Below are 56,610 nucleotides of genomic sequence, written 5' to 3'. Positions count from 1 at the left end.
AAAACAGCCAGCCGGCGAGAAACGCGAGGGCAGAAACGAACAGGACGAGGACGATATCGAACAGCTTCGACACGAGGAAGTATGCCCAGCCGTTCGGATCGCTCGAAATCGCAGCGGCTGCGCGGGTGGGGATGTCCATCTCGGCAATTGCGCCAAAACTCATGAACAGCGTCATGGCGGTCACAGCCAACAAAGCCAGCGTAACAAGCAAGAGTGCGATGGTGTAAAGGAAACGCGAGCGAGGCCCGGGGAGCCCCTGACGCTTCGCCAGCAGCTTGCCCCGGTCGAGAGTCCAGCCCAGCACGCTCATATATCGATCCATCAGCGGGCCTTCGCCGTGGGCAGCGTGGCCTTTGGATTCGAGGAAGTACGCCGCCATCAGCGGTGTAATCATACGTGCAACGGCAAGCGACATCAGCACGGCGACCACGACGGTCAGGCCAAAGTTCTGGAAGAACTGTCCGGAAATACCCGGCATGAGGCCCACGGGGAGGAAGACCGCGACGATACAGAAACTGGTCGCGACAACCGGCAGGCCGATCTCGTCCGCCGCATCGATACTCGCCTGGTACGGCGTTTTGCCCATGCGCATGTGCCGGACGATATTCTCAATCTCGACGATCGCATCATCGACCAGCACCCCGGCCACAAGCGCGAGGGCAAGCAGCGAGAGGAAGTTCAGGTTGAACCCGAGCAGATCCATGAAGAAGAAGGTCGGGATGGCCGACAGCGGGATGGCGACAGCGCTGATGAAGGTCGCACGCCAGTCACGCAGGAACAGCATCACGACGACGATCGCCAGAAGCGCGCCTTCGATCAGGGCTTGGATAGAGCTTAGATACTGGTTTTCAGTATAGGTTGTGCTCGTGAACATCCGTATGAAACGGATGCCTTCGGTCTCTGCCTCGATCCGGTCCATTTCCTCGAGGGCAGCTTCATAAACCGTAAGGTCGGAAGCGCCGCGTGCACGGTTCATGAAGAAGTTGACGACTTCGCGGTCACCAACTTCGCTGATCGAGGTGCGTTCGGCAAAGCCGTCACGCACGCTGGCCACGTCGGCGAGGCGGATCGTGCGACCACCGCCGAGCTGGATTTGGCGCTGCGACAGCTCGAATGCCGTGTCGTCATTGCCAAGAACGCGCAGGGATTGGCGCGTACCGCCCACTTCGGCGAGGCCGCCAGCAGCGTTTATGTTGGAAACGCGCAACACAGAATTGATTTGCGAAGCCGTGACACCGAGCGCCTGCATCTTCGCCGGATCGAGGATCACTTCGATCTCACGGTTGACCCCGCCGAACCGCTGAACCTCCGCCATGCCTTCAATCTTAAGCAGCCGTTTGGCAACCGTGTCGTCGATGAACCAGCTGAGCTGCTCGATCGTCATGTCGTCCGCTTCGACCGCGATATAACCGATCGCGTCGCCTGCAACGTTCACCTTCGATACGCGCGGTTCGAGGATGCCGTCTGGAAGGCTTCCCCGCACGGTATCGATCGCCGTTTCGACTTCATTGACGGCTTCGACGATTTCGGTGCCGATCTCGAATTCGACAAAGGTACGCGAATTGCCTTCGCTCGCGGTCGACTGGATCGAGTTCACACCGTTTATCGAGCGCAGCGCACTTTCCACGCGCTGGGTGATCTGGTTCTCGATCTCGGTCGGCGCAGCGCCGGGCTGAGAGATGCTGACGATGACGGCAGGAAATTCGACGTCCGGATTGTTCGTGACGTCCATCCGCATGAAGCTGACGATCCCGGCGAAGAGGAGCGCGGTGAACAGTACCAGCGGAATGACCGGGTTGCGGATCGACCAGGCTGAGAGATTTCTGAAATTCATGTCGTTCTCTTCAGTCTCTTTCTTGTGCAAGCGTCCCGCTTACCCGATCAGATACGCACGAAGCTGCAGCCAGGATGACCCGGTCAGGCCGCTTCACGGCGCGGTTTGATTGTTTCACCCGGATTCAAGAAGCCGCCAGCACGGAGCACGACCAGCTCATCGCCGGACAGTCCATCGATAATCGCGATCCCGTTGGCGGTGACCATGCCGGTGGTGACATCGCGGCGGGTCGCCGTGTTGTCTTCACCCACTACGTAAACAAAGCTGCCGCTCTCATCGGACAGGACCGCGCTTTCAGGCAGGACTGTGGCGGTCAGGGTTCCGCTGTTGATACGAGCCGTCGCAAAACCTCCAGGGCGCAGTTCAGGCGCATATGACAAGGCAATGCGCGCCGTCCCTTGCCGGCTCTGCGGATTGATGACCGGCGACAGCTGCCAGACCTGGCCTTCGAACGCCTTTTCGGTGCCGGTAGGAATAACGCTGGCAACAACACCTTGCGAAAGGCTTGCAAGCTGCGTCTCACCAAGCTGCGCGAGCATTTCCATCTCACCGCCGCGAGCAATGCGGAACAGAGCAGGGCTGCCACCACCAACAGTCTGGCCGGGCTCTACATTGCGTTCGAGCACATAACCCGATGCGGGAGCGAGAACGCTGAGGCGCGCGGCGCGTGCACGCAGCTCGGCCAATTGTGCTTGTGCAACCTTGACCCGCGCCTCCGCCGAATCCCGCGTCGCCGTCAGCCGATCGACATCGGCCTTGGACACGAAGCCGCGCTCCACCAGTTGCAGTGCGCGGTCGAGATTGGCCTGCGCAAGACTTGCGTCGGCTTTCGCCACCTCGATCTGAGCGGCCTGCGCTGCGGCCTGCTGGCTCTGAACGGAACGATCGATCACTACCAGGACCTGCCCCTCGCGGACCCAGTCGCCGGCATCGACGGGCACGGAAACCACGCGGCCGCCTTCACCGACGACGCCAACGGGTAGCTCGCGGCGTGCCGCAATCGTGCCGGGTGCTTCGATGATGCCGTTGATGGTCGTCGTGCCTGGGGCGATTACCGTCACAACCGGTGCCTGATCGTTGTCATCGCCAACGGCTGCAGGCTCGCCGCCCGCGAGTGCAAAATACGCTGCTATCGCGAGCAAGAGCCCAAAAATGATCGCGCCCACAATAAGCCATTTGCGGCCTTTGCCGGATGTGCGCTCTTCATCGGCCTGCGCGATGTCCGCGGGCACACCATCTGCGACTTCAGACTTGATCTTTGTCTCGTAATTCATTGCCTGCGGCCTTCAAAAGGGCTGTGAAAAGCCACTCTTCGTCGATTCAAGTGTGTTATCGGCATAAGTCACCGAGTGCAAGGGCTCTTAAGCCACGCGCGTATTTGCCGCAATCCAAGGTTCGACTGACGACTTTGAGCCTAGACGAAAGACAATACTCCTTGGTTCCACGATATCCAAGCGAAAGGGCGGTGTAGCGAGGTGCCACACCGCCCTTCATTCATGTCAGTCGCGGCGATCCGCGACGCAGACCGATGCGTTAGCGCACTCGGCCTCGCTGGATAAGATTCACAATGCCGAGCAGGACGACGGCACCGATCACGGCAACGACCAGTCCCACAATCGAGAATTCCTGCACGCTTCCGGAAATTCCCAAAAGCGGGCCTGCAATCATGTTCCCGATGACCGAGCCGACGCAGCCGACGACAATGTTCCAGAAAATGCCCATCGAGGCATCGCGGTTCATCACGAGGCTAGCCAGCCAGCCGGCAATACCGCCTACGATCAGTGCAATAATCCAACCCATATCCCATTCCTCCTGTATTTTTCAAAGGCTTGCGCGTCCTCAACGAGGAGCGCGCAGGCCTGTTCCCGTCAATTTGAGACGGGATGGAGGAGATTGTTAGGCTAGGTAGCCAGAAACGCCAAACGTGGCCGACGGATCAGTATTTCAGCTGACGCTCGTAAAGGTCGCGGTAGTGCTGGATCCGGGTGACGCGAAGGCCCTGCATACCCGAACGATCCACTGCACGTTGCCACGAAGCGAATTCTTCCAGCGTGAGACCGTAGCGCTCAAGCACTTCATCAATCGTCAGCAGACCGCCATTTACGGCTGCCACAACTTCAGCCTTGCGGCGTACGACCCAGCGTTTCGTCTTGGGCGACGGCAAGTCGTCGAGCGTCAGCGGCTCACCCAAGGGGCCGATTACCTGTGCGGGGCGGATGTCTTGATTTTCAATCATTAAAGGTCTCTTGCATCGCCTTCCTGCGCATATTCTTCGGAGCCACGGCCTATGGCTTCGGAAGATTTGCAGGGCTCTAAAGCATCTTGGTTAACAGCCCGTTCCCCCTGTTCAAGAGACCGAAAATACGTCGCCGCGGCATCGCCAAAGCTTGCAACGCCGCCCGCGATATTTAGCCTGCTGTCGCGTCGAAGCACGCGGCGCAAATCCCGCGCAGCATCGAGTTTTGCAGTGAGATCGCTCCATTCGATCGCACGCAATGCCTCGCCGCTGCGAACAACAGCCGCGTCGTGGCTTCCGACCAGCATTTCGCCGTCGAAATCATCGCCCTTTATATCGCGCCAGATCGGATCGGTCTTTTCGAACATGCCCAATGTATTAAGTGGCGAACGTCAAGATGTGGTAAAACCGCTGTTTACCGGACCTTAGGGAAACAGCGGCTCGTCTTGTCTGCATAGCCGTTCGTCGTGAATTTGCCGAAAAATCGCCGGGCTGGCGCAATCGGGCAGGCTTTCCTATATGCGCGCGTTAAGGAATCGCACCCCATGACCAGCGCCACTTCACTCACGGCAAGCCCGTCCTTCGGGCTGGACACAGCATCGCTGTTCGATCTCCCGCGCTCGGCGTCGGAGTGCCGCATCGTCGTCGCGATGAGCGGCGGAGTCGATTCCTCGGTCGTCGCGGCGCTTGCTGCCGATACCGGCGCGGAAGTTATCGGAATAACACTCCAGCTTTACGATTACGGCGCGGCAACGGGCCGAAAGGGTGCGTGCTGCGCAGGCGACGATATCAGCGATGCGCGAGCGGTGGCCGACAGGCTGGGCATTGCGCATTACGTATTCGACCACGAAAGCGCTTTTCGCGAAGATGTCGTTGACCAGTTCGCGGATGAGTATCTCGCCGGGCGCACGCCGGTGCCGTGCATCCGCTGCAATATGGGCCCCAAATTCACCGATCTGTTTCGTATGGCGCGCGAGCTTGGCGCGGATTGCCTTGCGACCGGGCACTATGTGCGCCGGGTAGAAGCACCAGATGGCCCGCATCTTTACCGGGCGCTCGATCCCGCGCGCGATCAGTCGTACTTCCTCTATGCCACCACGCAGGAGCAGCTCGACTATATCCGTTTCCCGCTGGGCGGCCTGCCGAAGACCCAGGTGCGCGAATTGGCGGAAGCTGCCGGGCTGCGCAATGCCGCGAAACCCGACAGTCAGGATATCTGCTTCGTTCCCGACGGGAATTACGCGAAGATCGTGACGAAGCTGCGCCCCGAAGGCGGCATTCCCGGCGACATCGTCCACGCGGAAACGGGCGCGCGTCTGGGTGAGCACAAGGGCATCGTCCATTACACTGTCGGACAGCGAAAGGGGCTCGATATAGGAGGACAGCCGGAGCCGCTCTATGTCATCGCGCTCAACGCCGACACACGTGAAGTGCGCGTAGGGCCGAAGCGGCTGCTGGGCGTCGAAAGCGCCGAAATCATCGAGACGAACCGCATCGGCGCGCTTCCCGATGCGCCGCTGACGGCAAAGGTGCGCAGCCTCGCCAAGCCGGTGCCGGTGTCGATCGATGGTCCGATGGGCGGCGGCGCGACCATCCGCTTGCATTTCGAAAGCCCGGAATTCGGCGTTGCGCCCGGGCAGGCCGCAGTTATCTACGCAGGAGAGCGCGTCATCGGTGGTGGCTGGATCGACTCCACCCGCTCAGTCGCCGAGAGCGAGCTCATTTCCTAGCGGGCGTTTCCAGCAGGCTTTTCTAGCAGGCTGGGCGGGAAACTCCGCCGCATTACCCTTCCCACTTCTCCAGCACGCAGCCATATCCCTCGCGATAAGTCGCGGTATGGCTGGCAATCAGCGGGAAACGCGCCGTCACGCTTTTCGCCTCTGCATCATCCGACAAAGTGACGAGCTCCATTCCGCCCAGCTTGTCCTTTTCGCAATCCTCGAGGCTTCGCCCAGCGACGAAGCGGCACGAGCATGCGACCCGCGCAGCATAGGAGGAACCGACCTCGGCATAGCCGGTCACCTCGTCGCGATAGGTATTGCCTGCAATGCCAAGTCCGAGCAAAACCAAACCCAGTATCGTGATCCATACGGGTTTCTTGCCCCAACCCCTCGAAGCTCCTGATTTTGCCATTGCTTTGCCGTGACCCTTGTTCAATTGAAGGCGCGATGACCTTTCGTACTGCTTCCCTTATCGCCACCGCCGCGCTCCTTCCACCCCTCGCGTCATGCGGCTCTGCGCCGCCGCCCGCGCCGCCTCCGCTGAGCGATGAGGCCTTGCAAGCCGTGATGGCAGATGCCGGCGCGCCGAAAGACCAGCTTGCCCGCCAAATCGACGAGCTTTTCACTCAGGCGGAGCTGGGAGAAACCCGCGCAATCGTATTGATGTCGGATGGCGAGCTCGCGGCAGAGCGGTATTCCGAAGGATATGATCAGGATACGCGGTTCGTCAGCTGGTCGATGGCGAAGACGGTCACCGCGGTGCTGATCGGAATGCTTGTCGCCGATGGCAAGCTCAATGTCGGTGACCCCGCACCGGTCCCGATGTGGCAGCGACCCGGTGATCCGCGTGCGGAGATCACGCTGCGCCACCTCCTGCAGATGCGGAGCGGGTTGCGCCACACCGAAGCGGGCGATCCGCCTTACGATTCGTCCGAGGTGCGCATGCTGTTCCTCGACGGGCGCGACGATATGGCGCGCTGGGCGAAGGAGCAGCCGCTGGAGGCGGAGCCGGGGGAGCAGTTCGAATACTCTTCTAATACCACTGTCATCCTCGCCGACATTGGAGCCCGCGCGCTTACGAGCAGCAGCGATCCCGCGGCGCGCCGGCAAGCCGTCGACGAGTTCCTGAAGGAGCGGCTGTTCGAGCCGCTCGGCATGGACAGCATGGTGCTCGAATATGACGCTTCGGGAACGCTCATCGGCGGCAGCCTGATGCATGCAACCGCGCGGGACTGGGCGAAGTTCGGCGAATTTCTGCGCCGCGGCGGGCGCTCGGCCGAGGGACAGCAATTGGTGCCATCGCGCTGGATCGACGCCATGACCACTCCCAGCCCGGCAAGCGGCTTCTACGGCTACCAGACGTGGCTCAACCGGGAGAGCGGGATTGACCGCGATGAGGACATACCCGATCGCGGACCCGAAACCATGTTCGCGGCGATCGGGCATATGGGCCAGTATGTCCTCATCAGCCCGGAGCAGCGGATTACCCTGGTCAGGCTCGGCCATTCGAACCGGACAGAGCGGTTCAAGATGCTGGCCGAGTTGTTCGACATCGCCGAGCTATATCCCACGCGCTGACGCGCCCGGAGCGCTCGGTCAGAGCAGGAAGGTGCCCTCCACCACCGTCACGCACGGCCCGCCAAGCCATGCGCGGTCGCCGTCAAGCTCCAGCGTGAGATCGCCGCCGCGCGTACTCGCCTGATGCGCGGTGAACCTGCTGCGCCCCAATTTGGCCGCCCAATAGGGGGTCAGCACCGCATGGGCCGATCCGGTCACGCTGTCTTCATCGACTCCGCCGCCGGGTACGAACACGCGGCTGACGATATCGGTCTTATCTCCCGGCGCGGTGCAGATGAACTGGTCTTTGCCTAGCGCGCCGAGCCCGCGAATGTCGGGGTCGAGCGCGCGGACCGCGGCTTCATTCTCGAACAGGAAGACGTTGTAGCGTGAATCGTTGCGATAGACCTCCTTCGGCTCCGCCCCGAGCAGCGCCACCGCCTCCGGATAGGCACCGGGCTCTGTCGCAATCGCGGGTAGCGCGAGCTTGTAGCCATCGCCATCGCGGCGCACCTCGAGAATGCCGGATTGGCGCGTGCGGAAGGTCATCCGGTCGCCGCCATCGCGCTCAAGCAGCACATGTCCGCTCGCAAGGGTGGCGTGACCGCACAGCGCGATCTCGTAGGTCGGGGTGCACCAGCGCAGCTCCCAATCCGCCTCGCCGCTCGTATCACGCACGACGAAAGCGGTTTCCGCAAACAGGTTTTCCGCTCCGATCTGCACCAGCACATCGTCGGGCAACCATTCTTCCAGCACCATGACAGCCGCCTGGTTGCCGCCGAAGGGCTCGGCCGAGAAGGCATCGACATGCCAGTAGGGAATTCGCTGAGTCATCGCGCCTGCCTTATGGATAGAGGAGTGTGTCGGACCAGCCCACGGCATCGCCCGCACCCTCCAGAGTGAACAGGCGGCGATCGTGTAGGCGGTTGTCCCGGTCCATCCAGAACTCAATTCTTTCAGGCTTTAAAGTGAAACCTGTCCAGTGTGCGGGCCGAGGGACCTCCCCCTCCTGCTCGTGGCGCCCCCACATCTCCGTAACGCGGTCGAGATAGTCCTGCCGGTCCTCCAATGGCCGCGACTGGTCGCTGGCTGCCGAGCCGACCTGGCTCTTGTAGGGACGAGAGTGAAAGTACGCGTCGGCACGCTCTGACGATACTTCGGTGAGCGGCCCTTCGATGCGAATCTGGCGGCGCTGGCTCTTCCAGTGGAACAGCAGGCTCGCCTGCATGTTGGCGCGGATTTCCTCGCCCTTGCGGCTGTGCGCGTTGGTGAAGAAGGTGAAGCCTCCCTCATCGGCCCCATGCCCCTTGAGCAGCACCATTCGGACCGATGGCATGCCGTCCGGGGTTGCCGTCGCCAGCGCCATCGCATTGGGATCGTTTGGCTCGCTCTCCTGCGCCAGCGCGAACCAGTCATCGAACAGCGCGAAGGGATCTGCGCCGGAAGGGATCATGCTGTCCGCGAGCTGAGCCTCGTTCAGGGATTGCGTATCGCTCATTCCAGGGTTCCAATCGCGCGGTTGAGGGGAGACATGGACCGCATGTTACACGGTCCTGAGGAGGAAAATCCCGCCCGCCTTACGAGTTCCGAAGGGGCGGTGCAAAAGGGCGAGCGATGTAGCGTCATGTGCTTGTCTTTACGCGGGCATCGCAGCGTAGGAAAGGTGTGCCACGCGGCGACGAAGGCGCACGTCAGCCTTGCGCCGGGGCGGTGCCTCACCTAGCTAACACGCCATGGGCGATCCTTATAAAACTCTGGGTGTTGCGCGCACGGCGTCCGAAAAGGACATCAAGAGCGCCTACCGCAAGCTCGCGAAGGAGCTGCATCCCGACAAGAACAAGGACAATCCCAAAGCCGCCGAGAAATTCTCGGATGTAACGAAGGCATACGACCTCCTCGCCGACAAGGATAAGCGCGCGCAGTTCGACCGCGGCGAAATCGATGCCGACGGCAACCCGCTCAACCCGTTCGCCGGAATGGGCGGCGGGTTTGGACGCGGCGGATATGGCGGTCGGCCCGGCGGCGCCTCGTCAGGCGGATTTCGCGATGCGGAGTTTGGCGGGATGAGCCCGGACGATATGGATCTCGGCGATCTGTTCGAAGGGCTCTTCGGCGGCGGCAGGGCGCGCCCATCGGGTGCCGGATCCAGCGCGCGGCGCGGCTTTGGCCAGCGCCCGCCTCCCCCGAAAAAGCGCGGGGCCGATATCCAGTACCGGCTGGCGGTTCCCTTCGTCGATGCCGCTGCAGGGCGCGATCAGCGGATAACGCTGGCCGATGGAAAGACCATCGACCTCAAATTGCCCGGCGGCGTCGAAGACGGCACGCAGATGCGGCTCAAGGGAAAAGGTCACGCAGGTCCGGGCGGCAATGGCGATGGGCTGGTCATTGTAGAGGTCGGCAGCCACCCATTCTTTCGCCGCGATGGCGACCATATCCGCATGGATCTCCCTATCACTCTGGACGAGGCAATCCACGGTGCGAAGGTCAAATGCCCTACGGTCGATGGCCCTGTTATGCTCACGATCAAGGCTGGGACCGATGGCGGCACCGTCATGCGGCTCGCGGGCAAGGGTTGGGGCAAGAAAGGCGCCAAGGACAAGGACGGCAGGCCGGATCGCGGCGATCAACTGGTCACTCTGGAAATCCAGCTTCCGGGCGATCTCGAAGAGCTCAAGGCCAAGCTGGGCGATTGGACCGATCCGGCGGAACCGCGCGATAAATTCGGACTATAGTGTTCTGAATGATCGCTCCCGCCGACCTTTCTTCTGAAACCGAACAGGAAGTCCGCTCGCTTTCTCCTGAAGCAAGGCGGCTGAAACGCCGCAAGGCACTGGCCCAGCCAGCGCACCTCACATCCGGCGCCACAGCCGACAGAAAGCTGCCCGATTGGCGGGCGACGCTTTCGGCAGCAGCCGGTCCGATGGCGCCGGGTACACGCGCTTTCGAAGTGATCAAGCGGACAGCCCACGGCACCTATAACGACGGGTTCATCCACGCCGGCAATCTCGCTTATCTGTCGATGCTGGCGATCTTTCCTTTCTTCATCATCAGCGGCGCGATCTTTCAGTTGATCGGAGAGGTCGAAGAACGCCGGATGATGATCGATGCGGTGCTGCTTTCCATGCCGCCGACAGTTGCGCGGGTCATCGGACCGGTCGCATCGGAAGTTGTCGATGCGCGGTCGGGATGGCTGCTCTGGCTGGGGGTCGCGGTGGCCTTGTGGACCGTTTCCAGCCTGATCGAAACCATTCGCGATATCCTGAGGCGCGCCTATGGAACCAAGGCGAGCCATGCATTCTGGAAATACCGGCTCTTTTCCGCCGGACTGATCCTGGGCGCCGTAATCCTGCTCATGGTCTCCCTGTTCGCCACCGTCGGCATCGGCGCGGCGCAGCAGGTGATCGATGCGCGCTTCCCGCAGCTCAACGAAGCTGTGACGACGCTCCGCATTACGCGCATCGTGCCCGCGCTGGGTCTGGCCGGTTCGCTCTATCTGTTGTTCTACACCCTAACACCGAGCGAATACCGCCCTCGGCGCTATCCCAAATGGCCCGGCGCTCTGTTCACCGCGCTGTGGTGGCTGGGCGTAACGAGTGCGCTTCCGGCGGTGCTTGGCCGCTTTTTCACTTATAACCTTACCTATGGCAGCCTCGCCGGGATCATCATCGCGTTGCTGTTTTTCTGGCTCGTTGGGCTGGGACTGGTTATCGGTGCCGAATTGAACGCCGCTCTCGCCGAACCCGACGATTGCCACGAGGCGTCTACAGAAGAAGGCTGTCAGCAGGAGGAAGCGGCATGAGCGATCTGATGAAGGGCAAACGCGGGCTGATCATGGGCCTCGCGAACGACAAGTCGCTGGCCTGGGGCATCGCAAAGCAGCTGGCCGAGAATGGCGCGGAACTGGCGTTTTCCTATCAGGGTGAAGCGCTCGCCAAGCGGGTGAAGCCGCTCGCAGAGCAGCTGGGCAGCGATTTCACGTTCGAGTGCGATGTGTCCGACATGGACTCGCTCGATGCGGCTTTCGCCACTCTGAAAGAGCGCTGGGACACGATCGATTTCGTCGTTCACGCGATCGGTTTTTCCGACAAGAGCGAACTGCGCGGGAAGTATGCCGACACCAGCCTCGACAACTTCCTAATGACGATGAACATCTCCGCCTATTCGCTGGTCGCAGTGACCAAAAGGGCGGCAGAGATGATGCCGCCGCTGAACGAAGACAGCACAGGCGGCGGCAGTATCGTTACGCTGACCTATTACGGCGCGGAGAAGGTCATCCCGCACTATAACGTCATGGGCGTTGCCAAGGCCGCTCTGGAAACGAGTGTCAAATATCTCGCCAACGATTTGGGGCCGCAGGGGGTGCGCGTGAATGCGATCAGCGCTGGGCCGGTGAAGACGCTGGCGGCAAGCGGGATCGGAGATTTCCGCTACATCCTCAAATGGAACGAGCTTAACACGCCGCTGCGCCGTAACATCACGATCGACGATGTCGGCGGGGCGGGCCTTTATTTCTGCTCCGCGCTATCATCGGGCGTGACCGGCGAAACCCATCATGTCGATGGCGGATACCATATCGTCGGAATGAAGCAGGAAGACGCGCCCGACATCGCCTTGGGTTGATCGCCGGAATTGGTGACCGCGTTAGACGCGGCCCACGCTTGAATATTCGAATCCAGCCGCGCGCACATCTGCCGGGGTGTAGATGTTGCGCAAGTCGACTAGGACCGGCGCCTTGGCGGTTTCCTTCATCTTGCCAAGATCGAGCGCGCGAAATGCATCCCACTCGGTGACGATGACCGTGGCGTCGGCATCCTTGATCGCTTCGTAAGGATCGCTGCACATCGTGACATCCGGCATCAGCGGCTTGGCGATTTCCATCCCTTCTGGATCGTAAGCGCTGACTTTGACACCCGCGTCGGTCAGCGTTTGCGCCACCGCGATTGCCGGGGAATCGCGCATGTCATCGGTGTTCGGCTTGAATGTCAGGCCGAGCAGTGCCGCTTTCTTGCCGCGCGCTGCCTCGAGCCCGCCGAGCGCGTCCAGCACCTTGCGGCCCATCGCGCGCTTGCGGCTTTCGTTGACCGCGACCACGGCCTCAACGATCCGGGTCGGGCTGTCGTAATCCTCCGCGGTTTTGAGCAGAGCGAGCGTATCCTTCGGGAAGCATGACCCCCCATAACCGGGGCCGGCATGGAGGAATTTGGGGCCGATACGGCCATCCATCCCGATACCGCGGCTGACATCCTGAACATTGGCGCCGACTTTCTCGCACAGATCGGCCATCTCGTTGATGAAGGTGATCTTCGTCGCGAGAAACGCGTTGGCCGCGTATTTGATCAACTCGCTGGTGCGCCGGTCGACGAACAGGATCGGCGATTCGTTGAGGAATAGCGGGCGATAGACCTCGCGCATCACTTCGCGGCCGAAATCGTCTTCGGTGCCGATCACGATGCGGTCGGGGTGTTTGAAATCGCCGATAGCCGCGCCCTCGCGCAGGAATTCCGGGTTGGAGACGACCGCGAATTTCTGGCTCGTCCCGGTATCGGCAATGATCCGCTCGACCTCATCTCCTGTGCCGACAGGCACCGTCGATTTGTTTACGATGACGGCATCGTTCGCGAGGTTCTCGCCGATCTCCTGCGCCACCTGATAGACATAGGAGAGGTCGGCATGGCCATCGCCGCGGCGGCTGGGCGTGCCGACCGCGATGAAGATCGCGCTCGCATCCTTGATCCCTTCGGAAAGCGACGTCGTGAAGCTGAGCCGTCCGGCCCGCATATTGCTCTCGACCAGCGAATCGAGGCCCGGTTCGTAAATCGGCATGATGCCGTCATGCAGGCGGTCGATCTTGCTCTGGTCCTTATCGATACAAACGACGTCATGGCCGAAATCGGCAAAACACGCGCCTGATACGAGGCCGACATAACCCGAGCCTACCATGGCAATCTTCATCGCTTCACATCCTTAATCAGACCGCCTTGGCGAGCCTTGAATTCAAACGGCTTCCTTAGAGGCGCGCTCCCCATTGTCCAACTGTTTGGCCCACTGGCGGCAGCGTGACGCCGATGCCGCCGCGCGCCGTATTGACAGGGGGCGACGCGCAGTGACAGTCACAGTCCGCCCTTTCATGCATTTCCGGCCAGAGACCTATCTTGCGCACTATCCTCATCACCGGGTCAGCCGGTTTCATTGGCTATCACTTGGCGCAGCTGCTCCTTGACGAAGGGTTCAGGGTTGTCGGCTATGACGGCCTTACGGACTATTACGACGTCAGGCTGAAAGAGCGGCGGCACCAATTGCTGATGCAGAACCAGCATTTCAGCGCGCACACCGCCATGCTGGAGGATTTCGAAGCGCTGCATGACGTCGCGATGGCAAAAAAACCCGATGCAATCGTCCATCTCGCGGCGCAGGCGGGGGTCCGATACAGCCTCGAAAACCCGCGCGCTTACCTCGAATCCAACCTTGTCGGCACGTTCAACGTGATGGAATGCGCGCGCGAACTGGGTGTCGATCACCTGCTGATGGCGTCGACCAGCTCAGTCTATGGCGCGAATGAAGACATGCCTTTCAGCGAGCAGGACAAGTGCGACACACCGCTCACATTCTACGCCGCGACCAAAAAGGCTAATGAAGCGATGGGGCATTCCTATGCTCACCTATGGAACCTGCCGACCACGATGTTTCGCTTTTTCACGGTCTACGGCCCGTGGGGAAGGCCCGACATGGCGCCGATCAAGTTCGCCAAGGGTATCTTCGAGGGAGTGCCGATCGACATCTACAACAATGGCGAGATGTACCGCGATTTCACCTACGTTACGGATCTCGTGCGCGGCATCCGGCTGCTGATCGACACGCCGCCGGTTCGGCCGGAGAGCAAGGACGATATCGCCGATTGGGACAGCCTCTCGCCTGCCGCCCCCTACCGCATCGTCAATATCGGGAATAACGACAAGGTCCGTCTCATGGACTTTGTCGAAGCGCTCGAGGCGCATTGCGGGCGCGAGGCGATCAAGAATTTCATGCCCATGCAGAAAGGCGATGTGCCCGCAACCTGGGCGGACGCGGCGCTGCTGGGTGAACTAACCGGATATGCGCCGCAAACCAGCGTCTATGACGGGACCCGCAAATTCATCGCCTGGTACCGCGACTATTACGAGGTTTGATCCAAACAGCCGAGACCGGCGATATCGTCAGCTACCCGGCGACTCTGCAGGCGGGGTTGCATCCAGCGGAACCAGCTCTTCATCGCCATCATCGAACGGCCCTTCTTTCGAAGGTTCTGCCGGGATCTGGCGGGCTTCCTGATCAATGGGCGGCGGTGTCAGCGAAGGATCGGCTTCGCCCGGGATCGGACCCTGACGTTCGCGTTCGAGCCGCTCGAGATATTCGCGCTCGATCTGCTCCACGCGGTTCTGCTCGGCCGCCGCATCCGCGTCGATCGTCGACAGGCGCTCTTCACGCGCTTCGTTGATCAGACGGCCAAAACGAATATTCTCGCCTTCGGCCCGGTCCTGGTAAGCGGCGTCGATGAATTGCTGCGTGCAGCCGGTAAAGCCGCCCGCACCCGCCGGATCGCATGACATTTCGCCGAAATCGCCGAGATAGCGGATGCTTTCCACCCGTTTCGCCCATGCAGTGTTTTCGGGCGAGCTGCTCTGACGCAAATTGCTCGGAATGCGGTAACGCTCGGCCTCGACCAGGATCTCGCAGATCACGATCTCGTCCTCGCCCGCTTCGGGGCATTCACTTTCGTCATAGGCGATGACCATGTTGACCTTGTCCCCGCCCTCGCTCTGCGCGGCTGCGGGTGTCGCCGCCAACATTGCGGCGCAGGACATGCCTGTGGCCAGAAGGGAAGCGCTAAGCAGCTTGGTCATTGGTCGTCATCCTCAATTGAGAGTCGTGCTCACTCTCTATCCTATCATTTGCGGGCAGATAGTTACATGCCAGTGAATTGATCGTGAATTGAAAAAGCAGCGGAGCGGTTCTCTGACGCACCTTCCGCCGCGTCAGACTCGCTCACTCACCTTGATCGCGATCTTGCAGCCAAGCCGGATCGCGCCCGAAAGCAGCGGGTAGGCCGGCGCTTTCTCTGCCCCATTGGCCAAAGCAGCATCACGGTGCGCGCGTTCATCCTCGCGGAACTCCTCGATCATTTCGGCAAGTTCGGGATCGGTCCCGGTTTCTGCCAGCCGGTCGAGCTGTTCGGAGTAGTGCTTGTCGATTTCCTCTTCGACCGCAGCCGTGCAGGCCATCGCCGCTTCCGGGCCGAGCAGTGCGGTTCCCGCGCCGAGCGCATATCCTGCCGCCGACCAGAACGGATGCAGCGCCGTCGGTCGTACGCCGCGTTTTGCCAGAAGCTCGTCGAAACGGGCCCGGTGGCCCTCTTCCTGTTCGGCCATGTGGCGGATTTCCGCCGAATGCGGGCCGCGATCGCCCATCACGGCGAGCTGGCCTTCATAGATGCGCGTCGCGCCGAATTCCCCGGCCTGGTCGACCCGGATCATGCGGTGGAGTTCTTCGCGTTTCATAGTCGTCTCTCGTTTCCTGCACGCATAACGCTCAGAGCCAGTATGGCGATCCCGCCCAGCGTCGAAATAAGGAAATTCCAGCCCGCCAGCGAGATCCCGAACAGGCTCCATGGCGCCACGTCGCATCGAACGAGCGGCGCCTGCGATGGGTTCATCACATCGACCGGTCCGCTAAGCGTGGCGCAGCTGGTGATCCCCTCCCACCAGCCATATTCGACCCCGGCATGAAAACCGCCGATCAGGCCCGATGTCAGGATCGCGAGGCCTGCGAGCGCACTCCAGACGCGCGGCGGCTTCAGGAAATAGGCGAATAGCCCAGCAGCGAGCGCGGCGAAATGCGGATAACGCTGCCACCAGCACATCTCGCACGGGAACATTCCGAACACATATTCGGAAATATACGCTCCGCCCAGCAGCCCCGCAGGGATCGCCACGGCGAGCAGTTTGGCCTGCTTCACACCCATCATGCCGGGCTATTTAGTGCGGTCAGTCGCGCAGCGCCACCGAACTCTTCGTGGTGCGGCGAAGCGTTTCGAGCGCATAGTGCAGCTGGAAATCCTCGATACCCTGCTCCTCGAGCTGCTCTGACGTCAGCTTGAAACGTGGATCATCGATTTCGTCCGCTTCAAGCTCTTCATCCTTGATGCCCAGCTCGTTGATTAGATGCCCGCGAAGGTCGCTTTCGCGCGTCTGATACTTTGACCGCAGCGCAAGGTCGGGATCGGACAATTGCGGCACGGTGATATCGGGCTTGATCCCGCCTTCCTGCACCGATGCGCCCTTCGGCGTGTAATAGCGCGCCGTGGTAAGCTTAAGGGCCGCATCGCGTCCGAGCGGCAGGAGCGACTGGACGCTTCCCTTGCCAAAGCTGCGCTCACCCATGACCAGCGCGCGGCGGTGATCCTGCAACGCGCCTGCGACGATTTCTGATGCCGACGCGGAGCCGGCATCAATGAGAACGATCACTGGCGTTCCCTCGGCCATGTCGCCGCGGAATACGGTTTCGGCATCATAGAGCAGCGTCTCACCGCGCGCGCGCCCACGCTGCGACACGATGCGCCCCTCGTCGAGGAACAGATCGGACAGCGCCACAGCTTCATCGAGCGAGCCGCCAGGGTTCGAACGCAGATCGAGCACGAGGCCGCTCACCCGTCCGGCTGCCTCTTCCTGAATGCTCGTCCACGCCTTGAACACGTCGGCGCCGACATCGGCAGAGAATTCATTGACGGTGATGACGCCGATATTCCCTGCGGACAGCTCATGCGTTACCGGCTCAAGCTCGATCACGCCGCGTGTCACATCGACTTCGAAGGGCTCCTCGCGTCCGGGACGGAAAATTGTCAGCTGAATCGAAGTGCCCGCCTTGCCGCGCATCTGCGCGACCGCATCATCGAGATCGCCGCCATAGATAAGCTTGCCGTCGAGGTGCGTGATATAATCGCCAGCCTTGATGCCCTGCTTGTCAGCCGGGCTGCCCTTGAACGGGGAGATCACCTTGACCGCGCCGTCTTCCATCAGGACCGACAGGCCGAGGCCTGAATAATTGCCGTCGATCATCGTTTCGAGGCGCTGAAGGTCGCTGCCATCGAGATAACCCGAATGCGGATCGAGCGCGCCCAGCATCCCGTCAATCATACCGCGAATCAGCACCTCGTCCTCGACCGGCTCGACATAGCTCGCCTGGATGCGCTGATAGACTGCGAACACTTTCGAGAATTCGGGTCCGGCGCGGCCGTCAACCTGGGCCATTGTGGCGGTCGTGGCGGGAATGAGAGCGACCGCGGTTACGAGTGCGGCGCTGCGCAGCAATGCAGCAATTTTCATGGGCAAAAGGGCTCCTTCAAGAACATATTCGTATATCAGCGCGCGGCTGAACGCCAGATAACAGTCTGCGAACACCTGATACGTCCCGGCACGGGTCAATTCGTACAGGGCTCGGAATGGGTTACGGATCGCACCCGGCGGCGCATTTATCCGAGGAATTGCAGCGGATTGACCGGTTCACCCTCGCGCCTGAGTTCGAGCGTGATCGACGGCTCCTGCCGACTCGCCGATCCGAGCGGACTGCCGCCGATCACCTCGTCTCCGACACCGACTGTCGTGCGCTCCAATCCCGTGACAAGGCTGGTCCAGCCGCCTGCATGTTCGATGATGACGATTCGCCCGTAGCCGCGATACGGCCCGGCGAACACGACGCGGCCCGTGGCAGGCGCGACGATCTGTGCGCCCGGTACCGGTGCAAGCGCGAGCCCGGTGCTGCGAAGGCCGCTGTCGCGCCTCTCGCCAAAACCTGCAAGCGTCCGGCCCTGCACCGGCAGCTGAAAATCCCGCGGCGGAGCGGCAGCGGTGGTGGGCGAGGCCGAGGGTACGGGATCGGGCGCTGCAGCGCTGGAGACGGCGCCTCCCTCACCGATATTGGCGGGACGCATGACCGGCCCGGGAAGCGATGCCAGTTCGCGGCGAAGGCTTGCCGCCGCGTCGATCCGGCCCATCAACCCATCGAGATCGCGCGTTTCCTCGGCAAGCGCGAGTGCGCGCTCGGCTTCTCGCGAGGCGGTGCTGCGTGCCTCGCGAAGGGCGAGGCGTTGCCGTGTTTCGAGCTCCGCCAATTCCTCGCGGCGCGCCTGCAGGGTCTGCTCATTCTGCCTGAGCGCCTCCAGCGCGTCAGACGCAGACTGCTCAAGCCGTTTCACCGCGTCGAGGTCGCTCCGAAGCGCCGCGGTGCGGGAGCGAATCTGCGGAATAGCGCTGTCGAGCACGGCACGCACGTAGACCAGTTCCTTAAGCGATCCGGGCTGCAACGCCGAGAGAGCGAGCGGGCGGCGGGCGGTCGTCTGCAAGGCGCCCGTGAGCCTCGCCAGTGGCTGCTGTCTTTCGGCAAGCCTTGCGGCGATCGCTGCCCGGTCGGTGCGCGCGAGCGAAAAGCGGGCACGGGTCGCGGCGATATCGGCCTCGGCGCGCTGGATCTGCGCGGCAATCGCTGCGGCTTCGCGGGCGGTCCTCTCCGCCGCTTCGCTGGCCGCTTCGGCTTCCCGAGCCAGACGCGCGGCGCGTGCTTCTGCGCGCCTACTTTCGCGGGTGGCGCGCTCAAGCTGCGCCTGCGCTTCATCGGGATCCATCAGCCCGACATCGCGCTGCGCTATGCCTGCTGGCGTCAAGACAGCAAGCACCGCCAGCACGGCACCGATTGGCAAAGCAAGGATGAGCGCGCGTTTGATCACGGTGCTACCCTGCCCGATGATAGGGATGACCTGCAAGAATGCTCGTCGCGCGATAAAGCTGCTCCATCAGCATGGCGCGAGCCATCAGGTGTGGCCAGGTGGCGGGCCCGAACGCGAGCAGCAAGTCCGCTCCGGCGCGCTCGGCTTGGGAATGCCCGTCGGCTGCGCCAAGCACGAAGCGCGTCTCGCGCATGCCATCATCGCGCCAACGACCGAGAATGTCGGCGAACTTTTCGGAGGGCAGCGCCTTCCCGCGCTCATCGAGCAGCACTGTCTTGAACGGGGTTTGCGGATCGGGAATGCGCCCACCCGTTTCGGGAAGCTCGGTCAGCTTGACCGGCCAGGTCAGCCGTTTCTCGTAACGCGCGACCAGCTCCGCCTCAGGCGAACGAGCGATCTTTCCGCGAGCGATGACATGGAGAAGCATTCTTTTCTCTCACGGCAATCGGCTGCGCCGATGCCTCCGAATGGGCGGCCTGAACGGCCGACGGGCGGTCGCCCTTGCGATGCCTGCGGCCTTAAATCATTGCGAGCCGCTGACGTGGCGCGAAAGTCCGGTCGCGGAGCGACCGCAAGCCCGACCGGGCGCCCGCAGCGACGCGACCTTCAGGTCGCATGAGTGAGGATATCGCACCCCGGATGGGGTGCGGAAACAAGAAACTACGCCCTGCCCTGCTGCGCCACGCCGCCTTCGAACGACCACATGCGCTCTAGATTATAGAAGCTGCGCACTTCCGGGCGGAACAGGTGCACCACCACGTCGCCGGCGTCGATGAGCACCCAGTCGGCCTGCGGCAGCCCTTCGACCCGCACCGGGCCGTGTCCTGCATGCTTCACCTTCTCGGCGAGTTTCTGAGCCATCGCGGCGACCTGGCGCGTGGAACGACCGCTCGCAATCACCATGTGATCGGCGATCGAGCTTTTGCCTTCGAGCGGGATCGAGACGATGTCCTGTGCCTGATCGTCGTCAAGCTGGGCCATCACCAGATCGTGCAGTTCATGGTCGTTCATGTCAGCGACCATAGGCCGGGCCGCCTGAACGGATTTTGAAGCGCCGGTTGCAGCCGCCGCCGAATGTGCCTGTGTCATAGGCCAGTATAAGTCTCCATATTGTTGAGCAAAAATGGGGATCGGCACGCCGTTTGGCAAGAATGTGAGCTGAAGCGCTGGCAGCGCGCCTCATGAACCCTCGCTCGTACGGATTGTTCGGAAAGTCAGCCGATCGCGAACCGGTGTGCCTCGATATTGGGAAGCCCAATCCGTATTGGCACGGCGAATGGCCGTGGCCGAACGTGGATCAGGATCGAAACGCAAAAACACCAGTGCCGGTGCGCTCCATTGCCCCTTTTTCCTGAAGCTGGAGACAGGCACCGTATAGCGCCTGAACCAGGCCATGGCAGGGCTCGCCAAAGCATCTGCGTTGTAACAGGGCCTGGCGATGACCGCAATCGGCATTGTCCGCGCTATGTCGCGCCAGCGCCGCCATCTGTGGAATTCTGCAAGATTATCGGACCCCATCAGCCACACGAATTCACGCTTTGGATAGCGGTTCTTGAGCTTTCTGAGGGTATCCACAGTGTAGCGCGTGCCCAGCGCCTGCTCGATCGCCGTCGGTACGATCGGTGCCCGCCGCGCCTGCGCGCGCGCCGATTTCAGCCGGGCACCGAGAGGCGCCATCCCCGCCTTGGGTTTAAGCGGGTTGCCGGGCGAAACGAGCCACCACGCCTCATCCAGACCGATCGCATCGATCGTGAAGCGCGTAATGCGGCGATGCCCGCCATGCGCAGGGTTGAAACTGCCGCCGAGAAGGCCGGTCCGGATCAGAGTGCATCTCCGCCCGAAATCGACGTCAAGGCCGCGCCTGACCGGTGCCGCGCACGAGCCACTTATATGTCGTCAGCCCTTCGAGCGCGACGGGGCCGCGCGCGTGCAGACGCCCGGTCGCGATGCCTATTTCCGCTCCAAGGCCGAATTCACCGCCATCGGCGAACTGGGACGAGGCATTGTGCATGACGATTGCGCTGTCGACGCGGGTGAGGAATTGCTCGGCGGCGGCCTCGTCGGACGTCACGATAACGTCCGTGTGCGCGGAGGAATGGCGCGCGATGTGCATCATGGCGTCATCGAGGCCGTCTACCATTGCCACCGACAGCACGGCGTCGAGATATTCGGTGTCCCAATCATTGGCGCTGGCGGGCAGCACACGCTCATCAAGCGCCTGAATGCGCGCATCGCCGCGCAATTCGCAGCCTTCGGCCAGCAGCGCGGCAACAAGCTGCTCCGCGCCCGAGAAATCGGCGTCGATCAGCAAGGTCTCCATCGCTCCGCAAATGCCGGTGCGGCGCAGCTTCGCGTTGAGCGCGAGGGCCTTGGCCATCTCGGGATCGGCAGCGGAGTGGATGTAGGTGTGGCAGATACCGTCGAGATGGGCGAGCACGGGCACACGGGCATCGGCCTGCACCCGCTCGACCAGGCTTTTGCCTCCACGCGGCACGATCATGTCGATCAGCCCTGCAGCGGTCAGCATCGCGCCCACCGCCGCGCGGTCTTGCGTCGGGATCAGCTGCACCGCCGCGCCGGGCACGCCGGCCTCTTCGAGACCGGCGACCAGCGCGGACATGATCGCCCTGTTCGAATGCACCGCTTCGGAGCCGCCGCGCAAAAGCGCCGCGTTGCCGGCTCGCACGCACAGCGCCGCGGCATCGGCGGTCACATTCGGGCGGCTTTCGTAGATGATGCCGATCGTCCCGATGGGCACGCGCACCCGCGACAGCTTGAGCCCGTTGGGCCGTTCGGACTGATCGATGATCTCGCCAACCGGATCGGAGAGATCCGCAACCGCTTCGACGCCCAATGCGACCGCTTCGAGCCGTTCTTCATCAAGCATCAGCCGGTCGAGCATGGCTTTCGAAAGCCCGCGCTCCTCGCCCGCCGCAAGATCGCAGGCATTGGCATCGAGGATCGCCGCAGAACCCTCTCGCAAGTGCTGGGCCGCGACATTGAGCGCGTGTGCACGCGCTTCGCTCGACATCGCCGCAAGCTCGCGCTGTGCAGCTCGCGCGGCCACCGCGAGATCGGCGACCAGGCTTTCTGGCGTCAGCGTTTCGGATGCAGATTGTGCAGACATGACACGATCTTTGTGGAGGCTTTAGCCGCGAGGTCAATCGAATTTGCACGTCCGCGGATCGCACCGCCGCTGAGCGGCTCCTCGCGGTCGAATCGCATACCCTGATGAATGAAAATTGCGCGCAAACCGCTGCCTAGCGCTTTGGTTCCCTGTTCATTTTCAAGTATTTTTACCGATACGCACGTTTCATCCCGATTCCGCATCGTTTCGCCGTTGGCGTTAACACTCTGATTCGACCTCGCGCGAATCGATTGATAGCCACACTCTCGGATCGCAATAAAAAAGAAATCCGGGGTCGAATTGTCAGAGAAAAAGTCCACACGGTCGTGGGGGGAACGCCTCCGTGAATGGTTTCCTGATCGAGAGTTTTTCATGCGCTCTCAGGGTCAGGTACGCTTCATCAAAATCTCATCGCGCGTACAGATGGCTTCCGCTGGCGGCATTGCCGCCTTTGCGCTCGTCTGGGGCGCATCGATGAGCGTGATGGCGTTCAATCAATACCGCGCCGAAGCCGATCTGGCCTCGTTCCAGGACGAAAAGGCGCGTGTCGCGACCGCTCAGGAACGGCTCGATGCCTATGGTGGCGATCTCGACCGGGTGGTTGACGAGCTCACGATCAAGCAGAACTTCCTCGAAGAAATGGCGCAGATGCTGCCCGAGGACATTCGCGATACCGGCACCAACGTAACCGATTCGTCGGCAGAAACTGCTGAAACGGTCGAAAAGGTCGGCGCGCTGATTCCGCAGGCACTGCCGCTAGCCAAGATCGAAGCGCGGCAAATTGCACTGGTTGAGCGCCTCACCCGGTTCGCCGATGCCCGCGCCAAACGCGCCGAAGCGGCGATGCGCAAGCTTGATCTCGATCCCAAAATGCTCGCCCGCAATGTCGAAAGGCAGAGCGGCGTCGGTGGTCCGCTGGAAATCCTTGCAACGTCGGCCGACGGATCGGTCGATCCACGTTTCGAACGCCTCGGTTTGAGCCTCGCGCGGATGAACGCGCTGGAGCGCGCGCTCGAAGGCATTCCGCAGGTCGTCCCGGCCAGCAGGCAGAAAATCACCTCGAGCTTTGGCTTCCGCCGCGATCCCTTCACTCGGCGAGGTGCCATGCACCACGGCATCGATTTCAAGGGCGCGCGCGGATCGCCGATCTTCGCCGCAGCCAAGGGCACGGTCACTTTCGTCGGACGGAAGGGCGGCTTTGGAAAAACCGTCGAGATTCGCCACGAAAATGGCATGATGACCCGCTATGCACATATGTCCCGGTTCGATGTGGAAGCCGGACAGGAAGTGGATGCAGGCGAAACGATTGGCGGTCTGGGTAGCACCGGCCGTTCGACCGGCCCCCACCTGCATTTCGAAGTCCGCATCAACAACCGCGCGGTAAACCCGCGCCCATTCCTGGAGACCGCCCCCGATGTTCTCAAAGAAGTCCGCGGATCCGGTTCCGTCCGATCCAGCGCCCCCTCAACGCCCAGCGAGTAAACCTATGGCTTCCAATAATTCGACCTTTTCCGTTATTGGCTCCGACATCAAGATCGAAGGCAATATAAGCGCATCTGCCGATCTGCATGTCGACGGCTCTATTGAAGGTGACATCAAATGCACCTCGCTCGTCCAGGGCGAAAGCAGTGAAGTGAGCGGCGGTATCACCGCAGAATCGGCTCGTCTGGCGGGCAAGGTGAGCGGTTCGATCAACGCCAAGGAACTCGTGATCCTCAAAAGCGCCCGGATCGAAGGCGACGTGCATTACGATGCGCTGACGATCGAACAGGGCGCACAGGTTGACGGGCGCTTCGCTCCGAATGCGCGCCGCGGTTCGGCAGGCGCTGCCGGTTCGGTCCAGGCTCCGCGTCAGAGCGCGAAACCTGCGAAAGAGGACGATAGCGATCAGGCTCAGCTGAAAATCGCCACCTGATTTCCGTCGCCTAAATATTTGAAGAAACGCCGCGGCCCGAAAGGTGCCCGCGGCGTTTTTGCTTGTGTGGAATGCGCGCGGCCAGGCGCTCAGAGGACTTCGGCGCGCAGCGCCTTGCGGTCCAGCTTGCCGATGATGGTCTTGGGAAGCTCTTCGCGGATCACGACCTTGTCGACGCGCTCATGCTTGCCAACCTTATCGTTGAGCCAGCCCTTCAGCGCATCCGCCCCGATATCGGTTTCTGGATCGAGGGTGATGTACACGCGCGGAACCTCACCGAGGTAATCGTCGGGCACGCCGATGACGAGCGCCTCTTTCACCGCTTCGTGTTCGAGGATCACGTCCTCGACAACGCTTGGAAACACCTTGAAACCGCCGACCGAGATCATGTCCTTGATGCGATCGACGATCTCGAGGAAGCCATCGCTGTCCATCACCGCGACATCCCCGGTGCGCAGATATTGCTTGTTTCCGCGCGTCACGAAAACCTCCGCCTGCGTTTCCGGGCGGTTCCAATAGCCGCGCATCACCTGCGGGCCGTGGATCGCCAGTTCGCCGGGTTCGCCCTCAGGCGCCAGCTTTGAGGGATCTTCCTTGTCGAGCAGTACGATTTCCGTGCGCGCGACCAATTGGCCGATCGTCCCTTTCTTGCGTGTGCCCTCATACGGGTTCACGGACACCACGCCGGAACTTTCAGTGAGGCCGTATCCTTCGACAACGCGGACACCGGTGACTTCCTCGAACTTGGCGTGAACCGGGGCAGGCATCGGCGCGCCGCCGGAAATGCAGACCTTGAGCGAGGGCATGTCGGTTTTGGGAAGGCTCGGATGGTCGAGCATCGCCTGGAACATGGTCGGGACGCCCGGAAAGCCGGTCGCCTTGTATTTCTGGATCGTTTGCAAGACCTGCTTCGCCTCGAACCGGGGCACCATCGCGATGGAGGCGCCGCTCGCCACGGCGTGATTGAGCAGAGCCGTGTTGGCAAAGACGTGAAAGAACGGAAGCGCGCCCATGAACACTTCTTCGCGCGGGTTTTCTGCCGGGTTGAGCGCCGCCACCTGCTGCGCGTTCATCACCAGCTGGCTGTGGCCGAGCATCGCGCCCTTGGGCCGGCCGGTGGTGCCGCCAGTATATTGCAGCAGAGCGAGGTCTTCCTCCGGATTGATCGCGACAACCGGCGGCGACTGGTCCGGCGTGCAATCCTTCCATGCGCGGATGCGATCCGAATAGGCGACATCGGCGATCTGGCTGCGCTTCAAAAGCTTGAGCGCAGTGCCCTTGATCCACGGCAGCATGTCGGACAGCCGCCCGACGATCAGCGTTTCAAGCTCCGAGCTTTCGAGCACTTTCGACGCGGTTTCATACAGCTCCGGCACGTCGAGCGTGACGAGCGCGCGCGTACCGCTGTCACCGACCTGCCATGCCAGCTCCTCGACCGAATAGAGCGGCGAGAAGTTGACCACGATCGCGCCCGCCATCATCGCGCCATAATAGGCCGAGGCGTAGATCGGGACGTTGGGCAGGAAGAGGCCGACACGGTCGCCCTTGCCAATGCCCATTGCCGTCAGCCCCGCCGCGAACCGCCGCGCCTCGGTGAGCATTTCGCCATAGGAATAGGTGCGCCCGAGGAAATGCAGGAAGGGCGCAGACGGATCGTGAGCCGAGGTGCGCTCCAGCATTTGCGGCAGGCTCATCAGCTCGAATTCGGAATCCCACGGCTTCGGATGGTGGTACGAGGCTTTATTGACATACATGTCAGCAGGCATGGCGGATCACGCTTTGCCGTACAAGCAAAACCGCTCGCTAAATCGCGAGATTGAAAAGGATTTCGCAAAGCCGGGGCGGATCACCGAAAACCGGTGCATCCGTTACGTTCGGTTTTGCGATTATTCCTTGTCGGCGTCTTCGTCTTCAGGAGCGGACTCGGCGGCGTCCTGCGCCGTTTCGCCAGCACCGTCATCGATCTCGCTTGGTGCCGGGGTTGCCGCGGCAAAGGCCTCGTTCGGTTCGACCGCCACGCCGCTTTCTTCAGCTTCGCGCTTCGCAGCGAGCCAGGCTTCGGCTTCGGCTTCCTGAGCGGCCCGGGCTGCAGCCTTGGCGTTTTCCTCGCGCTCGGCCTGAAGTTCCTCGATCAGCTTGTCCTTGTCGGAACGCTGGTCTGCGCCCTCGACCGCCTCGGGTGCTTCTTCGGTAATGCCCGCGCGCTTCGCCGCCTTGGCAACCACCGCATCGAGCTCGCGCTGGGAGCACAGCCCCAAAGTCACCGGATCTTTCGGCTGAATGTTCTGGATGTTCCAGTGCGTGCGCTCCCGGATCGCGCCGATCGTGTTGCGAGTCGTGCCGATGAGCTTGGAAATCTGCGCGTCCGAAACCTCCGGGTGATTGCGCAGGATCCAGGCGATGCCATCGGGCTTGTCCTGGCGTTTCGACACAGGTGTGTAACGCGGGCCTTTGGTCCGGGTTACTTCGACAGGTGCCTTGTGCATCTTGAGCGAGTAATTTTCGTCCGCCTGGCCTTTCTCGATCTCTTCGAGAGTGAGTTCGCCGGCATGAACCGGATCGCGTCCGGTGTATTTACTTCCCGCAAGATCGTCAGCCATCGCCTGCACTTCAAGCAGGTGGAGACCGCAGAACTCGGCGATCTGCTCGAACGACAGGCCGGTGTGATCGACCAGCCAGGTGGCGGTCGCGTGCGGCATCAGCGGGGTGGGCTGGGGTTTGGCCTGAGCCATGGAAATCTCCCGTAAAAATAGAAGGGCCGCCCCTTTCGGAGCGGCCGTTGCACCATTGCAGATAGGCGAAAGGCCGCCGCACGGCAAGGCAATTGGCAGGATCGGCGCAATCAGCCCGCTTTGCCGGGCGAGAAATACGCGATCAGATCGCCGGTTCCGCCACCAGCATCTGGCATTCCTCCTCGCGCAGGGCGACCAGAGCGGTGCGAAACTGACGTGTAGCCGCTTCCCAAGTGAAGCTCGCGCCGAACTCTGCGCACACACCGCGATCGCAGTTGAGCGCCGCAGCAATCGCGTGGTCGAGGTTGTTCGACATCGCGCCCACCTGCGGCTCGAGAATGTCGGTCGGTCCCGGCACCGGGTAGGCGGCAACCGGCGTCCCGCATGCAAGCGCCTCGATCATCACAAGGCCGAAGGTGTCGGTGCGGCTGGGAAACACGAACACGTCAGCCCCGGCATAGCATCCGGCAAGTTCGGCTCCGGTTCGCTTTCCGAGGAAGATGGCCTGCGGAAACCTCTGCTCAAGCGCGGCGCGCGACGGTCCATCGCCAACCACGACCTTGCTGCCGGGATGATCGGACGCGAGGAAAGCCTCGATATTCTTCTCTACCGCTACGCGCCCGACATAAAGCTGGATCGGCCGGGCCAGTCCCGCGAATTCGGGAGGCGGCGGCGCATCGGGCGAGAAGTGGTTGAGATCGACGCCTCGCCCCCAGTGGCTTAGGTGATGAAGGCCCTGATCGCGCAATTGCATGCGAATGGTCTCGGTTGCGACCATGATGCGCTGTGCCGGCCGGTGGAACCAGCGTATATAGGGCCAGAACACCCTCGCGGGCAGCCCGGTGCGCCGCGCGAAGTAATCGGGAAATTGGGTGTGGTACGCAGTGGTGAAGGGAACCCCGCGCGCCGAGCAATATCGCCGTGCCGCAAAGCCGAGCGGCCCTTCGGTGGCGATGTGAACCGCATCCGGGGCGATCCTGCGCAATTGCCTCCCGACCGCTCCGGGCAAGGTCAGCGCGAGGCGAATTTCGGGATAGGTTGGCGCAGGAACAGACCGGTATTGCTGCGGTGAGATGACTGTCACCTCGTGCCCCCATTGGCGCAGCATTTCGCTGGTAACTGCAAGCGTTCGCACCACGCCGTTGACCTGCGGATGCCATGCGTCGGTGACGATCGCGATCGATTGCGGAGCAGGCGATGCTTGCAGCATCATGCGGCCTCCTTCGCCCGAATATCGGCCGCCCCGCGCGCGATTTCACTGCGCCTCTCCCGCTCTCGGATCACGTCCGGCCAGTTCAGGATTTCCATGCGTCCATCGTGGTGTTCGACGAGGGCGTTGCACCCTTCGACCCAGTCGCCATCGTTCCAGTATTCGACCGTGCGTCCGTGATGGTCGAACACGCGCATCTCGGCGGTATGGATGTGTCCGCAGACTACTCCGTCGACGCCGCGTTCGCCCGCGGCCTTCGCCACGACCTCTTCGTACTGCGAGATGAAATTGGCCGCATTCTTGACCTTGTGCTTGGCCGCCTTCGACAGCGACCAATACGGTTTTCCTGCAAGCTTACGCGCGACATTGACCGCGTAATTCAGCTTCATCACCGCGTGATAGGCCCAATCCCCGACAAAGGCGAGCCACCGGTGCGAGAGCATCACGGCGTCGAATTCGTCACCGTGCAGCACCATCAGACGGCGTCCATCGGCAGTGTCGTGAAAGGCAGCGCGGCGGATTTCGACCCCGCCGAAATTGAGGCCGGTGAACTGGCGAAACATCTCGTCATGATTGCCGGGGATATAGACGATGCGCGTTCCGCGCTTTGCCCGCTTCATGATGCGCCAGACGATATCGTTGTGCGAGGCCGGCCAGTAAAACCGCTTCTTCAATCGCCACCCGTCGATGATATCGCCGACGAGGTACATCGTGTCGCTATCGGTGCGATCGAGGAAGTCGATCAGCATTTCCGCATTGCAGCCCTTCGTGCCGAGATGGACATCGCTGATCCAGATTGTTCGGTAACGGGTGCGGCTCTCCCCGGACGGCTCGGGATTGTGCGGCGGCGAAATCGGCAGGCTGGAAAGCATGAAGTCGGTCACGGGACGTCCCCTTTCGGCTATGCGTCTGCTCCTTCTCCATGGCAGCCGAATGTGACACCCGATTCACAGGGCGGTGACGGTTTTGTGTAATTGCGAAAGGCTGAAGACGGCCAGCAGCCTGTCAGGTCATCGGGATGAACCCGTCCAACGTCGGAACCCGCTCGATCCAGCGACCGATGGCCGGGAAGCGCGACAGGTCGAAACCGCCTTCGTCCGCGACATGCGTGTAAGCAAACAGCGCGACATCGGCGAGCGAGGCGGAGGACCCGGCCATCCAGTCGCGGCTCGACAGGTGCGCTTCCATCGCCGCGAGCGCATCTTCGCCCGCGATCCGTTTCGCCATCATCTGTTCGCGCTGCTGATCGGACAGGTTTTCGCTTCCCACGAACCGGCACCAGAACCGCAGCGTCGCGATATTGGGTTCGTGGCTGTATTGTTCGAAGAACATCCAGCGCAGCATCTGCGCGCGCTCGAAGCGGTCTTCGGGGATCAGCCGCGTTCCCTCGGCAAGATACCAGCACGCGGCGTTGCTTTCCGGCAGATAGCGATCGCCGATCTGCAGCACCGGGATCCGGCCCTGGGCATTGACGTTGCTCTTGAATGCGTCGGTTCGCGTCTCGCCCTTTAGGATGTCGTATTGCCGCGTTTCCAGCGGCACCGAAAGCAGCGCAGCGGTCAGCTTGATCTTGTAGCAATTGCCGCTCCGCGGATCTTCATGCAGCGTCAGTGCCTCAGCCATAGTCCACCTCCAGAACAATCTTGCCGATATGCTCGCCAGCCTCCATTCGCGCGTGGGCGGCGGCCGCTTCGGCGAGCGGGAAGGTCTGGTCCATGATCGGTGAAAGCTCGCCGTTGGTGAACAGCGGCCATACATTCGCTGCGATCTCATCTGCCAGCGCCGCCTTGAAGGCATCGGAACGCGGGCGCAGGGTCGATCCGGTCAGCGTCAGCCGCCGCATCATCACCATCGGCATGAACAGTTCCGCTTTCGCCCCGCCGAGCACGGCAATAGTCACGTGCCGGCCATCTTCGGCAAGGCACTGCAGGTTGCGCGGCACATAATCGCCGGAGACCATATCGAGGACGATGTTCACTCCCGCCCCGCCGGTATGCTCTTTCACGGCTTCGACGAAATCGGTCTCCTTGTAATTGATCGCGAGATCCGCGCCGACATTCCGGGCGGCTTCGCATTTCGCTTCATCGCCGCAGGTCACGATCACCTCGATATCGAATGCCTTTGCAAGCATGATCGCCATCGTGCCGATGCCCGAAGTGCCGCCGTGCACCAGCAGGCGCTCGCCATCGCGCGCGAGCCCGCGCTCGAACACATTGTGCCAGACGGTGAAGAGCGTTTCGGGGAGCGCGGCTGCGGCTTTGAGGTCCATGTCCGCTGGTACGGGGAGGCAGTGTTGCCACGGCGCAGCGCAATATTGGGCGTAACCGCCTCCCGGCGTAAGCGCGGCGACCGACTGCCCGATCATTTCCGGCGGCACCTCGTTTCCGACCGCGACGATCTCGCCTGCGACTTCAAGCCCGAGGATCGGCGATGCGCCGGGGGGCGCCGGATAGTGGCCAGCGCGCTGGATACAATCGGGCCGGTTGACGCCGGCAAAGGCGACCTTGATCAGCACATCGTCCGGCCGCACTTTGGGAAGATCGGTTTGCCCGATCGCAAGCACTTCCGGCCCGCCGGGAGCCTCGAACCCGATCGCGTTCATCGTCTCCGGAAGGTCGGCCATCCGCTTCAAAACCATCAACTCGCCCCGTTTGCCCCAATTTCCCGCGATCTTTGGCCGCAATTACCTGCCTCGCGCATTGACAGCAAGCCGATTGAATTGCGATGTTCAGGGTGATGGATGACGGAGACCTTCCGCGCCGGAAAGGCGATGCCGCTGGCATGCTCGGCTCAGAGGACCTTGCGCCGTATTCGCAGGATGAACTGGATGAGCGGATTGCTCTGCTTGAGGCGGAAATCGTGCGCGTAAAAGCGCACCGTGACAAGGCATCCGTCCACCGCGCGGCAGCAGATGCATTATTTAGCGGCAAATCCACATGACGTCTCGGCACGTATCTCCACTCGCGGATTCGCAATTTTCGCAAGCAGGCCCATATATGGTGAAATCGCTTTTTACCTTCCCGATTAGCAACCTCTCTCCCACCCTCTGCTAGAGACCTCTTGATGCCCAGTTTTGCCCAAAACCTTGAACGCACCCTCCACAACGCGCTCGGCAATGCGTCCGAGCGGCGTCACGAATATGCGACGCTCGAACACCTGCTGCTCGCCCTCATCGATGATGAAGATGCGGCGCAGGTTATGGCGGCATGCGGCGTGGACCTAGCCGAGCTGGGCGAGGTGGTTAAGCAATATCTCGATCAGGAATACCAGTCGCTCAAGACAGAGGACGACGCAGACCCTCAGCCGACCGCGGGCTTCCAGCGGGTAATCCAGCGCGCGATCCTGCACGTCCAGTCCTCGGGCAAGGACACCGTGACAGGCGCGAATGTGCTGGTCGCGCTGTTCTCCGAACGCGATTCTTACGCGGTTTATTTCCTGCAGCAGCAGGACATGAGCCGCCTCGATGCGGTGAGCTATATCAGCCACGGCATCGGCAAGGGTGGTCGCCAGATCGAATCGAAACAGCCCACCGGCAGCGAAGAAACGCCGGGCGATGCCGAAGAGGCCAAGAAAGAGGGCGGCTCGAAGAAGGAGACCGCGCTCGACCAGTTCACCGTCAACCTCAACAAGAAAGCCGAAGACGGCAAGGTCGATCCCCTGATCGGCCGCGGACCCGAAGTTGACCGTACGGTGCAGATCCTGTGCCGCCGGTCGAAGAACAACCCGCTCTATGTCGGCGATCCCGGCGTTGGTAAGACCGCCATTGCCGAAGGGCTGGCGCGCAAGATCGTCGAAGGCGATGTGCCCGAAGTGCTGGAGCCTGCGGTCATCTATTCGCTCGACATGGGCGCGCTCCTCGCAGGCACGCGCTATCGCGGCGATTTCGAAGAGCGGCTGAAACAGGTCGTCTCCGAGCTTGAAGGGATGCCGCACGCAATTCTCTTCATCGATGAAATTCACACCGTCATCGGTGCCGGCGCGACCAGCGGCGGGGCGATGGATGCGTCCAACTTGCTCAAGCCCGCACTCAGCGGCGGGACGATCCGCTGCATCGGTTCGACTACCTACAAGGAATTCCGCAACCACTTCGAAAAGGATCGCGCGCTGCTGCGCCGGTTCCAGAAGATCGACGTAAACGAGCCCTCGATCGAAGACACGGTGAAGATCCTGAAAGGTCTGCGCAGCGCCTTCGAAGAGCACCACAACGTGAAATACACGCCCGACGCGCTCAAGACTGCGGTCGAGCTGTCGGCGCGGTACATCAACGATCGCAAGCTGCCGGACAAGGCGATCGACGTGATCGACGAGGTCGGCGCGATGCAAATGCTCGTCCCGCCCAGCCGCCGCAAGAAGAAGATCACCGCCAAGGAAATCGAGGCCGTGATTGCGACGATGGCGCGCATCCCGCCGAAATCCGTGTCGAAGGACGACAAGAAGGCGCTCGAAAATCTCGGCCGCGATCTCAAGCATGTCGTGTTCGGTCAGGACGAGGCGATCACCCGCCTTTCGACCGCGATGAAGCTCAGCCGCGCGGGCCTGCGCGATCCGGACAAGCCCATCGGCTCGTTCCTGTTCAGCGGTCCCACCGGCGTCGGCAAGACCGAAGTTGCGCGCCAGCTCGCCTCGATCATGGGCATTGAGCTCAAGCGCTTCGACATGTCCGAATATATGGAGCGCCACAGCGTTTCGCGGCTGATCGGTGCGCCTCCTGGCTATGTCGGTTACGACCAGGGCGGTCTGCTGACCGATGCGGTTGACCAGAACCCGCATTGCGTGCTGCTGCTCGACGAGATCGAGAAGGCGCATCCGGACCTGTTCAACATCCTTCTGCAGGTGATGGATAATGGCCGCCTGACTGATCATCACGGCAAGACCGTCGATTTCCGCAACGTGGTCCTCATCATGACGACCAATGCCGGCGCGTCCGACATGGCGCGCAGCGGTATCGGATTTGGCGACGTGTCGAAGGAAGATGCAGGGACCGAAGCGGTGAACAAGATGTTCACGCCGGAATTCCGCAACCGCCTCGATGCGATCGTGCCGTTCGCCTATCTCGGCAAGAGCACCGTTGCCCGCGTGGTCGACAAGTTCATTCTCGAGCTCGAACTGCAGCTCGCCGAACAGAACGTCCACATCCAGTTCGACAGCGACGCCCGCGAATGGCTCGCCGACAAGGGTTACGACAAACTCTACGGCGCGCGTCCGATGGGCCGCCTGATCCAGGACAAGATCAAGCAACCGCTCGCGGAAGAACTGCTCTTCGGCAAGCTCGCCGATGGCGGCGAGGTCCATGTGACGGTGAAGGATGGCAAGCCAAGCTTCGAGCTTACGCCTGCGCCGCCCAAAGCAAAGCCGAAGCGCAAGGCACCTGCCAGGAAGAAACCGGCTGCGAAGAAAGCGCCTCCCGCCAAGGATCCGGACGCCAATCCGGAAGCCTCGGGCAGTCCCGGCGGCGGTGACGGCGAGAACTGATAGTGCGTCCCGGCTGGATTTTTCTGCGCCAATGTGATTGATCGGCCCCCAGAGCAATTTGGGGGCCGATTATGTTTCGACGCAATTTCTCAATCCTGACAGGTTCGATCCTCGCTGGAGCTCTCGCAACCTACAGCCCGCTCGCTGCAGACGATCACACGGATACCGAAGACGCGGCAGCGCCGAGCCCCTATTTCACCGGCGCGGACCTCTTCGGCCTGAGCGTCGCCACCGATCCGCAGATCAGCCCCGACGGATCGCAGATTGCCTATGTTCGGCGCACCAACGATATCATGACCGACAGCGCAGTCAGCTCGATCTGGCTGGTCAATGTGTCGAGTGGTGCGGAAACACCCCTGGTCTCCGGCGAAGGATCGCATGGCAGCCCGCGCTGGTCGCCCGATGGATCGCGCCTTGCCTATGTCTCGACCGAGAGCGGCGGCGGGCCGGAACTGCACGTGCGCTGGATGGACACGGGGCAAAGCGCCAACATCACCGCGCTACCCGAATCGCCGGGAGGCATCAGCTGGTCCCCGGATGGCACCCGCATCGCCTACACCGCACGCGTACCGGCAAAGCCTTTGAGCCTCGGCAGTGCCCCACCCAAACCGGAAGGCGCCGAATGGAAAGCGCCGCCTTCGATCACCGATGCCGTGACCTATCGCTATGACGGCGCAGGCTACCTCAAACCCGGCTTCACGCAGATTTTCGTCGTTTCGGCCACCGGAGGCGCGCCGCGGCAGCTGACCTTTGGAGATCGTAATCATTCCGGCGCGCTCGAATGGGCGCGCGATGGGCAGACCATTTACATAAGCGGCAATCGCGACGAGGATTGGGAGCTCGCCGGTCAGGACACTGAAATCTACGCGATCGACCTCGCATCGGGCGGGATTACCGAACTGACAACGCGGCAGGGGATCGACACATCGCCGCAGGTAAGCCCCGATGGCCGCCGGATCGCCTATCTCGGCTTCGATGATGAAGGCCGCGACTATCACGAAACGCGCCTGTACCTGATGGACGCAGACGGATCGAACCAGCAGCAGATCGCGACCGGGTTCGATCGCTCTTTCGACAGTCTCGAATGGACCGATGCCGGCCTGTTCGCCGGTTACGAAGACGAAGGCGTCTACCGGGTCGCGCGGATTTCGACATCCGGCAATGTCAGTGAAGTCGACGCGCGGATCGCTTCGCCCGGTTACACAAGGCCCTATGTCGGCGGACAGTGGTCCGTTTCCGAGGGCGGGTCGCTCGCTTTCACCAGCGGCACGCCAACCCGGCCAGCGGATATATCGGTAGCGCGCAGCGGACGGACCCGGCAGCTCACGAACCTCAACGACCTGAAGCTGTCGGGCAAGCGCCTCGGCGAAACGCGGCAGATCACGGTCACTATGCCCGACGGCACCGACATTCCAAGCTGGATCACTTTGCCGCCGGATTACGTGGAAGGCACGCGTGTACCGATGGTGCTTGAAATCCATGGCGGGCCGTTTGCTTCCTATGGCCCGCATTTCGCCAGCGACTACCAGCTTTATGCGAGCGCGGGATATGCGGTGCTCTTCACCAATCCCACCGGGTCGACCGGATACGGCGCCGACTTCGCTTACGGTATCGATGGCACCTATCCTGTGCCCAACGATGCCGAGCTGATGGCCGCTGTCGATGCCGCCGTTGCGCAGGGATATGCCGATCCGAACAACCTCTTCGTAACCGGCGGCTCCGGAGGCGGCATCCTGACCGCGTGGATGGTCGGCAAGACCGATCGGTTCGCCGCTGCGGCCTCTAACAAGCCGGTGATCAACTGGACGACGATGGCGCTGATGGCCGATGGCTATCCGTTCTTCTCGCGCTATTGGATGAAGGGCCCGCCTTGGGAGAATCCCGATGGGTATTGGGCGCGCTCTCCGCTGGCTGCTGCGGCCGATATCAAGACGCCGACGCTGGTTCTGGTAGCCGACGAAGACTATCGCACACCGCGCAGCGAAGCCGAGCAGCTTTACGGCGCGCTCAAGCTGCTGGGTGTGGATACCGCTTTGCTGGTGACCCCCGGGGCGAGCCACGGAGACACCACCATGTCGCCCAGCCAGCTCGCTGCAAAAACCGATGCGGTCATCAAGTGGTTCGACAAGTATCGGACCGATACGCCAGCTGAATAGAGGAACGGCTGCGCTCAAGGGGTGTTAAACTCCTGTGAGCGCCCCGTTTTCCTGGATCCGCCCCGAGCCCTGGGGCGTGCAGATCGTACCCGCCGATTGCTGGATCGATCCCGGCAAGGCGGTGGACCGCGCGCTTGTCACCCATGGCCATGCCGATCACGCGCGCGGCGGACACGGGGAAACCTATGCCACACCGGAAACGCTGGCGATCATGGCGCTGCGTTACCGTACGGGTGTCGCCGATGAGAGCGGCGAGATCCCGACCAAGGCGATCCCGGTCGAATATGGCCAGACCATCCGCCTGCCGGGCGAAGTCGATGCGACCTACATCCCGGCAGGCCATGTGCTCGGCAGCGCACAAATCCTGCTCGAACATGCGGGCGAGCGCGTGGTCATTACCGGCGATTACAAGCGCCGCGCCGATCCCACCTGCGCCCCGTTTCAGGTCGTGCCGTGCGATATCTTCATCACCGAGGCAACATTCGGCCTTCCGGTGTTCACCCATCCGCCGATCGAAGAGGAGATGGCGAAGCTGACCAAGGCTCTCGCCGACAATCCCGACAAGAGCGTGCTGGTTGGTGCCTACGCGCTAGGAAAGGCGCAGCGGGTGATCGCGGAACTCAGAGCCGCCGGGCATAGCGAGCCGATTTATCTCCACGGCGCGATGGAGAAAATGTGCCGCCTCTATGAAGAGCACGGCGTGCCCCTAGGCGAGCTCCGTCTGGTTTCCGATCATGGCAAGGATGATATGCGCGGGAGCATTATTGTCGCCCCGCCCTCTGCGCTTAATGACAGGTGGTCGCGCCGCCTGCCCGAGCCGATCACCGCGATGGCAAGCGGGTGGATGCGGGTGCGCGGACGGGCACGGCAACGCGGAGTCGAACTGCCGCTGGTCATCTCGGACCACGCCGACTGGTGCGAACTCACGCAGACCATCGACGAGGTAGACCCGCAGGAGGTGTGGGTGACCCATGGCCGCGAAGAGGCACTGCTGCGGTGGTGCGAGCTTGGCCAGCGAAAGGCGCGAGCGCTCGCTCTCGTCGGGCGCGAAGACGAGGACGAGTAATGGAGGAGTTCGCCGCCCTTCTCGACACGCTCGTCTACACCACCAGCCGCAATCGCAAGCTGGCCATGATCGCAGAGTACCTGCGCGAAACGCCCGATCCCGATCGGGGCTGGGCGCTCGCGGCGCTGACCGGAGAGCTCGACTTTCCCGCGGTCAAGAGCTCGACGATCCGCAACCTGATGAAGGACCGTGTGGACCCGGTGCTGTGGACCCTCAGCCGCGATTTCGTTGGCGATACGGCAGAGACCGCAAGCCTGCTCTGGCCGGAACCCGAAGCGCGCGATGGTGAGGTGCCGAGCGTCGCGCAGGTTGTGGACCAGCTTTCCGCGCTCAACCGGAACACCGCGCCCAAGGAATTGCCAAAGGTGCTCGACCGGCTCGATGCCAATGGCCGCTTTGCCCTGATCAAACTGGCGACCGGAGGCATGCGGATCGGCATTTCTGCTCGGCTGGCCAAAACCGCCTTTGCACAGGCCTTCGATGTCTCGGTCGAGGAGGTCGAAGAATACTGGCACGCGTTGGAAGCGCCCTATCCGGAGCTGTTCGCGTGGGGCGCGGACGGGGGCGATCCGCCCGACGTGTCAAACCGGCCGCGCTTTCGCCCCTTCATGCTGGCGCATCCCCTGGAAGACACCGAAGTCGATCTTGGCGAATATGCGGCGGAGTGGAAGTGGGACGGCATCCGGGTGCAGCTGGTGCGCGTCGCAGGCGAAACGCGGCTCTATTCGCGCAGCGGCGATGATATCTCCGCGACCTTCCCGGAGCTGCTCGATGTGCTGCCGATGGACGCGGTGCTCGACGGGGAGCTGCTGGTTCGCGGCGCAAGCCAAGGCGGCGAAGAAGGCGGGGCGGCAAGTTTCAACGCGCTTCAACAGCGCCTCGGGCGCAAGACCGTTTCGAAGAAGATCCTCAAGGAGGCGCCCGCATTCGTGCGGCTCTACGACGCGCTGCTCATCGAAGGCGATGATATTCGCGAGCAACCCTGGTCGAAGCGGCGCGCGGCGCTTGAGGCACTGATGGCCAAGCTACCCGACAGCCATTTCGATATCTCCGCGGTGGTAGAGGCAGACGATTTCAAGCACCTCGCCGAAATCCGCGAGGGCGCGCGCGAGGATGCGATCGAAGGCCTGATGCTGAAACGGCGCGACAGCCCCTATATCGCGGGGCGCAAGGTCGGCCTGTGGTACAAGTGGAAGCACGACCCGCTGCTGATCGATGCGGTGCTGATGTATGCGCAGCGCGGTTCGGGAAAGCGTTCAAGCTTCTATTCGGACTACACTTTCGGCTGCTGGGATGGTGATCCCGACGGCGGCGCCGAATTGCTCCCCGTCGGCAAGGCCTATTCAGGCTTCACCGATGCGGAGCTCAAAAAGCTGGACCGGTTGGTTCGGCAGACCACGCTCAATCGCTTCGGCCCGGTGCGCGAGGTCGAGCGGACGCTGGTGTTCGAAGTCGCCTTCGACAGCGTGCACACCTCGAAGCGTCACAAATCCGGTCTCGCCATGCGCTTTCCGCGCATCCACCGTATCCGCTGGGATAAGCCGGTGCACGAGGCAGACCGGATAGAAAGCCTGCGCGCGCTGATCCGCGATTGAGCCTTGCGAGGCTGGGTCTCACATTTTCGCTTGCTGATGGCGCGCAGCGTGATACGTTGCAATTCGAAACTAATAGTTCGAGAGGTGCAACGTGACGCTTTACGACCAATCCATCGCTGTTTTCCGCTCCCGCATCGACACCATGATCGGATTGCTCACCAAGGCCGGAGCGCATCCGAAAGGTGATGCACTACTGGAGTCGCGGCTGGCCGACGACATGCACCCGTTTGCCAACCAGGCGCGGTTTGTCGCCAATCTACCGGGGGAAGCTCTGCCGCGGCTCACGAAACGGAGCTTTTCATCTTACGAAGAAAACGCGGCCACTCTCGCTGGCGCGAAGACTGCACTGTCCGAAACCGCGGCGCTGCTCGATAGCGTCACGCCTGACGAGCTTGTTGCGCCCGATGAGACGGTAGTGCTGGACCTGCCCAATGGCATGGAATTCACTCTGACCGCGGAGCAATATGTGCGCGATTGGTCGCTGCCGAATTTCTACTTCCACCTCACCACGGCATACGCGATCCTGCGCAGTGAGGGGCTGGACATCGGCAAGATCGACTTCATGCCGCACATGATGCCCTATATGACAAAAGGCCCGAGCTAAGCGGTCGCGCGGTTATCGAGCTTACTCAAGCCCGCTTTCGAACACCGCGATAGCATGCGCTTTCGCGTTTTCGGCGTAGTGAGCAACGCCCATTTTCATGCCGGCAATCGCGGCATCGGTCAGCTCTTTCATCGGCTTGGCCGGACGCCCCGCCCAAAGCATCCGGTCCTCCATCACCTTGCCTTCGGTGAGCATCGCGCCCGCTGCCAGCATGGCGTCATGGCCGATCACCGCTTTGTTCATCGCGATCGCGCCCAGGCCAACGAAGCCGCGATCCTTAATGGTGCAGCCGTGGACCATCGCCATGTGTCCAATCAGCACATCGTCGCCGATGATGAGCGGAGAGCCGTCTTCGTCACCGGGGCGCGGCGGATCGCAATGCAGCACGCTGCCGTCCTGCACATTGGTGCGCTCCCCGATCCGGATTTTGAAAACGTCCGCGCGGACCACGCAATTGTACCAGATCGAGCTTCCCGCACCGATCTCGACATCGCCGATGATGGTCGATCCGGGCGCCACGAAAGCGGTTTCGTGGATTCGGGGCGTTTTTCCGTGGATCGGGATGATGTTGACACCAGGGCGGTACATTAGCGGTTCTCCCACTGCTCTTTGCCGAGCGAGTACTGGATCGTCGGATTGTCGGCATCGGGCATTCCGGGATCGGTGAAATCGAGGTCTTTCCGCCGTGTCATACCGAGCTTTTCCATCAGCTTCCAACTGCCGACATTGCTGTCGCAAGTGAGCGCAACGACATGAGGCGCGCCGATTGGTCCGAATGCCCAATCGATAACGGCGCGCATGGCCTCATAAGCATAGCCGCGCCGCCAGCGATCCTCGCGCACCACCCAGCCGATCTCGTGATCGCCGACATTGGGAGCGAGAGGGTTGTCGACCCATTTGACCCCGCAATAGGCAACGAGGTCGCCCGTCGCTTTCTCGTGAACGAAGAGAAAGCTGAAACCGTCGCGCGCGAACATCGCCATGCCTTTGGCGTGCCGCGCCTCGATCTCATGCCGTTCCATCACCCCGCCAAGATGCTCCATCACGACTGGCGTGTTCAGCACCTTGTCATGCATATCGACATCGTTTTCGCCGATCTTGCGAAGCACGAGCCGCTGCGTTTCGAGCACGAGATCAGACATCTCGCGCTCGCCATTCTTGGCGGGTAATCGCATAGACGATTACGCGAGGGTCATCGAGTTCCCAAGTGGGATCGTCCCAATCGAGATCCTCGCGCCGCTTCATGCCAAGGCGCAGCATCAGCCCCCAGCTTGGTCTATTGCCCTTTAAGGTCATGGCAATCACCTGCTCAGCACCGAACCGGCCAAAGGCGAGTTCTAACGAGGCTGTCGCCGCCTCCTTCGCATAGCCTTTCCCCCATGCGTCCTCGCGAAAACGCCATCCTGCCTCCATTTCGCCGAGGGGCCCTTCTTCGTCTGTGCAGCGCTTGAGCCCGCAAAAACCGAGGATTGCGCCATCTTCCTTTCGCTCGACGCACCAGAATGTGTGGGCGTAGTCGCGGGCATAGCGTTCGAGCTTCGCCCGACCTTCGGCCATCGCGGCTTCACCTAAGACACCGCCAACCCAGCGCGCGACTGTCGGCGTATTGGTCCCTTCCCAGAATTCGGGCCAGTCTTCTTCGCGCCAATCGCGGAGGATCAGCCGCTCGGTCTCGTGGCGGAAGCCCGCGCCAGCCTCAGCCATTCAGCAGCCGCGCAGCAATGGGCGCGTGGTAGGTCAACACGCCCGAGCAGCCCGCCCGTTTGAATGCGATCAGTTTTTCCATGAGCAGCGCATCGCGGTCCCCGATCCCTGCCGCCTCGGCCGCTTCGATCATCGCGTATTCGCCGCTCACCTGATAGGCGAACACCGGCACGCCGAATGCCTGTTTCACCCGGTAGATGATGTCGAGATAGGCGAGCCCCGGCTTCACCATCACGCTGTCCGCACCCTCGGCGATGTCGAGCTCGACTTCGCGCAGCGCTTCGTCGGAATTGGCGGGGTCCATCTGGTAGCTCTTCTTGTCGCCTTTCAGCAGGCCGCCCGATCCCACCGCATCGCGGAAGGGACCATAGAACGCGCTCGCATATTTCGCGGCGTAGCTCATGATCTGGACGTTGGGATGGTTGCCCATCTCCAGAGCCATGCGGATCGCGTGTATCCGGCCATCCATCATGTCCGAAGGGGCAATGATGTCGGCGCCCGCCTCGGCCTGGTTGATCGCCTGATCGACCAGCACGGCCACGGTGTCGTCATTCGTGACATAGCCGCTTTCATCGAGCAGCCCGTCCTGTCCGTGGCTGGTGTAGGGGTCGAGCGCGACATCGGTCAGCACGCCGACATCGTCGCCGCAGGCATCCTTGATCGCGCGGATCGCGCGGCACATCAGATTGTCGGGGTTGTGCGCCTCCGCTCCGTCATCGCTGCGCTTTTCCGCGGGCGTGTTGGGGAACAGCGCCACCACGGGAATGCCGAGTTTGGCTGCCTCCTTCGCGCGCGCGGCGATACCGTCGACCGACCATCGCGAGACACCCGGCAAGGTGCCTATTGGCTCCTCCACGCCGGAGCCTTCCGTCACGAAAAGCGGCCAGATCAGATCTGTCGGTGCGAGCTGGTTTTCGCGGTGAAGCGCGCGGCTCCAGCCGCTTGCGCGGGTGCGGCGCATACGCGTGTTTGGATAACGTCCCGTCATGGGCGGCAGGTGTAGCCGCAATTACCGCAGCGCTGCAATGACAAGCGCTGAACACGCAGGCACCGCGTGCGCGAAAAACCTCAGGGGCCGTTCGCTCCGTTGCCGATGCGGCGCGCCATGTCGATCTTCTCGATCTCGCGCATCGGTTCCTCGACCTCGGTCTGGAGCTGCTCCAGATCCTCGAGCGCCGCGCCCACTTTTACCTCTTTCAGCTTGATGAGCTGGCGGCGGAAATCGATCAGCTCCGTGCCCGAAAGCTGGGCGCGGGTCACGAATTTGACGCTGGCTGGATTGATGTGACGGCCGCCGCGATACATTTCGTAATGGAGGTGCGGTCCGGTCGAGAGGCCGGTCGAGCCGACATATCCGATGATCTGCCCTCGGCGGACCTGCTGTCCGCGGCGCACAGCCATCCGGCTCATGTGGCAGTACCGCGTTGAAAGGCCATTCCCATGATTGAGCCGCACCGCAATGCCGCATCCCCCCATCCGGCCCGCGCCGCTCACGGTTCCGTCGGTCACCGCTGCGATCGGCGTTCCGCGGCGCGCCTTGAAATCGAGCCCTGCATGCATGCGGCGATAACCGAGGATAGGGTGCCGGCGCATACCGTAACGCGATGAGATGCGGCCCGGAACCGGCGCGATCAGGCCGCCGCGCTGTTCGCCCACCCCGGATGCCTCGTAAAAGCGGCCCTCATCGCCCCAGCGCATCAATTGCGTGCGCGGCTGCCCTCCGCGGTCGATCCCGGCATAGAGCAGGTTGCCCGCCTGCCGCTCTCCGGTGGCCGCGCGGCGATAGGCAACGATAATGTCGAATTCGTCCGCAGCGCGCACTTCGCGGTTAAGGTCGATCTGGGCGTCGAGTGCCTTGATGTAATCCTGCACCGCGCTCGCGGGTACACCCGCCGAGCGCATCGAGCGGTAAAGGCTCGAGCCTACCTTGCCCCGCACACGCAGCGGCGTATCGTCGACGCGAATGACATTGCGCTGCAACGCGAGCATACCGCCCTCGCCCGTTTCCGCGTTGAAACCTCGTCTGCCGATTTCAAGCTCGAGATCGAAACGCGCGCGAAACTTGAGCGCGTCGAGCGGACGAGGCGTGCCCGGCTGTGCCCTGCGCCCAAGGGTGATGTCGATCTGTGTGCCCGGCTCGATTTCTGAAAGTGGCATCGCGTCGCCGATCAGCGCGCTGACCCTGTCGACATCGCTGGTCGAGACACCGGCGCGGCGGAGCATCGTTTCAAAACTGTCGCCAGGTGCCAGGGTTGCGAGCAATTCGATCTGCGGACGCTCCGGCGCACTGGCGAGCGGTATCACCTGCGATGTCGGACCCATCCGGCGTCCACTATCCGCACCATATGCGAGCGGCATGATCATCTGGCTGCGAAACTCGTCGCGGATTTCCGCGCCTTCGGGCATGGCCGACCGCGCTTCAAGCGGGGCGAAGTCGGGCCAGAAGGCAAGCGCGACGGCACCGAGGCCGATCATCGTCCCAAGTCCGCGAAACCAGCGGCGGCTGCCGATATTCTCGGCAAGGTCCGGGGCGAGATCCAATTCGCTCACCCAGGTCCCGGCGTGGATTTTCCACTCGTCGTAGCGCTCGGCGAGCCCGCTCCCGCGAGAGAGGACCCTGCGACCGGCATTGTCTTTGACGACAGGTTTTCTGCGAGGTGCAAATCGGCGAAGGTACGCGGTTATCGCCTGCGCTTTGGTTCGGTCGCGGCCCTCGGCGCGGGCACGCGCAGCAGGCAGAGCGGAAGCATCGAGCTCCGCATTCTCTTCACCGTCGCCATTAGGGGCTATTTCGCGCCCGTAATCCAATTGATTTCCCCCCGAGACCGCCTTCGGCCATCGACTTTCTGCGTAATGCCGCAAAATCTTGACGGAACAAAGTAAATCTCTGCTTAACCATCGATCAACCGAGTCGAGGATGCGACAAGCCGTGCCGAGGGAAAGTGGAGGCGCTTTCGCCAAGCCATTGCCCATGCCGGGCAAGACTGACACAAGCGCAGCCGTGAACCCGATTTCCAGCGATTCCAGGGTCCGGGCGGTGCTCGGGCCGACCAATACCGGCAAGACGCATCTCGCGATCGAACGCATGTGCGGCCATTCGAGCGGAATGATGGGGTTTCCGCTGCGGTTGCTGGCACGCGAGGTCTATGACCGGGTGCGCGCGATCAAGGGCGACGATGCGGTTGCGCTCATCACCGGAGAGCAGCGGATCGAGCCGCCCAACGCACGCTATTTCTGCTGCACGATGGAGGCGATGGACAGGCTCGGCGGTGGCCATGCCTTCGTGGCTATCGACGAAGCGCAAATCGGCGCCGATCCCGAACGCGGGCATATCTTCACCGACAGGCTGCTGAATGCGCGGGGCCGCGAGGAGACCATGATCCTCGGTTCGGCCACGCTGGAGCCCATCGTCAAGGCCCTGATCCCGCGCGCCGAAATGGTCGAGCGCCCGCGTTTTTCCACTCTGACTCATTCAGGCACCGCGAAACTCTCACGCCTGCCTCCGCGCAGCGCTGTGGTCGCTTTTTCGGTGGAGCAGGTTTACGCGATGGCCGAAGCTTTGCGGCGGTTTCGCGGTGGGGCGGCGGTCGTCATGGGCGCACTTTCACCGGAAACGCGTAACAAGCAGGTCGAATTGTTCCAGAATGGTGAGGTCGATTACATCGTCGCCACCGATGCGATTGGCATGGGGCTCAATCTCGACCTCAATCACGTGGCATTCGCAGCGCTTTCCAAATTCGATGGACAGCGCAAACGCCGCCTGATCCCTTCCGAGATGGCACAGATCGCCGGACGGGCGGGCCGGCACCAGACCGACGGGAGTTTCGGAACTCTGGCGGGCGGCGGCAGCCGCTCGGGCGCGCCGCTCGAATTCACCGACGAAGAGATATTCGCGATCGAGGAGCATCGCTTTGCTCCTCTGACCAAGCTGTACTGGCGCGAGGCCGAGCCGCGGTTCGATACGCTGGCGGTGTTGATAGGTGACCTCGAAAGCCGTCCGCGCCATGACGTTTTGCGCGCGGCGCCTCAGGCGATCGATCTTGCGGTGCTGAAGCGGCTGGCAGAGGATCCGATTGCGAAGACGGTACGCGGCAGCGGCCTCGTGCGGCGGTTCTGGGAAGCATGCTGCCTTCCCGATTTCCGCCAAGTCGGCGTCGATCCGCACGCGCGCTTCGTTGCGCGGCTTTGGCAGGACCTCGCGGGCGGCTATCTCGGCGCGGATTTCGTCGCGGCGCGCATAGCGGAGCTCGACCGGACGAGCGGCGACATCGACACGCTGCAGGGAAGGATAGCCGCGATCCGATCCTGGGCCTATATCTGCCAGCGACCCGACTGGGTGCTGGCGCGCGACGAAATGGCTGCGCGGGCGCGCGCGGTCGAAGCGAAGCTCTCCGATGCGCTGCACGCGCGCCTGACCGAGCGCTTCGTCAACCGAAGGACGACGATACTGATGAAATCGCTTGGACAGGATGCAAGCGCGCTCCCCGTAACGCTGGAGGCCGATGGACGGCTGACGGTCGAGGATGAACCGATCGGCCGCCTCGATGGTTTCCGCTTCGTGGTCGATCCCGACGCGACCGCCGCGGACCGCAAAATGCTGCTGGCGGCGGGCGAAAAGGCTTTGCCCGGCATCCTCGCGAAGCGCGCGGCGTGGCTGCTTGCCGAAGGTCTTGCCGAATTGACGATAGAGCGCGGTTCCATCCACTGGCAGGGCCGGGCGCTGGCGGAAATCGAAATGTCCGATGATTTCGAGACGGCACGCCTCAATCTTTCCCGCGACGTGTCGCTCCTGGCCGAGCCCGCTCGCTCCAATCTCGAAACTGGCCTTAGCGAATGGCTCGCGACCCGGCTCGAACCGCTGGCGCCCCTGCGCAAGCTCGCGGCCGCGGCGCGCGATCCAGAAGCGGGTTCGCAAGCGCGCGCACTGCTCATCACCTTGATCGAGGCTCGCGGAGTAGTGAGCCGCGAAAGCGCGGGACTTCAACATCTGCCGAAGGAAATGCGCCCTTTCCTGCGCAAGCTGGGCGTAACTTTCGGCGCGCTCGATATCTACGCCGCTCCGCTGCTGAAACCCGCACCGCGCCAGTTGCTCCACGCGCTCGGTCTCGACAAGCGGCCGCTGCAAGAAGCGATGCTTCCGGTTCTAAGCGAAGCGAAAAGGCTGCCGGCCGGATACAGGCCCGCCGGATCGCAGATCATTCGCGTCGACCTGGCTGAAAAGATCCTGCGTGCGGCGTTCGATGCACGCAGCAAGGCTGCCGAGAAAGCCAGAAAGGAGCGCAACCCGCGTTTCCGGATCGACCTCTCGCTGCCGATCTCGATCGGTCTCGAAGAAGAAAACGCGCGCAGGCTGTTAGGCAGTGCTGGCTTCCGGCTCCAGCGTGCGCGAATGCTTGGCGAGGGTGCTTTCGGCCCTCCGTCGCCAGACAGCTGGACGTGGCGACCACGGCGACCCGGCGACAACCAGAACCGTCGGCGCAAGGCGGATGACCGAAGAAAAAAAGGCAGCGATCAACGCCCGCGCGGAAAGAAGGGGCACCAGCGACAACCCCGGCAAAAGGTCGATACCGGCCCCGCAAAGGCTGGCGGCGCGTTCGATGGACTTGCCGATCTGCTCGGCGGATGACGAGGGAGGCCCCGGACTGCGACGCGGAGCCTTCGATCCGCATCGATCGTCTGCTCGTTTACCTCCGCTTTGCCCGCACCCGGTCCGCAGCTCAGGCCATGATCGATAGCCATGCGCTGCGTCGCAATGGGCAGCACGTCCGGCGCGCTTCCGAGAATACGTACATCGGCGATGTCATCACTCTCGTTCAAGGAGGCGAGGTGCGGGTCGTCGAAATCGCCGCCTTACCCGAGCGGCGCCTGTCACCCGCAGCGGCAAAGTTGCACTATCGCGAGCTAAACCGAAACTGACCGAGCCGGTCATTTTGCAGGCTTGACCCATGCAGACAATTCGACATAGCAGGCCCCGTGCAACCCGCCCATTCTCGAGAGTTCTCTTAAATGACCTATGTCGTCACCGATGACTGCATCAAATGCAAATACACCGACTGCGTTGAGGTCTGTCCCGTAGACTGCTTCTACGAGGGTGAGAACATGCTCGTTATCAATCCGAGCGAGTGCATCGATTGCGGGGTCTGCGAACCGGAATGCCCGGCGGAAGCGATCCTGCCCGACACCGAAGATGGTCTCGAAAAATGGCTGGAGCTTAACACGAAGTTCTCGGCTGAATGGCCCAACATCACGAGCCAGAAAGAGCCGCCAGCCGACGCCGACGACCACAAGGGCGAAGAGGGCAAGTTCGAGAAGTACTTCAGCAGCGAGCCTGGCGAAGGCGATTGATCCGGGTCCGCGCTTGACCGAAAAAAGCGCAAGGATTCGAACAACATAAAGCTTCGCGCGGCAGCGTTAAGATTGTGCGTTGCAGCGGAAATGTGCTGGTGCAGCGAGCGGACTCGCAATTTTGTTGCGATTATGCTATATAATCGATCAACCGCACTGGGTGATGCCTGTGCTGGCCTATTAGAAGTAGAAAGGTCACTACCCAGCAACACAGCTTTGGATGATCTGGCTGCGGCGCACGTCTCTCTAATCAGGAGGCAGTGCGCCGAGTTGTAAATCGTACGATCTGTTGCTGCGGAAGACTGAGTGAAAGGAATTCGCATGGCAAGCAATGCGCCCGCATTCGTCGTCGGAGATTACGTTGTTTACCCCAAGCACGGCGTTGGCCGTGTTATCGAACTTCAGAATGAAGAAATCGCTGGCATGCAGTTGGAACTGTATGTTCTTCGCTTTGAAAAAGAGCGCATGACCTTGCGCGTTCCGGTCAACAAGGTCGAATCCATCGGCATGCGCAAACTGTCTTCGGACAAGACGCTGAAAGAGGCGATGGAAACCCTGAAGGGCAAGCCGAAGGTGAAGCGCACCATGTGGTCGCGCCGGGCGCAAGAATATGAAGCGAAGATCAATTCGGGCGAAATCGTGCTCATCGCCGAGGTGACGCGCGATCTGTTCCGTCCCGACGATCAGCCAGAGCAAAGTTATTCGGAGCGTCAGATTTTCGAAGCGGCCTCCAGCCGCCTCGCCCGCGAACTCGCTGCGATGGAAGAGACCGACGAGGCAACCGCGCTCGAGAAGATCCTCGAAGTGCTGCGGGAGCATGCACCGCAATATTACAACAACGATGACGACGACAGCTAAGAACGTTCGTCGCATCAAGGTATCGAAAGGCCGCCCTGGTTCGGGCGGCCTTTTTTGTTTCGCCTGCGGGCGCTCAGCACATTCGGACCACTTGCCATGAGGTGCGTGCTGTATTATATCAGCAACACGCATTTCAGGTGGAGGTAATATGATCGATCGGTTTGTTCGCGGCTGCGCCAAGAGCGCGGCACCCCTGGCGCTGTTGGCTTTGGGCACCGCGTTATCTGGCTGCGCCTATATGGATGACTGGGAAAGTGTCGATGGCGTGCCGCTGGCGGAACTCGATATGAGCGGTGCAGCGCCGTCCAAATTGGTTCTGGCAGGGCCCGACAGGGTTTTCATCACCGAAGCGAGCGAACTGGCGATATCGGTCGAAGGCGACACGAAGGCTGGCGAAGCTTTGCGGTTCGACCGCGATGGCGACCGCCTCACGATCGCCCGCGATCGCAATATTTTCGACGGTTCGGGCGTGGCGATGGTCCTGGTGAGCATGCCAGCGCCCTCCGAATTGGGGATCGCAGGCAGCGGGCAGATCGAAGCTGAAAGCATGGCCAGCGATAGCGCCGAAATCGAAATCGCCGGTTCGGGAGATATCAAGGTCGGAAATATTGACGCGGACCGGCTGGAAGTCGAAATCGCAGGGTCGGGCAACGTGACAGCCATTGGCCGAGCGATCAATGTGTCGATCGAGATCGCAGGCTCGGGCGATGTCGACTTCGCCAACCTCTCCGCCGATGATGCGAGCGTCGAAATCGCAGGCTCGGGAGATGTGGAATTGGCCTCCGATGGCACGGTGTCCGCCGAAATCGCCGGATCGGGCGACGTGACCGTCTATGGCTCGGCAAGCTGCTCGGTACAAAGCGCGGGCTCGGGCTCACTGACCTGCCGCCCCGCCGAAACAGCAGCGGCTGCGCCAGAACGAGCTATCGCAGCCGACGAATAGAGCGTTCGCAGCCCGCGGCGGGTTGCAATGAATGGCTGGCGCGCGCAAAAACGCGGCATGCGCGCGCTACCCGCTCTTTCGCTCATCGCTATGTCGGCAATACTGTCAGGCTGCCTCGTGAAGGCGGCGGCTGACGTAGCCACGGCCCCGATCCGAGTGGGCAGCAAGGCTGTCGATCTCGCCACGACGAGCCAATCCGAAGCGGACGAGAAGCGCGGACGCGAAATTCGCAAGCGCGAAGAGCGGCTTGGCAAGCTTGATCGCCGCTACGAAAGGCAGCTGGAAGATTGCCGCGACGGCGATCAGGAGGCCTGCGAAGATGCGCGCGCGACTTACGCCGAGATCGAACAGATCATGCCGACTGTCCCAGTCGAGCCCGATCGCGACTAGTCCGAACGTGTGCCGGAGGGGGTGGCCGCTCTCGCCAGCCGATCGTTGATCGCACGGCCTACACCATCCCGCGGGACAGGCGCGATCGCGATGCTCGGCTTGCTCGACAGCGCCGCTCTGTGAAGACAGCTATAAAGCGCTGCTGCAGCTTCCTTTAAATCACCGTCCGCTGACAGATTGCAGTCACCGTGCACCGTCCCGAACCCGATAAGGAATTCGCTCGGCTCCGCCGTCAATGCGCCGAGCCGTATCGGTTTACCGGGCGAATAATGCCGCGAAAGCTGCCCGGGCGCTTCGATAGTGCCCTCCGAAGTCTCCGTCTCGGCACCGAGAATGCGAAGGAGCGATTCCTTGGTAATCGGGCCAGGCCGAAGAAGCGACCAGCCGCCGTCCTGGCGCAAAGCAACTATCGTCGATTCGACACCGCGTTCGCACGGCCCTCCATCGAGCACCATCGGGATTGCCGAACCCAGCGATGCGATGACATGGTCCGCTCGAGTTGGACTGATGCCTTCGCTAAGATTTGCGGAAGGTGCCGCGAGGGGGTGACCCAGGTTCTGAAGAACCGCTTGCATCACCCGGTGGGCCGGTTGCCGCAAGGCTATCGTGGGCAGGCCCGCCGTCACCGCATCCGCTATCCGAGCATTGCTGCAAAGTGGCAGCACGAGCGTCAGCGGGCCGGGCCAGAACCTTTCGGCAAGATCGGCCGCGCGATCATCGAAATCGGCGATTGCGCGCGCCTGCTCGATATCGCGAACATGCACGATGAGCGGGTTGAAATCGGGCCGGCCTTTCGCGGCATAGATCTTCGCCACCGCCTCCGCGCTATCGGCCCGCGCTGCCAGCCCGTAAACCGTCTCCGTCGGCACCGCGACCACGTCGCCGGAAGCGAGCAATTGCGCCGCGCGGGCAATTCCTGCCGCGTCCGCCGGCACCACTTCCGTAACGTCCTTGTCGCTCATCGCATGGTCGCTATATTCTGATGCGAGCGCTGCCAAGCAAAAGGCGCTTTTCCAACTGCCAAGCGACCCATTGAACAGGACAAGATCCGCCCGTGACACCCTATACACCGCCGACCCAGGACCAGCTGCTCGCCATTCGCGTAAACGCCGGAATAGAGGAGCTCGCCCAGAGCGAGAAGTTCGCGCACGCAGAATCCGATCTGGTTGAAGCAATCGTCGAAGGCGTCGGCCAGTTCGCAGCGGGTGAGTTTGCTCCGCTGAACCGCATCGGCGACCTTGAAGGGGCCAAGCTCGAAAATGGCGTGGTTCGCCTGCCCGATAGGTTCAAGGAGGCGTATGACGCCTATGTCGAACAGGGCTGGAACGCGATCGCTTCGCCCGAGGAATTCGGTGGGCAAGGTCTGCCCTTCATCCTGTCATGCAACGTGCTCGAAAACCTCGGCGCGGCGAATATGGCTTTCAACCTGCTGCCCATGCTCTCGGTGGGCGCGATCGAGGCCCTGGAGCACCATGGGAGCAAGGATCAGCAGTCCAAATACCTCCCCGATCTGGTGAGTGGTAAATGGTCGGGAACGATGAACCTGACCGAACCCGCTGCAGGCAGCGATGTCGGCGCGCTGCGATCGACGGCGGTCCCGATCGAAGACGGGGAACACGCGGGCAAGTACAAGATCACCGGTCAGAAAATCTACATCACCTGGGGCGAGCACGAGCTGGCGGAAAATATCATCCACCTCGTTCTGGCCCGCCTGCCCGATGCACCGGAAGGATCGCGCGGTATCTCGCTGTTCCTCGTGCCGAAATATCACGTCAACGACGACGGATCGCTCGGCAATCGGAACGATCTTCGCTGCGTCAGCCTCGAACACAAGCTCGGCATCAATGCTTCTCCGACATGCGTGATGAGCTACGGCGACAATGACGAATGTATCGGTGAGCTGGTTGGGCAGGAAAACCGCGGGCTGATGGCGATGTTCACGATGATGAACAATGCGCGCATCAATGTCGGAAACCAGGGCGCGCACATTGCTGAGCGCGCGACGCAGCAGGCGCTGTATTACGCGATGGACCGCGTTCAATCCGCGCGCGCCGGGTCGCCCGACAAGACACCTGTCGCCATCATCGAGCATCCCGACGTGCGGCGCATGATCCTGCGCATGAAGGCTCTGACCGAAGGTGTCCGCGCGCTGCTCTATTATTGCGCCGGCCAGGTCGACCGAGGCACGATCGGCGATCCCGATGCAAAGAACCGCGCGGAGATCCTTGTGCCAATGGTCAAGGCTTGGGGCACGGACACAGGGGTCGAAGTCACCGGTATCGGCATTCAGATCCACGGCGGCATGGGCTTTGTCGAGGAGACCGGCGCAGCGCAGCATTGGCGCGATTCCCGGATCGCTCCGATCTATGAAGGCACCAACGGCATTCAGGCTGCCGACCTCGTCACTCGCAAGCTGGGCATCGAGGGCGGCGAAGCGATGGTCGCGCTGTTCGAAGAGATCGCGCGCGATGCGGCTGAACAGCCCACGCTCCTGGCGCTCGCGAAAGACTGCGCGCACATAGCCCGCTGGATGCGCGACGAAGCGAGCCTCGATGATCGGCTCGCGGGGAGCGTCCCGTTCTGCACGATGGCTGCAGTCGCGGTCGCGGGCTGGCAGCTTATGAAGCAGGATCAGGCAGTCGCAGGAGGAGCAGCTCCAGCGCTGGCCGAAAGCAAACCGGTGAGCGTGCGTTTCTTCCTCGACCGTATCGTGCCGGAGGCGCATGGCCTCAAGGCGAGCGCGATTGCCGGGGCGGATTTGCTTTACATCCTGCCAAGCGAAAAGCTGGCGGGATAACGGCGGCCATTGGTGGGCGACGAGCGCGATACGCTTAAGCGAATAGCCGACGCGCTCGAGCGGCTCGCGCCGCCTCCGCCACCAACAATCGATTGGCGGGCATATCCGGCGTATGTCTGGCAGGGTTCCGCGGCGCGCGCGCTTGGGGGCATCAAGGCGCCCGAACTGGTGCAGCTGCGCGCGATCAACTCTCAGAAAGCGCGAGTTCATGAGAACATCGCCCGGCATGCGCAGGGGCATGCATCGCACGACATGCTGCTGTGGGGCGCGCGGGGCATGGGAAAATCCGCTCTGCTGCGGAGCGCGGTGAGAGACGTTCAGAGACAGGCGCCCTCCGCACTCGGCCTCGTGCAGGTCTCCGCCGATGCCCTCCCAGCCCTACCCTCACTTTTCGAGACGTTGTCCGACGAAGAGCGACAATTCATCATTTTTATCGATGACCTTGGGTTCGCAGAAGGCGACATGGTGGGTCCGCGCCAATTGCGCAGCTGGCTTGAGGGCGGCGTCGAGGCGCGTGCGGACAATTGCCGATTGGCTGTCACGTCCAACAGGCGCGCCATTCTTGCCCGACAGGCGAAGGAGCAGAACCCCGACGATCGCGACGCGCCGCTTAATCAGCGCGATGCAGTGGACGACAAGCTGGCCCTCGCCGACCGATTTGGGCTCTCGGTTGGCTTTCACCCATGCGGGAACGAGGAATATATCGAGATCGCCCGCGCCTACGCGGATCAGCTCGGTATCGCGTTCACCGATCAGGAAGCGTTGACTTGGGCGATGCAGCGCGGTCAGCGATCAGGGCGCGCTGCATGGCAATTCGTAGTCGAGTTGGCCGGTAAGGCTGGCAAAGCGGTCGAGATTTAAGCGATTATTGCGCCTGTCCCGCCTGCGTCCGCAGGTAGTCCTCTTCGAATGTTGCTCGCGGATCGCGCAGTTCGCGCTGCGGCGGGAGAGCGTTCCCGCTTATGCGAGCAATCGCCGCGCCGGGCTCCGCGCCCGGAGAGGCTGCGCGCCAGATGATCCCAGCAGTGTCGTCGGAGACCAGCAGGGATCCGTCGCCTGCCCACTCCACCCACGTTGGCCGGCCCTTGGTCGTGCCGTCCTCATTCAGGAAACCGCCGAGCAATTCGACCGGTTTACCCACGGGATTACCGCGCTCGTCGAATTCGACATAAACCACATCGTATCCGGATGGCGGCTTGCGATTCCAGGAACCGTGGCGCGCGATAAAGGCACCGCTGGCGAAGTCTTCGCCCATCACGTGCCCTTCTTTCGTGAACACCAGGCCCAACGCGGCGACGTGTGGACCCACCGCATAGACAGGATTACGTGTATATTCAATGAGATAGGCAGGCATGGGCGCTTCGACGCGGCGGTCGATATTGTCTTTGTAGTATACCCAAGGCCAGCCATATTGGGCACCGATCGGCACGTTGGTAAGGTAATCCGGCACAAGGTCGGACCCGAGCATGTCGCGCTCGTTCACCGTCGTCCAAAGCTCCCCGGACCAGGGACTAAAATCCAGCCCATTTGCATTGCGCAGGCCAAGCGCAAACTGGCGCTGGCGGTTGGTGTTGAGGTTATATTCCCAGATCATGGCGCGGCCTTCTTCGACTTCCATGCCGCTTTCGCCGATATTGCTGACCGAGCCGACTGCAATGAACAGCCGGTCGCCATCCGGGTGGATCTCCATGTTGCGCATCCAGTGACCACCGCCGGGAGGAAGGTCCATCAGCTTGCGCGGCTCACCCGAAACCCTGTCGCCGCCCAACTCATAGTCGAATTCGAGCACGGCATCGTGATTGGCGACGTAGAGCTTGCCATCGTACCAGCTCATTCCGGACGGCGAATCGAGCCCCTCTTCGCGGATGACGGTTTTGGTCTCGGCAATACCATCTCCATCAGCATCGCGCAGAAGAACGATCTGGTTAGGCGATTCTCCGGCGGAACCGGCTCGGGAGAACAGGAATGAGGCGACCCAGCCGCGGATCGTGTCCATGATGCCGCCTTCGCCGCCCGGATCGACCTTCGGTGCGCGGGTCAAGGTAACGAGGACATCGCCGTTCGGGAGCGCGTAAAGAACGCGCGGGTGATCAAGACCCTCGGCGAAGCGATTGACGCTCAATCCGTCCGCCGCTGTCGGACTATCGCCATCGGGCCAGCCCACTGGCTCGGCGATCTGGACGGTCGGGAAATTCTCCGGGTCAGGCTCCTGAAGTGTTGGCTCCAGCCCGGCCACTTCGTCGACCGTTAGGTCAGCAGTGTCGCCTCGCGACAGAAAGTAGAACGCGATGCCAAGCGCTGCGATCAGGACGACGAAAAAGATTGCGAGCTTGCGAAGAATAGCCATCTGCTGGGAAATAGAGCCGCAATGCGCTTGCGGCAACAGCGTAACGCTCTCAAGGATTGCCGATGTACGATTTCAAGCCAGGCGCGCAGCTCTCAACGGAAGAACGATATCGGCAATTGTGCCAGGCGGCCGATGCGCTGACCGCCGATGAGCCTGACGCGATCGCCAATATGGCGAACGTAGCCGCGCTCCTGTGGGAATTTTTGCCCAACCTCAATTGGGCGGGATTTTACCGGGTCGGCCGCGCGAAATCGGGAAAAGATGAACTTGTATTGGGTCCATTTGTAGGCCGCCCGGCCTGCATCCACATACCGTTCGGCCATGGGGTTTGCGGCACCGCTGCTTCGAGCGGCGAAACCCAGCGCATCGATGATGTTCACGCTTTCCCTGGCCACATTGCATGCGACGCGGCGAGCCAATCGGAGCTTGTCGTGCCGATCATGCGCGATAACGCGGTGATCGCGGTTATCGATCTGGACAGCCCGCAGAAGGCGCGCTTTACGCCTACAGATGCAGCGGGGCTGGAAAAGCTGGCGGAATTGCTCGCCGGTCGCGTCTGATCAGCTAGCAGATACCTGCCGCTTGGAAAGTTGCGCGGCGCAACTTCTCTCCCTGTTCAGAAATCGCCGCCCGTCAATCGCTGGCAAACCAGATCAAGTTGATCGAGCGAACCGTACTTTATGGAGATCGATCCGGTGCGGGGGTCTGCGTCTGCCTTGATACGGACGGGCAGTCCCAAGAACTCCTCGAGATGGTTCTGGACCGCGGCGATATCGGCATCCTCCGACGAGCTGCGATTTTTGGGCTGGTGGGATGCACCCTCCTTCACGCTCTTTGCGACCTTGCGGACCATTTTTTCGATCTCGCGGACTGAAAGGTTCTCGCTCACGGCCTGCTCGGCCAGCGCCGCCGCATCATCATGGCCGATCAAGGCGCGGGCGTGTCCCATGGATAGCTTGCCGCTTTCGACAAGATCCAAAACTGCAGCCGGAAGACCCAGAAGGCGCTGGATATTCGCGACATGGCTGCGCGACTTTTCGACCATCCGGGCGATTTCCGCCTGCGTCATGCCCTCTTGATCGGCAAGTCTTTGATATGCCCGCGCTTCTTCGACCGGGTTGAGGTCCTCGCGCTGAAGGTTCTCGATGAGCGCGAGAGCCATCACTTCGCGGTCGTCAAGCTCGCGGACAAGCGCCGGCAGCTCATGCAGACGCGCCCTTTGTGCAGCACGCCAGCGCCGTTCACCGGCCACAAGCTGGTATTTGCCGTTACCTTGCGGCCGTACGATGATCGGCTGGATCACACCGCGTTTGGCAATTGAAGCGGCGAGTTCATCCAGCGCCTTTTCATCGAAATGCTTACGCGGGTTGCCCGGCAGAGGCGCGATGGAGGCTGTCGAAAGCGTCTTCAACGGCGAATCTGCGGTTGCGCCCTCCCCTGCGTCCGAGCCCAACCCAGTATCGCGGACCAGCGGCTCTTCGCGCTTTGTTTCGCCCAGGAGAGCGCCGAGACCCTTGCCGAGCTTCTTTTTCTTGTCTGCCGGACCTCGCTGGGGGACGGAAAAGCGGATCGGATCAGTATTCTTGTTCATGCAGCCTGCCTTTCAGGCGGAAAACGACCGATCAGTTCGCGCGCCAGCGAGATATAGGCGCGGCTACCGGTGCAGGAATGGTCGTATACGAGCGCGGGAAGCCCGTGGCTTGGCGCCTCGGACAGCCTGACATTGCGGGGGATCACGGTGTCAAAGACCAGATTACCCAAGCAGTCGCGCACATCATCCGAAACCTGATCGGTAAGGCGGTTCCGGCGATCGAACATCGTGAGTGCGACACCGATGATGTTGAGCGAGGGATTGAACAGTTGCTGCACGCGCTCCACGGTCTGAAGCAACTGGCTGAGGCCCTCCAAGGCAAAAAACTCGCACTGAAGCGGGACAAGCAGGGTGTCTGCAGCGCATAGGGCGTTCAACGTAAGCAGACCGAGCGAGGGCGGACAGTCGATAAAGCAAATCTCATGACCTCTGTGGTCATCAAGCGCTTTGCGAAGCCGTGCGGTCCGCTCTTCCACCGATACAAGCTCGATTTCGGCTCCACTGAGATCCTGTGTCGCGGGGACAATATCGAGGCCAGGTATGCTGGTCTCCACCACAGCATCTTCCAAGGGAATCTCATCCACCAGCAGATCGTAGCTCGAAAGCCCGCGAGCGCTGGAATCGACACCCATTCCGGTCGACGCATTCCCTTGGG

General features: G+C 62.0%; 56 protein-coding genes (2 of these 56 running past the window's edge). 23 read left to right on the top strand and 33 right to left on the bottom strand.

From position 1 onward, the window contains the following. From IB285_RS13500 to IB285_RS13480, 5 genes are all read right to left on the bottom strand, one after another. A protein-coding gene (locus IB285_RS13500; RefSeq protein ID WP_190788647.1) for an efflux RND transporter permease subunit crosses the window boundary here: on the bottom strand, positions 1–1,834 show its 5' portion. It extends 1,685 nt beyond the left edge of the window; only the first 1,834 of its 3,519 coding nucleotides appear in the window; its start codon is at positions 1,832–1,834; its stop codon lies beyond the left edge, outside the window. 83 nt (positions 1,835–1,917) lie between these two features. Continuing rightward, entirely contained in the window at positions 1,918–3,108 is a 1,191-nt protein-coding gene (locus IB285_RS13495) for an efflux RND transporter periplasmic adaptor subunit (RefSeq protein ID WP_190788646.1), read from the bottom strand. Between the two features lie 259 nt (positions 3,109–3,367). After that, a complete protein-coding gene (locus IB285_RS13490) occupies positions 3,368–3,634 on the bottom strand; it encodes a GlsB/YeaQ/YmgE family stress response membrane protein (RefSeq protein ID WP_190788645.1) in 267 nt (88 codons plus the stop codon). Positions 3,635–3,770: 136 nt separating this feature from the next. Beyond that, entirely contained in the window at positions 3,771–4,070 is a 300-nt protein-coding gene (gene sciP / locus IB285_RS13485; protein ID WP_086437271.1) for a CtrA inhibitor SciP, read from the bottom strand. Beyond that, positions 4,070–4,438 (bottom strand): hypothetical protein, encoded by a 369-nt coding sequence (locus tag IB285_RS13480; RefSeq protein ID WP_190788644.1) that lies wholly within the window; start codon positions 4,436–4,438, stop codon positions 4,070–4,072. Before IB285_RS13480 ends, sciP begins: the two co-directional genes overlap by 1 nt. 177 nt (positions 4,439–4,615) lie before the next feature. Here IB285_RS13480 and mnmA point away from each other — a divergent pair, with 177 nt between their 5' ends. Beyond that, positions 4,616–5,800 (top strand): tRNA 2-thiouridine(34) synthase MnmA, encoded by a 1,185-nt coding sequence (gene mnmA / locus IB285_RS13475; protein ID WP_190788643.1) that lies wholly within the window; start codon positions 4,616–4,618, stop codon positions 5,798–5,800. A 52-nt stretch (positions 5,801–5,852) separates the two neighbouring features. On the opposite strand, the gene IB285_RS13470 is transcribed toward mnmA, so the two are convergent. Beyond that, complete coding sequence (locus IB285_RS13470) at positions 5,853–6,203, bottom strand: hypothetical protein (protein ID WP_190788642.1); 351 nt, start codon at positions 6,201–6,203, stop codon at positions 5,853–5,855. A 35-nt stretch (positions 6,204–6,238) separates the two neighbouring features. Here IB285_RS13470 and IB285_RS13465 point away from each other — a divergent pair, with 35 nt between their 5' ends. After that, the gene (locus IB285_RS13465) at positions 6,239–7,369 is read left to right on the top strand and encodes a serine hydrolase domain-containing protein (RefSeq protein ID WP_190788641.1); all 1,131 of its coding nucleotides are present in this window, start codon (positions 6,239–6,241) and stop codon (positions 7,367–7,369) included. An 18-nt stretch (positions 7,370–7,387) separates the two neighbouring features. Here the strand turns inward: IB285_RS13465 and IB285_RS13460 are convergent, their stop codons facing one another. Together IB285_RS13460 and pdxH are read right to left on the bottom strand one after the other, a co-directional pair. Beyond that, on the bottom strand, positions 7,388–8,182 hold the full coding sequence (locus IB285_RS13460; protein WP_190788640.1) for a PhzF family phenazine biosynthesis protein: 795 nt from the start codon (positions 8,180–8,182) through the stop codon (positions 7,388–7,390). A gap of 10 nt (positions 8,183–8,192) precedes the next feature. Beyond that, positions 8,193–8,846, bottom strand: coding sequence for a pyridoxamine 5'-phosphate oxidase (pdxH, locus tag IB285_RS13455; RefSeq protein ID WP_190788639.1), 654 nt, complete (start codon positions 8,844–8,846; stop codon positions 8,193–8,195). Positions 8,847–9,081: 235 nt separating this feature from the next. Here pdxH and IB285_RS13450 point away from each other — a divergent pair, with 235 nt between their 5' ends. From IB285_RS13450 to fabI, 3 genes are read left to right on the top strand one after another with little or no spacing between them, the layout of a single operon-like run. Beyond that, positions 9,082–10,080, top strand: a complete 999-nt coding sequence (locus tag IB285_RS13450; protein ID WP_190788638.1) for a DnaJ C-terminal domain-containing protein — start codon at positions 9,082–9,084, stop codon at positions 10,078–10,080. Positions 10,081–10,088: 8 nt separating this feature from the next. Further along, positions 10,089–11,147: a YihY/virulence factor BrkB family protein gene (locus tag IB285_RS13445; protein WP_190788637.1), complete on the top strand. Its 1,059-nt coding sequence runs from the start codon at positions 10,089–10,091 to the stop codon at positions 11,145–11,147. Then, a complete protein-coding gene (gene fabI / locus IB285_RS13440; protein WP_190788636.1) occupies positions 11,144–11,968 on the top strand; it encodes an enoyl-ACP reductase FabI in 825 nt (274 codons plus the stop codon). The genes IB285_RS13445 and fabI overlap by 4 nt, the downstream gene beginning before the upstream one ends. Positions 11,969–11,989: 21 nt before the next feature. On the opposite strand, the gene IB285_RS13435 is transcribed toward fabI, so the two are convergent. Then, positions 11,990–13,300 carry a UDP-glucose dehydrogenase family protein gene (locus tag IB285_RS13435; protein WP_190788635.1) on the bottom strand — a complete coding sequence of 437 codons (1,311 nt, stop codon included), beginning with the start codon at positions 13,298–13,300 and terminating at the stop codon, positions 11,990–11,992. A gap of 200 nt (positions 13,301–13,500) precedes the next feature. Between IB285_RS13435 and IB285_RS13430 the strand changes: the two genes are divergently transcribed. Beyond that, positions 13,501–14,514: an NAD-dependent epimerase/dehydratase family protein gene (locus IB285_RS13430; protein WP_190788634.1), complete on the top strand. Its 1,014-nt coding sequence runs from the start codon at positions 13,501–13,503 to the stop codon at positions 14,512–14,514. A 27-nt stretch (positions 14,515–14,541) separates the two neighbouring features. Here IB285_RS13430 and IB285_RS13425 read toward each other — a convergent pair whose 3' ends face one another. The 9 genes from IB285_RS13425 to IB285_RS13385 form a co-directional block, all read right to left on the bottom strand. Next, positions 14,542–15,228, bottom strand: a complete 687-nt coding sequence (locus tag IB285_RS13425) for a hypothetical protein (protein WP_234033192.1) — start codon at positions 15,226–15,228, stop codon at positions 14,542–14,544. A 132-nt stretch (positions 15,229–15,360) separates the two neighbouring features. Further along, positions 15,361–15,882: a demethoxyubiquinone hydroxylase family protein gene (locus IB285_RS13420; RefSeq protein ID WP_190788633.1), complete on the bottom strand. Its 522-nt coding sequence runs from the start codon at positions 15,880–15,882 to the stop codon at positions 15,361–15,363. Further along, the gene (locus IB285_RS13415) at positions 15,879–16,349 is read right to left on the bottom strand and encodes a disulfide bond formation protein B (RefSeq protein WP_190788632.1); all 471 of its coding nucleotides are present in this window, start codon (positions 16,347–16,349) and stop codon (positions 15,879–15,881) included. Before IB285_RS13415 ends, IB285_RS13420 begins: the two co-directional genes overlap by 4 nt. Positions 16,350–16,368: 19 nt before the next feature. Continuing rightward, a complete protein-coding gene (locus IB285_RS13410) occupies positions 16,369–17,706 on the bottom strand; it encodes a S41 family peptidase (RefSeq protein WP_190788631.1) in 1,338 nt (445 codons plus the stop codon). Positions 17,707–17,852: 146 nt separating this feature from the next. Then, complete coding sequence (locus IB285_RS13405) at positions 17,853–19,103, bottom strand: murein hydrolase activator EnvC family protein (protein ID WP_328705892.1); 1,251 nt, start codon at positions 19,101–19,103, stop codon at positions 17,853–17,855. Between the two features lie 4 nt (positions 19,104–19,107). Beyond that, positions 19,108–19,530 carry a 23S rRNA (pseudouridine(1915)-N(3))-methyltransferase RlmH gene (locus IB285_RS13400; RefSeq protein WP_190788630.1) on the bottom strand — a complete coding sequence of 141 codons (423 nt, stop codon included), beginning with the start codon at positions 19,528–19,530 and terminating at the stop codon, positions 19,108–19,110. A gap of 233 nt (positions 19,531–19,763) precedes the next feature. Beyond that, positions 19,764–20,126 (bottom strand): ribosome silencing factor, encoded by a 363-nt coding sequence (gene rsfS / locus IB285_RS13395; protein ID WP_234033712.1) that lies wholly within the window; start codon positions 20,124–20,126, stop codon positions 19,764–19,766. Positions 20,127–20,282: 156 nt separating this feature from the next. Continuing rightward, positions 20,283–20,924 carry a nicotinate-nucleotide adenylyltransferase gene (locus IB285_RS13390; RefSeq protein WP_190789137.1) on the bottom strand — a complete coding sequence of 214 codons (642 nt, stop codon included), beginning with the start codon at positions 20,922–20,924 and terminating at the stop codon, positions 20,283–20,285. Positions 20,925–20,952: 28 nt separating this feature from the next. Continuing rightward, complete coding sequence (locus IB285_RS13385) at positions 20,953–22,230, bottom strand: glutamate-5-semialdehyde dehydrogenase (protein ID WP_190788628.1); 1,278 nt, start codon at positions 22,228–22,230, stop codon at positions 20,953–20,955. Positions 22,231–22,602: 372 nt separating this feature from the next. Here IB285_RS13385 and IB285_RS13380 point away from each other — a divergent pair, with 372 nt between their 5' ends. Together IB285_RS13380 and IB285_RS13375 are read left to right on the top strand one after the other, a co-directional pair. Continuing rightward, positions 22,603–23,712: a M23 family metallopeptidase gene (locus IB285_RS13380; protein WP_190788627.1), complete on the top strand. Its 1,110-nt coding sequence runs from the start codon at positions 22,603–22,605 to the stop codon at positions 23,710–23,712. A 4-nt stretch (positions 23,713–23,716) separates the two neighbouring features. Beyond that, on the top strand, positions 23,717–24,145 hold the full coding sequence (locus tag IB285_RS13375; RefSeq protein WP_190788626.1) for a bactofilin family protein: 429 nt from the start codon (positions 23,717–23,719) through the stop codon (positions 24,143–24,145). A gap of 89 nt (positions 24,146–24,234) precedes the next feature. On the opposite strand, the gene IB285_RS13370 is transcribed toward IB285_RS13375, so the two are convergent. The 6 genes from IB285_RS13370 to IB285_RS13345 all read right to left on the bottom strand — a co-directional run bounded on the left by IB285_RS13370 (position 24,235) and on the right by IB285_RS13345 (position 30,710). Then, complete coding sequence (locus IB285_RS13370) at positions 24,235–25,911, bottom strand: long-chain-fatty-acid--CoA ligase (RefSeq protein WP_407925612.1); 1,677 nt, start codon at positions 25,909–25,911, stop codon at positions 24,235–24,237. Positions 25,912–26,031: 120 nt separating this feature from the next. Next, positions 26,032–26,877, bottom strand: a complete 846-nt coding sequence (locus IB285_RS13365; RefSeq protein WP_190788625.1) for a DUF1013 domain-containing protein — start codon at positions 26,875–26,877, stop codon at positions 26,032–26,034. A gap of 142 nt (positions 26,878–27,019) precedes the next feature. Beyond that, the gene (locus IB285_RS13360; RefSeq protein WP_234033185.1) at positions 27,020–28,090 is read right to left on the bottom strand and encodes a glycosyltransferase family 4 protein; all 1,071 of its coding nucleotides are present in this window, start codon (positions 28,088–28,090) and stop codon (positions 27,020–27,022) included. Continuing rightward, positions 28,087–28,959, bottom strand: coding sequence for a UDP-2,3-diacylglucosamine diphosphatase (locus IB285_RS13355; protein WP_190789134.1), 873 nt, complete (start codon positions 28,957–28,959; stop codon positions 28,087–28,089). The genes IB285_RS13360 and IB285_RS13355 overlap by 4 nt, the downstream gene beginning before the upstream one ends. A 133-nt stretch (positions 28,960–29,092) precedes the next feature. Next, the gene (locus IB285_RS13350) at positions 29,093–29,710 is read right to left on the bottom strand and encodes a glutathione S-transferase family protein (protein ID WP_190788624.1); all 618 of its coding nucleotides are present in this window, start codon (positions 29,708–29,710) and stop codon (positions 29,093–29,095) included. Further along, a complete protein-coding gene (locus IB285_RS13345; protein WP_234033178.1) occupies positions 29,703–30,710 on the bottom strand; it encodes an NAD(P)H-quinone oxidoreductase in 1,008 nt (335 codons plus the stop codon). Before IB285_RS13345 ends, IB285_RS13350 begins: the two co-directional genes overlap by 8 nt. 113 nt (positions 30,711–30,823) lie before the next feature. Between IB285_RS13345 and IB285_RS13340 the strand changes: the two genes are divergently transcribed. The 6 genes from IB285_RS13340 to IB285_RS13315 all read left to right on the top strand — a co-directional run bounded on the left by IB285_RS13340 (position 30,824) and on the right by IB285_RS13315 (position 38,980). Beyond that, the gene (locus IB285_RS13340) at positions 30,824–31,027 is read left to right on the top strand and encodes a DUF1192 domain-containing protein (protein ID WP_190788623.1); all 204 of its coding nucleotides are present in this window, start codon (positions 30,824–30,826) and stop codon (positions 31,025–31,027) included. A gap of 123 nt (positions 31,028–31,150) precedes the next feature. Further along, positions 31,151–33,559, top strand: coding sequence for an ATP-dependent Clp protease ATP-binding subunit ClpA (gene clpA / locus IB285_RS13335; protein ID WP_190788622.1), 2,409 nt, complete (start codon positions 31,151–31,153; stop codon positions 33,557–33,559). A gap of 71 nt (positions 33,560–33,630) precedes the next feature. Continuing rightward, positions 33,631–35,715, top strand: coding sequence for an alpha/beta hydrolase family protein (locus IB285_RS13330; protein WP_190788621.1), 2,085 nt, complete (start codon positions 33,631–33,633; stop codon positions 35,713–35,715). Positions 35,716–35,749: 34 nt separating this feature from the next. Beyond that, the gene (locus IB285_RS13325; protein WP_190788620.1) at positions 35,750–36,781 is read left to right on the top strand and encodes a ligase-associated DNA damage response exonuclease; all 1,032 of its coding nucleotides are present in this window, start codon (positions 35,750–35,752) and stop codon (positions 36,779–36,781) included. Next, positions 36,781–38,376 carry a cisplatin damage response ATP-dependent DNA ligase gene (locus tag IB285_RS13320; RefSeq protein WP_190788619.1) on the top strand — a complete coding sequence of 532 codons (1,596 nt, stop codon included), beginning with the start codon at positions 36,781–36,783 and terminating at the stop codon, positions 38,374–38,376. The genes IB285_RS13325 and IB285_RS13320 overlap by 1 nt, the downstream gene beginning before the upstream one ends. Before the next feature lie 91 nt (positions 38,377–38,467). After that, a complete protein-coding gene (locus IB285_RS13315; protein ID WP_190788618.1) occupies positions 38,468–38,980 on the top strand; it encodes a DUF1993 family protein in 513 nt (170 codons plus the stop codon). Between the two features lie 21 nt (positions 38,981–39,001). Here IB285_RS13315 and IB285_RS13310 read toward each other — a convergent pair whose 3' ends face one another. The 5 genes from IB285_RS13310 to IB285_RS13290 form a co-directional block, all read right to left on the bottom strand. Beyond that, the gene (locus IB285_RS13310) at positions 39,002–39,568 is read right to left on the bottom strand and encodes a gamma carbonic anhydrase family protein (protein ID WP_190788617.1); all 567 of its coding nucleotides are present in this window, start codon (positions 39,566–39,568) and stop codon (positions 39,002–39,004) included. Next, on the bottom strand, positions 39,568–40,122 hold the full coding sequence (locus IB285_RS13305) for a GNAT family N-acetyltransferase (protein WP_190788616.1): 555 nt from the start codon (positions 40,120–40,122) through the stop codon (positions 39,568–39,570). Before IB285_RS13305 ends, IB285_RS13310 begins: the two co-directional genes overlap by 1 nt. After that, positions 40,115–40,684, bottom strand: coding sequence for a GNAT family N-acetyltransferase (locus IB285_RS13300; protein ID WP_190788615.1), 570 nt, complete (start codon positions 40,682–40,684; stop codon positions 40,115–40,117). The genes IB285_RS13305 and IB285_RS13300 overlap by 8 nt, the downstream gene beginning before the upstream one ends. After that, positions 40,677–41,672, bottom strand: a complete 996-nt coding sequence (gene hemB / locus IB285_RS13295) for a porphobilinogen synthase (RefSeq protein ID WP_190788614.1) — start codon at positions 41,670–41,672, stop codon at positions 40,677–40,679. Before hemB ends, IB285_RS13300 begins: the two co-directional genes overlap by 8 nt. Positions 41,673–41,752: 80 nt before the next feature. Continuing rightward, on the bottom strand, positions 41,753–43,492 hold the full coding sequence (locus tag IB285_RS13290; RefSeq protein WP_234033176.1) for a M23 family metallopeptidase: 1,740 nt from the start codon (positions 43,490–43,492) through the stop codon (positions 41,753–41,755). Positions 43,493–43,655: 163 nt separating this feature from the next. Here IB285_RS13290 and IB285_RS13285 point away from each other — a divergent pair, with 163 nt between their 5' ends. From IB285_RS13285 to IB285_RS13260, 6 genes are all read left to right on the top strand, one after another. Next, positions 43,656–46,310 carry a helicase-related protein gene (locus tag IB285_RS13285; RefSeq protein WP_190788613.1) on the top strand — a complete coding sequence of 885 codons (2,655 nt, stop codon included), beginning with the start codon at positions 43,656–43,658 and terminating at the stop codon, positions 46,308–46,310. Beyond that, positions 46,307–46,600: a S4 domain-containing protein gene (locus IB285_RS13280; RefSeq protein WP_190788612.1), complete on the top strand. Its 294-nt coding sequence runs from the start codon at positions 46,307–46,309 to the stop codon at positions 46,598–46,600. Before IB285_RS13285 ends, IB285_RS13280 begins: the two co-directional genes overlap by 4 nt. A 90-nt stretch (positions 46,601–46,690) precedes the next feature. Further along, positions 46,691–47,029, top strand: a complete 339-nt coding sequence (fdxA, locus tag IB285_RS13275) for a ferredoxin FdxA (RefSeq protein WP_190788611.1) — start codon at positions 46,691–46,693, stop codon at positions 47,027–47,029. 321 nt (positions 47,030–47,350) lie between these two features. After that, a complete protein-coding gene (locus IB285_RS13270; RefSeq protein ID WP_190788610.1) occupies positions 47,351–47,887 on the top strand; it encodes a CarD family transcriptional regulator in 537 nt (178 codons plus the stop codon). A gap of 148 nt (positions 47,888–48,035) precedes the next feature. Beyond that, positions 48,036–48,830, top strand: a complete 795-nt coding sequence (locus tag IB285_RS13265; protein ID WP_234033168.1) for a head GIN domain-containing protein — start codon at positions 48,036–48,038, stop codon at positions 48,828–48,830. Positions 48,831–48,887: 57 nt separating this feature from the next. Further along, the gene (locus IB285_RS13260; RefSeq protein ID WP_190788609.1) at positions 48,888–49,220 is read left to right on the top strand and encodes a hypothetical protein; all 333 of its coding nucleotides are present in this window, start codon (positions 48,888–48,890) and stop codon (positions 49,218–49,220) included. Here IB285_RS13260 and IB285_RS13255 read toward each other — a convergent pair. Then, positions 49,217–50,182 carry an L-threonylcarbamoyladenylate synthase gene (locus IB285_RS13255; RefSeq protein ID WP_190788608.1) on the bottom strand — a complete coding sequence of 322 codons (966 nt, stop codon included), beginning with the start codon at positions 50,180–50,182 and terminating at the stop codon, positions 49,217–49,219. The genes IB285_RS13260 and IB285_RS13255 overlap by 4 nt on opposite strands. Positions 50,183–50,274: 92 nt before the next feature. Between IB285_RS13255 and IB285_RS13250 the strand changes: the two genes are divergently transcribed. Beyond that, complete coding sequence (locus IB285_RS13250) at positions 50,275–52,017, top strand: acyl-CoA dehydrogenase (RefSeq protein ID WP_190788607.1); 1,743 nt, start codon at positions 50,275–50,277, stop codon at positions 52,015–52,017. Between the two features lie 12 nt (positions 52,018–52,029). Next, positions 52,030–52,878: a DUF815 domain-containing protein gene (locus IB285_RS13245; RefSeq protein ID WP_190788606.1), complete on the top strand. Its 849-nt coding sequence runs from the start codon at positions 52,030–52,032 to the stop codon at positions 52,876–52,878. A 4-nt stretch (positions 52,879–52,882) separates the two neighbouring features. On the opposite strand, the gene IB285_RS13240 is transcribed toward IB285_RS13245, so the two are convergent. Next, the gene (locus IB285_RS13240) at positions 52,883–54,364 is read right to left on the bottom strand and encodes a PQQ-dependent sugar dehydrogenase (RefSeq protein WP_190788605.1); all 1,482 of its coding nucleotides are present in this window, start codon (positions 54,362–54,364) and stop codon (positions 52,883–52,885) included. Positions 54,365–54,426: 62 nt separating this feature from the next. Here IB285_RS13240 and IB285_RS13235 point away from each other — a divergent pair, with 62 nt between their 5' ends. Continuing rightward, complete coding sequence (locus IB285_RS13235) at positions 54,427–54,924, top strand: GAF domain-containing protein (protein WP_190788604.1); 498 nt, start codon at positions 54,427–54,429, stop codon at positions 54,922–54,924. 56 nt (positions 54,925–54,980) lie between these two features. Here the strand turns inward: IB285_RS13235 and IB285_RS13230 are convergent, their stop codons facing one another. Both IB285_RS13230 and IB285_RS13225 read right to left on the bottom strand, forming a co-directional pair. Next, a complete protein-coding gene (locus tag IB285_RS13230; protein ID WP_190788603.1) occupies positions 54,981–55,955 on the bottom strand; it encodes a ParB/RepB/Spo0J family partition protein in 975 nt (324 codons plus the stop codon). Continuing rightward, a protein-coding gene (locus tag IB285_RS13225) for a ParA family protein (protein ID WP_199803487.1) crosses the window boundary here: on the bottom strand, positions 55,952–56,610 show its 3' portion. Its footprint extends 118 nt past the window's final position; the window shows 659 of its 777 coding nt (coding positions 119–777); its start codon lies off the right edge, out of view — the gene reads right to left on this strand; the stop codon is at positions 55,952–55,954. Before IB285_RS13225 ends, IB285_RS13230 begins: the two co-directional genes overlap by 4 nt.

The sequence above is a fragment of the Erythrobacter rubeus genome (genome assembly GCF_014705715.1).
Taxonomy (GTDB): domain Bacteria; phylum Pseudomonadota; class Alphaproteobacteria; order Sphingomonadales; family Sphingomonadaceae; genus Erythrobacter; species Erythrobacter rubeus.
This window is presented reverse-complemented; position numbering and strand designations above follow the sequence as displayed.

Bases quoted from the DNA above. Each gene is read 5' to 3' on its own strand.
- IB285_RS13240 (WP_190788605.1), bottom strand. From the start codon at position 54,364: ATGGCTATTCTTCGCAAGCTCGCAATCTTTTTCGTCGTCCTGATCGCA.
- IB285_RS13285 (WP_190788613.1), top strand. From the start codon at position 43,656: ATGCCGGGCAAGACTGACACAAGCGCAGCCGTGAACCCGATTTCCAGC.
- mnmA (WP_190788643.1), top strand. From the start codon at position 4,616: ATGACCAGCGCCACTTCACTCACGGCAAGCCCGTCCTTCGGGCTGGAC.
- IB285_RS13420 (WP_190788633.1), bottom strand. From the start codon at position 15,882: ATGAAACGCGAAGAACTCCACCGCATGATCCGGGTCGACCAGGCCGGG.
- IB285_RS13375 (WP_190788626.1), top strand. From the start codon at position 23,717: ATGGCTTCCAATAATTCGACCTTTTCCGTTATTGGCTCCGACATCAAG.
- sciP (WP_086437271.1), bottom strand. From the start codon at position 4,070: ATGATTGAAAATCAAGACATCCGCCCCGCACAGGTAATCGGCCCCTTG.
- clpA (WP_190788622.1), top strand. From the start codon at position 31,151: ATGCCCAGTTTTGCCCAAAACCTTGAACGCACCCTCCACAACGCGCTC.
- IB285_RS13415 (WP_190788632.1), bottom strand. From the start codon at position 16,349: ATGATGGGTGTGAAGCAGGCCAAACTGCTCGCCGTGGCGATCCCTGCG.
- fabI (WP_190788636.1), top strand. From the start codon at position 11,144: ATGAGCGATCTGATGAAGGGCAAACGCGGGCTGATCATGGGCCTCGCG.
- IB285_RS13310 (WP_190788617.1), bottom strand. From the start codon at position 39,568: ATGTACCGCCCTGGTGTCAACATCATCCCGATCCACGGAAAAACGCCC.
- IB285_RS13465 (WP_190788641.1), top strand. From the start codon at position 6,239: ATGACCTTTCGTACTGCTTCCCTTATCGCCACCGCCGCGCTCCTTCCA.
- hemB (WP_190788614.1), bottom strand. From the start codon at position 41,672: ATGACGGGACGTTATCCAAACACGCGTATGCGCCGCACCCGCGCAAGC.
- fdxA (WP_190788611.1), top strand. From the start codon at position 46,691: ATGACCTATGTCGTCACCGATGACTGCATCAAATGCAAATACACCGAC.
- IB285_RS13350 (WP_190788624.1), bottom strand. From the start codon at position 29,710: ATGGCTGAGGCACTGACGCTGCATGAAGATCCGCGGAGCGGCAATTGC.
- IB285_RS13425 (WP_234033192.1), bottom strand. From the start codon at position 15,228: ATGACCAAGCTGCTTAGCGCTTCCCTTCTGGCCACAGGCATGTCCTGC.
- IB285_RS13490 (WP_190788645.1), bottom strand. From the start codon at position 3,634: ATGGGTTGGATTATTGCACTGATCGTAGGCGGTATTGCCGGCTGGCTG.
- IB285_RS13460 (WP_190788640.1), bottom strand. From the start codon at position 8,182: ATGACTCAGCGAATTCCCTACTGGCATGTCGATGCCTTCTCGGCCGAG.
- IB285_RS13260 (WP_190788609.1), top strand. From the start codon at position 48,888: ATGCGCGCGCTACCCGCTCTTTCGCTCATCGCTATGTCGGCAATACTG.
- IB285_RS13435 (WP_190788635.1), bottom strand. From the start codon at position 13,300: ATGAAGATTGCCATGGTAGGCTCGGGTTATGTCGGCCTCGTATCAGGC.
- IB285_RS13300 (WP_190788615.1), bottom strand. From the start codon at position 40,684: ATGGCTGAGGCTGGCGCGGGCTTCCGCCACGAGACCGAGCGGCTGATC.
- IB285_RS13400 (WP_190788630.1), bottom strand. From the start codon at position 19,530: ATGCTTCTCCATGTCATCGCTCGCGGAAAGATCGCTCGTTCGCCTGAG.
- IB285_RS13255 (WP_190788608.1), bottom strand. From the start codon at position 50,182: ATGAGCGACAAGGACGTTACGGAAGTGGTGCCGGCGGACGCGGCAGGA.
- IB285_RS13280 (WP_190788612.1), top strand. From the start codon at position 46,307: ATGACGAGGGAGGCCCCGGACTGCGACGCGGAGCCTTCGATCCGCATC.
- IB285_RS13320 (WP_190788619.1), top strand. From the start codon at position 36,781: ATGGAGGAGTTCGCCGCCCTTCTCGACACGCTCGTCTACACCACCAGC.
- IB285_RS13230 (WP_190788603.1), bottom strand. From the start codon at position 55,955: ATGAACAAGAATACTGATCCGATCCGCTTTTCCGTCCCCCAGCGAGGT.
- IB285_RS13270 (WP_190788610.1), top strand. From the start codon at position 47,351: ATGGCAAGCAATGCGCCCGCATTCGTCGTCGGAGATTACGTTGTTTAC.
- IB285_RS13495 (WP_190788646.1), bottom strand. From the start codon at position 3,108: ATGAATTACGAGACAAAGATCAAGTCTGAAGTCGCAGATGGTGTGCCC.
- IB285_RS13235 (WP_190788604.1), top strand. From the start codon at position 54,427: ATGTACGATTTCAAGCCAGGCGCGCAGCTCTCAACGGAAGAACGATAT.
- rsfS (WP_234033712.1), bottom strand. From the start codon at position 20,126: ATGGTCGCTGACATGAACGACCATGAACTGCACGATCTGGTGATGGCC.
- IB285_RS13305 (WP_190788616.1), bottom strand. From the start codon at position 40,122: ATGTCTGATCTCGTGCTCGAAACGCAGCGGCTCGTGCTTCGCAAGATC.
- IB285_RS13355 (WP_190789134.1), bottom strand. From the start codon at position 28,959: ATGCTTTCCAGCCTGCCGATTTCGCCGCCGCACAATCCCGAGCCGTCC.
- IB285_RS13470 (WP_190788642.1), bottom strand. From the start codon at position 6,203: ATGGCAAAATCAGGAGCTTCGAGGGGTTGGGGCAAGAAACCCGTATGG.
- pdxH (WP_190788639.1), bottom strand. From the start codon at position 8,846: ATGAGCGATACGCAATCCCTGAACGAGGCTCAGCTCGCGGACAGCATG.
- IB285_RS13370 (WP_407925612.1), bottom strand. From the start codon at position 25,911: ATGCCTGCTGACATGTATGTCAATAAAGCCTCGTACCACCATCCGAAG.
- IB285_RS13365 (WP_190788625.1), bottom strand. From the start codon at position 26,877: ATGGCTCAGGCCAAACCCCAGCCCACCCCGCTGATGCCGCACGCGACC.
- IB285_RS13410 (WP_190788631.1), bottom strand. From the start codon at position 17,706: ATGAAAATTGCTGCATTGCTGCGCAGCGCCGCACTCGTAACCGCGGTC.
- IB285_RS13345 (WP_234033178.1), bottom strand. From the start codon at position 30,710: ATGGCCGACCTTCCGGAGACGATGAACGCGATCGGGTTCGAGGCTCCC.
- IB285_RS13450 (WP_190788638.1), top strand. From the start codon at position 9,082: ATGGGCGATCCTTATAAAACTCTGGGTGTTGCGCGCACGGCGTCCGAA.
- IB285_RS13380 (WP_190788627.1), top strand. From the start codon at position 22,603: ATGCGCTCTCAGGGTCAGGTACGCTTCATCAAAATCTCATCGCGCGTA.
- IB285_RS13480 (WP_190788644.1), bottom strand. From the start codon at position 4,438: ATGTTCGAAAAGACCGATCCGATCTGGCGCGATATAAAGGGCGATGAT.
- IB285_RS13330 (WP_190788621.1), top strand. From the start codon at position 33,631: ATGTTTCGACGCAATTTCTCAATCCTGACAGGTTCGATCCTCGCTGGA.
- IB285_RS13360 (WP_234033185.1), bottom strand. From the start codon at position 28,090: ATGATGCTGCAAGCATCGCCTGCTCCGCAATCGATCGCGATCGTCACC.
- IB285_RS13445 (WP_190788637.1), top strand. From the start codon at position 10,089: ATGATCGCTCCCGCCGACCTTTCTTCTGAAACCGAACAGGAAGTCCGC.
- IB285_RS13385 (WP_190788628.1), bottom strand. From the start codon at position 22,230: ATGTCTGCACAATCTGCATCCGAAACGCTGACGCCAGAAAGCCTGGTC.
- IB285_RS13265 (WP_234033168.1), top strand. From the start codon at position 48,036: ATGATCGATCGGTTTGTTCGCGGCTGCGCCAAGAGCGCGGCACCCCTG.
- IB285_RS13340 (WP_190788623.1), top strand. From the start codon at position 30,824: ATGGATGACGGAGACCTTCCGCGCCGGAAAGGCGATGCCGCTGGCATG.